The organism is Streptosporangium jomthongense, from assembly GCF_042650425.1.
GTDB lineage: Bacteria > Actinomycetota > Actinomycetes > Streptosporangiales > Streptosporangiaceae > Streptosporangium.
Window position 1 is genome coordinate 1 of sequence record NZ_JBHSBC010000035.1, and the last position, 57,671, is coordinate 57,671.

Consider the following 57,671-nt stretch of genomic DNA (forward strand, 5'->3'; position numbering starts at 1 on the left):
CGTCGGCGAACCACTTCGTCATGGCGACCTCGTGCACGATGCCTGACGACCGGACCCGCAGGTTCGAGCCGTCGGCGTAGGCGGCCCGCGCCGCTGCGGCGATCGTCGCCAGGGCGGCGTACAGGTCCGGTTCGTCACTCATCTACAGCCCCACCACCGGATTGTCGGTCCATTGATCGGCATCTTCCAGATACCCCAGCAGGGCGCGGGAGCATCCGCCCAGCCGTCGTGCCGGTCGATGCGCACCAGCAGCGGCCCCGTCGTGCGGCCGTGCTCGGCGAGCGCGGCCAGCAGGGTGCGGGTGGCTCACACCGGGCAGGTGGCCGGGTTGGACCCGTACGGCACGGCCGTCTCGGTGTACTTCTTGATCTTGCGCCGGTAGACGGTGACCACCAGCCCCTCGGCGGTCTCGGCGACGTCGCCGATGTTCAGCGCGGCCAGTTCCGAGGAGCGGGCGGCGGTGGCGTAGCCGAGCAGCACCAGGGCCGCGCCAACTGCCCGCCGAGGCGTCTGGCTTCTTCTTTGGCGGGCGCGGCGAGGGCTTCCTTCAGGGACTGGAAGGCGGCGCGGCTCGGTGACGATCGTGATGAGGTCGGCCAGGAGCGGGCGAACCGGTCGAGTGAGGGAACGACCAGGGTGTCGCCGGACCGCAGGGGGTCCAGGGCCTTGGTGAGCTCTTCGCGGTCGGTGTTCTTGCCGCTCAGCCTGTCGGTGAAGATGCGGATGCGGCCGGCGGCTTCGAGCGCGTGGGTCTGCCGGTCCAGCCGTTGAGCACAGGTAGAGACCCGGGCATAGCCGACAAGCGCTTTGGAGAGGACCGCGGTTTCGGAGCCAAGGAAGTCGGCGGCGGCTTGGCGGGCTGCGGCAGGAGCCGAGCCGGCGATCGCGGATGTATGGGCGTCATGTTGCCACGTCGCTTGACCCTGACGCAGGGTCAAGCTTTCAGCATGGTGGCATGACCACGGAAACCAAGGCGATCGAGGTCGCCGAGCTGTACGACGAGCACAACAATGATGGAGGGCGGGCGGAGAGAGGCGACAGGATGATCCGGCGCTTCACGATCCACCACGACGGCGTCACAATCCCGGTGTCTCGCGGCGGTCAGGGACGACCGCTGGTCCTGTGCCCTGGCCTAAGCTCGACCCAGGCCCACCTGCGCGAGCTGATCGAGCTGCTGAGACGCGATCACGACGTGGTGACCTTCGACCTGCGGGGGCATGGCCTCGCCTCGGCCGCCGACCGGTACTCCTTCGAGGACTTCCTCAATGATCTCGTCGCGGTGATGGCGGAGCTGGGAAACCTCGGCCTCCCAACAGCGCCCGTACTGGTGGGCTACTCGCTGGGCGCCGACCTGGCCGTGCACTACGCCTCCGAGCATCCTGACACCGTCGCCGAGCTTGTTCTCATCGACGGGGCGAATCCGGTGCCCGAACCGTTCATCACCGAGGCAGCCCTGCCGGCGTTCCGCGCCATGTGGGAGGACCTGGCGAATCAGCAGGAGGCCGAGCGGGGCACCGCGCGTCAGGTGCTGCTCAGCGCCCAGGAGATCCTCGACCTGAACCTCGAGATCGACGTGATCCGGTCCGAGATCCTCGACCGGTACAGGAACATCGACCGGCCCGTCAGTATGATCATGTCGACCTCGATGGCCGGCGACAGCGGCGAAGGGCCTGCGCCGCGGTTCAACCAGAACTGGCGTGCCGGCGTCGAGCGGCTTGTCCGCGAGTATCCGCACATTGCCACCAGCTGGCTCGACACCGATCACCAGCTGGTCTTCACCCGTGCCCCGCACATCGCGCAGATCATTCTTGATGCATCAGGCTCATCCGGTCGGGTGATCTCTTGAGCGGTTCCTGGAGACTGGTCTGATGGTGACCATCGGCGAGCTGGCGTCGTACGCGGGGGTGACGGTGCGTGCGGTGCGGCACTACCACGCCAAGGGGCTGCTGCCGGAGCCTGAACGGGATAACTCCGGTTACCGCAGATACGACGCCGGCGCCGTGATCGAACTGATCAAGATCCGGACCCTCGCCGAGGCCGGGGTTCCGCTGGCGCGGGTGCGGGAGCTGCTACGGGCCGGGCAGGAGGAGTTCGCCGCGGCGGTCGCGGACATCGACAGGCAACTGCAGGCGGAGATCCGGGAGAGGCAGCGGCACCGAGAGCGAATCGCCCGGCTCGCCTCCGGGGACAGCCTGGTCCTGCCCCCGGAAGTGGTCGAGTATCTCGACCGGATGCGGGCGCTCGGGGTCGACGAGCGGATCGTTCAGGCCGAGCGTGATGGCTGGATCCCGCTGGCCGCGCACTCACCCGAGCGAGTCCCGGAGTGGATGGCACGCAAGCGGAAGCAGCTCGACGATCCGCGGCTGGTCGACTTCTATCTCATCCTGGGCCAGGCCCTTGACCGGGCCGACGACGATCCGCGGCTGATCGAGCTGGCCGACAAGCTGGCCGCCTATCTCACGCGTATGGCCGACGAGCGGGGCGAGGACTATGTCGACGACATCGATATCGAGCTGCCGCTCGTCAAGCTGATGGACACGCTGGCGTTCGCCACTGTGCCGCCGGCGCGCCGGCTGATCGAACTGCTGAAGCAGCGAGGCTGGACGGGCTGGACCAAGCTCGAGCGCGTGACCTCCACACCGGGCGCGACTTCCTAGTAGCGCCAATACGCGCAGGAAGACGCCACAGCGCGGCGGTCCGAGAGCTATCGGTGATGGCGGGCGGGGTACTGCTGGGCGGCTTGGTCCAATCGCAACAGCAACCCAGCGACGGACCGCCCCTCCTCCGCTAATCTGACTTTAGGCCTAAACTTGAGGAGGATGGCATGACACGTGTGATCGTGGTCACCGGCGGGGGCACCGGCATCGGCAAGGCGATCGCGGCGCGCTTCGCGGCGGACGGAGACCAGGTGCTGATCATCGGCCGCCGCGCCGGCGTACTGGAGAAGACCGCGGAGGAGATCGGCGGCACAGCGCTGGCGGCCGACCTGAGCGATCCGGCCGAGGTCGCACGGGTGCGCGCCGCCCTGGCCGAGCGCTTCGGCATGATCGACGTGCTGGTCAACAACGCGGGCGGCAACATCGAACGGCACGGCGGGTCCGGCGGAGTCGCGGAACGGTGGACGAGCAACTTCCGGGCCAACGTGCTGACGGCGGTGCTGCCGACCGAGGCGTTCCGCGATCTGCTGAACCCGTCGGGCCGGATCGTGTTCATCACCTCGATCGCGGCCTTCCGAGGCTCGGGTGGCACCTCCTACGGCCCGATGAAGGCGGCCCTGCACCCGTATGTATTCGACCTCGCCGCCGCCCTGGGGCCGCGTGGCGTCACGGTGAACGCGGTCGCCCCGGGACTGGTCGAGGACACCGAGTTCTTCGGCGACACCCTGAGCGAGGAACGCCGCGCGGCGCTCGTCATGCAGACCCACACCGGCAGGGCCGGGACACCGGGGGACATCGCCGAGACCGTGCACTGGCTCGCCTCGCCCGGCAGCGGGCACGTCACCGCGCAGATCATCCAGGTGAACGGCGGCGCCGAGCGTGGCCGCTGAGCCGCCACGCGACGGCGCCGATGCCATCCAGGACGCCTGGCGGCGCGAACTGCCAGGTGTTCCGGTGGAGTCGATCGGGATCGTCACCCGCGTCTGGTGGGCCGCCAAGGTTTTCGGCGACCAGCGCCGCCGCACCCTCGCGGCGCTGGGGGTGGACGTCGCGACGCTGGACCTGCTGTCCACGTTGCGGCGCTCCGGCCCGCCGTACCGGATGAGCCCGGGGGAACTGGCCGGGGCGTGCATGGTGACGCGTGGCGCGATCACCCAGCGTGTGGAGCGGGCGGTCAGGGCCGGGCTGGTCGAACGGACCGCTGTGGGGTCGGGCTACCACGCGCGCGCGGTCACCCTCACCGAGGCGGGCGGCGCCCTGCTCGACCGCGTCGTCGCCGATCTGCTTCTCACAGAGGACCGTCTCGTCGGCCATCTCGCCCCCGAACGCCGTGAGCTCCTCGCCGACCTGCTGCGTGAGCTGCTCGCCGGACTCGACGGCCCGGATCCGACCGGACAGGTCGGAGACTGAACTCCAGACTTTTGGGCTGATGACACTTTCGTTGAGACCGTGCTGCCGCTGCCCTACGGCTCACACGGCTCAGGACTCCCGAAGCTGCGGTGAGCCGCAAAGTAGACGGGCTGATCCAGCTCAGCGCGGGTTTCCGTACCGCTCGTCAGAGCCGGACTTCGGCGACCCGTCCCGGGCCGGCGTCGAGGACCGGACCGGCGGAGCGACCGGAGTCAGAGCCGTGACCTGGGGCGATGCGGTTCCGCTGACCGACAGAGTCGTAGTCCTGTCCGGTCGGCCTCCTCCTTTGCCCCTGGCCCGTAGCTTCGGGAGTCCTGGGCCACGTCGGCGTCGTGTGCCTGGCGACGTGACCTCTGCGGCCGGGTCGCGGTCATGACGAGGCCGGTGCCGCCGGGCCGGACGTCAGAGCCGCCTGTACGATGCGGATCGCCTCGCCCGCGTCGAGGCCGACGCTGGCGATCACGGCCGCGTACTCGGCGGCGGCCCGGCGGGCCCGCTCCCGGCCCTCCTCACCGGCCGCCGACACGAACGAGCCCGCCCGCCCGCGCGTCTCGATCAGCCCCGCCTCCTCCAGCTCCCGGTAGGCCCGGCCGACCGTGTTGACGGCCAGGCCGAGATCGGCCGCCAGGTGGCGGATGGTCGGCAGCCGGGCGCCCACGGCCAGCGTGCGGTCCTGGATCTGCCGGGCGAGCTGGGCCCGCAGCTGCTCGAACGGCGGCACCGGCGAGGCCGCGTCGATGACGATCATCGGGTGCTCATGGCCCGCCGGGCCACCGTCGCGCTCGACGGCGTCCTGACGCGGAGGGCGATGCACGCGACCATGCCCAGGACCACGTTGGCGACCGCGGCGGCGCCCCACCAGCCGGGCGCGGTGCCGAACAGCAGCACCATGGGCAGCGACCACTGCACGCTCGGCGTGGTGAGCTCGCGGGCGTCTTCGACGCGCATGATGACGTCGGCGGTCAGCGACTCCTCATCCTGCGCCACGACCGGGTGCCTGAGCAGGTGGCGCAACTGCATGGCGGTGATGGCCGTCGCGCCGAGCAGGGCGATCAGCAGGACGACGGCCGGCTGCCGCAGGGTGGGGTCGGGAACGGCCAGGGCGCTTGCGGCCAGCGCCATCGTTCCGGCGAACGTGGCGGCCGCGAAGGCGGCGTACGGCCTGCCGAGCACGGCCCGCCAGCCGGGCTGGATCAGGTGGGTGGCCCTGCGGGACAGTGTCGCGCCCGCCCGCTGGTCGACGCGTCGCACCCACCGGTCGAGCAGTGATTGTGCCAGCAGCAGCCCGGCCACCAGCGCGGTCAGGGCCAGCAGAGGCAGTGGGCGATGCGGCGGGGAGCCGCCGAAGGCGGAAGCGGCGGCGAGCGCGCTCGCGATGATCAGCACGGCCGGGATGATCTGAGCGGCCAGGCGGGCGCGTCTGCGGACCGCGAGCCGGCTGGCCAGCAGTGGGGTCGGGCGGGTGCCGGCCAGGTCGTGCATGGCCAGCCACTCGCCTGCCAGTCGCAGATCGGTCGCACGCGTCTGCGGGCCGGCGTCCGGTAACGGTTCGGGGGTCACAGCGCCTCCTTTGTCGCAAGCTTTGTATCAAGATGATGCGTCATAACTTGCGACAAAGTCAACGCCCGACCATTGCGAGATCCCTGCCGGTCGGCGAGGGCGGGTCAGACGGCATGGCCCAGGACTCCCGAAGCTACGGCCAAGGGCAAAGCAGGAGGCCGACCGGACAGAACTACGACTCTGTGCCCGGTCACCGGAACCGCATTGTTCCAGGTCACGGCTCTGACTCCGATCGCCCCGCCAATCCGGTCCCCGATGCCGACCCGGGACGGGCCGCCGAGACTCGGCCCTGGCGAGCGGTACGGAAACCCGTGCTGAGCTGGACCGGCCCGCCTGCTTTGCAGTTCGTCGCAGCTTCGGGAGCCCGCTGACCTGTGGTTAGACCGCTACTTCGCCCCTGGGCGTGGCTTTAGGAGTCCTGGGCCGACTCCGTCGCCCACATCGCAGACCTACCTGACCAGCCTGAGCCGTCACGGGCCCAGCGACTGTGCATCCACCGACGCGCCGCCAGGCCAATTGGGGCTACGTCCGCACAGTCCTCGGCCGGCGCCGACGGGGCTCCGGCTTCTGGACCGGGTGCCGTGGCCCGATCCCGCCCTCGATGAGGTTTCCCACCTTCCGAGGCACGGCGCCCGACGCGGGGCCCTGCGCATCGGCGAGCGAAGTGCCCCTCATACCTTCGCGGCGGACTTGTGAATCGTGTGGGGAGCGGCCCAGGAGCACCTGCCCCATCCCGACGCCTGCGAGCCGGGCATGGATGCGGCAGGACCCGGTCTGCGCGGGATCGTCGTCACGGGAGGCGAATGAACCTCGTCGACATCACCACAACCGTAACGGGGATGATCAACAAGAAGAAGCTGGCAAGCGGGCATCGCGGCTATGCGTCGACGGCCTGGCAGACGGTGGTCCAGAAGTCATGGATGAGCCGCGCGGGAGCGGGCACGGACAGTCCGACCTGCGTCAGCAGGATGCCGGTGACCCCGTGGCGCGGGTCGGCGTAGACCGACGTCCCGGTGCCGCCATCCCACCCGAACTGCCCGATCGGCGAGTAATCGCCGCGGTGCGTCCTGACGGCCATGCCGAACCCCCAGCCACCGTGCTGCCCCTGCCCGTACGACAGGTGCACGTTGCTGACAGCCATCTGATGGCGCAGGGCCTGCACCTCGGCCCCCAGCCGGTTGGTGGTCATCAGCTCCACCGCGGGACGCGACAGGATCCGTCGGCCGTGATGGACTCCGCCGGCCAGCAGCATCCGGAAGTAGGTGTGGTAGTCGTCCACGGTGGACACCAGCCCTCCACCGCCACGATGGAACATCGGCGGCTTGCTGAAACTGCCGCCGGCGGCTTCGTCCCACACGTGGAACTCCCCGGTGCCCGGGTCGGGCATGTAGCAGGGCGGCAGCCGGTCGATCGCGGCTTCGCCGACCCAGAATCCGGTGTCGCGCATGCCCAGCGGCTCGAAGACCCGCTCGTCCAGGAAATCGCCCAGCGTCTGACCCGTCACCCGGGCGACGAGCATGCTCAGCACGTCGTGGCTGAGTTCGTACTGCCAGCGCTGTCCCGGCTGGTAGGACAGCGGAATCCCGCCGAGGAGCCGGAGCCATGCGTCGGGGTCGACCGCGGACCCGGCCGCCGGACTGTAGTAGGCGACCTCCATAATCTTCGCGCCGATCGGCGCGGCCATCAGCGGCAGGTCGATCCCGAGCCCGAAGGTCGAGCTCAGCACGTCCCGCACCGTGATCGGGCGATGGGCCGGGACGGTGTCGTCGAGGGGGCCGTCCGGGCGGACGAGCACCTGCCGATCGGCCAGTTCCGGCAGCCATTCCTGCACCGGATCGTCCAGCCGGATACGGCACTCGTCCAGCAGCACCATCGCCGCGGCCATCGTCACCGGCTTCGTGGTCGAGGCCATCCGGAAGATCGTGTCCCGGCGCATCGCCGGGCCGCCGTCGTGCCGCATCGTCCCGGCCGCCTCGACGTGGACCTCCTCACCCCGGCTCACCAAGGCCACCAAGCCGGGAATCTGCCCGGACTCGACATACCGGTTCAGCAGGCCGCGCAGTCTGGCCATCCCCGCTGTGGTGAATCCGTTACCGACGTCGCTCATCGTCACGCCTTTCCTCTCGCGCGCCTTCTTTTCGCGAGAGCCAGCATCATCGGCCCGCTCAGCAGCGGCAACGCTCAACTCGGCAACCGGCGTTAAGCGATGCTTACCGCCATCGGGGAAGATACGTCCGTGGAACTGCGCGACATCGAGATCTTCCTGACCCTCGCCGAAGAGCTGCATTTCGGTCGTACGGCCCAGCGGCTGCGGCTGACGCCGGCCCGGGTCAGCCAGTCGGTCAAGAAGCAGGAGCGGCAGATCGGGGCGCTGCTGTTCGACCGCTCATCGCACCACGTGGCGCTGACCGCGCTCGGCCGCCGCCTGCGCGACGACCTGCAGCCGGCCTACCAGGCTCTGCGCAAGGGCCTGGACAACGCCCGCCTTACGGCCAGCACCGGGACGGCGGCGGCCGACACCCCGCTCCGGCTCGGGATCGTCGGCGGAGGCCCGCTCGACGACCTGCGCCCGGTCTTCGACGAGTTCACCTCCCGCCACCCCGAGCATCCGATCCAGCTCCGCTCGATCCCGTTCGGCAGGCCGTTCGCCGGTCTGCGCCGTGGCGACCTCGACCTCGCGGTGCTGTGGCTGCCGGTCCGCGAACCCGACCTGGTCGTCGGCCCACTCATGTTCACCGAGCCGTTCGTGCTCGCCGTCGGGATCCGGCACCGGCTGGCGCAACGCGAGTCCGTCACGTACGAGGATCTGGCCGCCGAGACCACCCTGGCCGCCGACGTCCCCGACTACTGGCGCGCCGCGGTGGTCCCGTTCAGAACCCCGAGCGGGCATCCCATCCGCGTCGGACCGACGGTCGCCGACTGGATGGAGCTGGTCGCCATCGTCGCCAACGGCGAGATCGTCGCTCCGGTCCACGCGCACGCCGTGCGCTACCACACCCGCCCCGACATCGCCTACATCCCCATCACGGGCGTGCCCGACTCGCGCTGGGCACCGGTGTGGCGCGCCGACGCCGAATCCGACGTCATCCGCGCGTTCCTCGACGTCATCACCGACCTCGGCCCTCTCCACCTGTAACGGCCGAACGCGAACGCGGCGCCTACCACGCCGTCACCGGAACGATCCGGGTGGCTGGCCCGGCGTGCACGGTCGGTGTCAGCGGCTGGGGCCTGGGCGCCGCCCACCCAGACTGCGGGCCGGTCACCTGTCGCCGGTGCCTGAAACTCACCAGTGCCGAGCCGCTTGCCGAGCAGCTGACGCTGTTCGGCGCCGACGAGCAGGACACACCTGCAGACGGCGGGAACACCCCTGCCTGATCCACCAGCCGCAGTCAGGCGTTGCTCGATCGTGCCTTCTCCTCTGAGGCGTCGTCGACCGGTCCCGGCTCATCAGCCGCGCTGTCTTCGACCAGACGGCCCTCGCCGCCGGACCTCACCTCCAAACGCCATCCATCCGGCCACCTATGACCCTCTAGAGGAACAGCTGTCGCGCCGAACAATCGGGCACCGCCGGTGAAGGTCGCCTCGTCGAACCATGCGCTCCCGCTGAAGGACGCCCTAGAGAACCTGGCGCCCCCGGTGAAGGTCGCCCCGACAAAGATCGCCCCTGCGGAGTGGCAGCGGGTGAAGTTCAGGTTGGTGAGGATGGCGCCGGTCAGGTCGACGCACATGCCTTCCCAGAACCGGGGGCCGGCCGGTTCGGCGATGCGCTCACCCGGTGCGCGGTCATCGTGGAGGTGGTCTTCCAGGGTGCGCTGGGTAGTGAGGCGAACCTGAAGTTCCTCGTGCGGGTCGCGTCCGGTGGCGGGGGCGGAGGCTCCGGCGATGGCGGCGCGCGGGACGGCGGGCGCCAGGTCCTGCCGGACACCGCCGGGCGACGCCCACGGCATCCTCAGATACGCGCAGATGACGTTGACGATGGTCTGCCGGTGCCCGGGGTTGTCTTGGGCCAGGCGCTCCAGCGCGTACAGGCCGCCCAGCCGTACCGCGGCGGCCTCGTGACCGAGCTGCTCGACCGCCTTCGTGTACAGGTCGGTCACCCCGGCGCTCGGTCGCGTCGTGGGTGGTGTGCGCGGCGGTGACCTCCTGGGGTGCTGACGGCGGAAGGCCAGCATCAGCGTGACCGCCGCCCCGACCGCGGCCCCGGCGGCCAGCGCGGTGCGCAGCATCTCCCCCCGCACGCTTCCCACCCCGCCTCCGACGCCAGGGCTCGGGACGGGAACGGAGGCGGCCGGGTCGGCCAGAAGCCACCACAACGTGACGGCGACCACGACGGCCACCAGCACGGTCACGCAGACGATCCACCACAGAGCCGACCGGGGCGTATGCACCGGTGGAGGCGCCACCGTGACGGTTCGGCGAAGGGAAGGACGGAAGCGGCGACGTGGAAGTAACGGCATTGCTTTCATTCCAGCCGTCGCAGCCTGGCCCCGGCCTGATGCCGTCTGATCGTTACGGGAAGCACCTACGCCCGCAGCCTGCGGTTTCAGGAGAAATCGCCTGATCTCGGCGGCCGTGTCTGCCCTTGAGGGGTACGGGGTCTGACTACTGGCGGGCTCTCTCACTCAAGATTCGCGAATCCACCCAGCCTCCTCCACGGTCGCCCCTACAAGTCCTTCCGGCCCGAACATGGGGCACCGGACGTGCCCGTTCAGCAGACCGACCAGCACGTCGGTGAAGGTTCCGGGATAGTGCCACCACCGGTGAAGTGTCGTTATGACGACGGTCCACTTTCCCGGGTCCGGGTCGGTGAGCCAGCAGCAGTAGTCTCCGTTGGAGGTGTTACCCCAGGGAAACAGCCCCTGGGGGGCGGGGTAAACGGGGAACGGCGGCGCCGGACGGGGAACATCGCGGTCGTCGACCAGTTCGATCTGGTCGAAGCGTTCCCCCCACCGGCGCATGTTTTCCAGCACGTCCGCCCAGCTTTGAACATACTCCTGCGGGGTTTCGCTGGTTCCGGGATGGCCCACGAGGAGGAACTCGTCGAACTCCAGGGTGGAGTATCTCGAAGCCCAGTCCTTGTAGTCGTCCGGGAACACCAGGCCGGTGCCTTCTTCGATGAGGGTCCAGTTCACGGGTGGAGGCGGAACACGGGATGGCCCGATGATGGCTTCAAGATCGGTGATGCTGCGCATTCAACACATTCTTCTCCGAAGCTGTTGGCCAGGAAGTGATCTTCGCTCATGTGGTGACCCGCGCTTCGCTTCACTGATGCAGGCACCTGCCGGGCGGTTACCGTCACCTCATGGCGCCGCCCGTTCCGAAGGGCTACCTTCCCAGGGGCCGCAGAGGTGTCGGGCGTTCAGCAAGCTCCGCACGGGCGCCGACCCCACCCGATCCAGGCTCTGATCAGATGCTTCCCGGTCGAGGCCGGCCGCTTGCCGAGTGGCCTGGAGCTCGGCCAGTTCGGCGAGCGCGGCGACGAACGGGGTAGCGCGCGGTCGGCGGGCAGCGTGTCCAGCTCCTGCTGCGGGCGCTCGTAGGCGGCTGGGGACACGTCCGGTAGCGCAGCCCTCACCCAGTTCGGGTCACGGTTCCGTCGAGGGTGCGGACGAAGACCGAGCCGGTGGCTGGGCTGGACTGGTAGTGGTAGGTGGCGGTGGTGACCTTGGTGCTGCCGGCGGCGCACTGGGGGTTGAGCAGGCTGGCGGTGCCTCCCGGGCGGCGGGGATAGTCGCTGCGGGGGGTGATCGTCCAGGTGTAGCCGCGCCCGGCGACGGCGGCGGTGCCGTTGAATGCGTCCGGCTGCCCGGCGAAAACGTCCTGGATGCTGCCGCTGATGACCGCCAGGCCGCCGTTGGGCAGGCTCGGGATCACGCCGCCGGGCACCAGGGCGATCCGGCGCTGGCCATAAGGGCCGCTGCGGCCGTTCCAGAAGGTGGCCCGCACCGAGCCGGAGAAGCCCGCGGCAAGGGTGGCCGAGCGCCAGTCGGCCTGGTGGCCGCCGCAACCCGGGCCCTCGCCGACCGCCCGGGCCGCGGAGTCGGCAGCGGGTGCCGCCTTGGCGAAGGAGGAAACGGCCTGGGCAGGTGTCGGAAAGCCGGGCACGCCGGTCAGGGTGGCCAAGGCGGTGGCCAGGGCCAGGACGGGCAGGGGCCGCAAGCGGCGCATGGGGGCTCCTTTTCTGGGCGAAGGACGTTTCCGCAGCTGATGAGCGGGCGCTCTGCCCGGGGTGTCGTGGGGATCGACGGCAACCAGTCGCTACCTATCGTAGTTAATTGACTACGTTATGGAAATACTTGGGGCCGGCCATACCACCCAGGAGCCACCCCCCCCCCGCAGTTCTTCACCCCGGACATCTCTGACCGGCCGCCGGGGGATCGGTACAGATTTTGGCGGTAGAGCTGAGGGCGGAGACGTTTCTCCAGCTCACGGCCATCAGTTCTGAGCTGGCCACATCGGACAGAACCTGGATTCTGTCGGGGTTGCGTCCACGGAGGTGGTGTACGAGTTTGACCTGGCACAGGCATGGCGCCGGGAAATGGTGACGGCCATCGCGTGATCCTTCGAGTAGCGAAGATCAAGTTCGAAAACGTGCGCGTCCTGGTCGCCACGGCCGTGAACGCAGGCGGCAACCGGGAGATCCTCGGGCTGGAGGTCACCTCGGCCGAGAACGGCGCCGGCTGGCTGACGTTCCTGCGGGGCTTGGTGGCCCGCGGCCTGGGCGGGGTGCAACTGGTCGTCTCCGACGCCCGTCCTGGCCTGGTCGAGGCGATCGGCGCGACCTTGGCGGGCGCGTCCTGGCAGAGATGCCGCACCCACTACCTGCGCAGTCTGCTGCCACCGTCCCGAAGTCGGCGCAGCCGTGGGTGGCCACCCTGGTGCGCACCATCTTCGACCAGCCTGCCGCCGAGCAGGTACGCGCTCAGTACGCCTGGGTGATCGACGCGCTGGGGACCAGGTATCCGGCCGCGTGCGAGCACCTGGAAGCCGCCCGCGAAGACCTGCTGGCCTTCACCGCCTTCCCCGAAGGAGACCTGGCGGCAGGTCTGGTCGAACAATCCACAGGAGCGGTTGAACAAGGAGATCCGCCACCGCACCGACGTGGTCGGCATCTTCCCGGACCGGGCCGCGATCGTCCGGCTTGTCGGTGCGGTTTTGGCCGAGCAGACCGACGAGTGGACCGAGGCCCGCCGCTCCATGGGGCTCGACATCCTGGCCAAATGCCGGATGCGCATCCTTGCCGGCGACACACCGGCCCACAACCCACTACCGCAGACACTTACCGCTTAACCTGCAGAAACAGGATCACGCGAAGGTCAGCTCGTACACCACTTCACTGGACGTGACCCGGTCTGCTTCGCGACGTGGTCGACCACCTCGTCAGGAAACTCCGTCCGCCCGCGCGGGAAGCGCCCGTGCTGCGTGAGGTACTTCAGCTTCGGCATCACAGAAGGTCAGGCTAGGGATCTTCGAGGTTTGGCGGCCTATGACACGTTGGTCAACAGCACCCCAGGCCCGCACGGCCCGCGACCATCCATGGACGTTTTCGACGCCATGGCCGAGACCCGTATGGCCGCCCGACGGGTGCTGTCACTACCGCACAAGCAGCAGGTTCGTCTCGGCCGGCCTTCGCGGTTCGACGGCGGCGACGGTTTCTTCCGTGGTGACGACGTTTCGGGAGTCGTGTGCGGCCCTCGGCGAGGGTCGGTCAGCCGAACCGTAGGACGAACCGCCCGCGAACGCCACGCCGTTCGAGCGAGCGATGCGCGTCGCCGGCTCGGGAGGCCGGCAGTTCGCCGGCCACGCGGACGGTGAGCAGTCCCTCACCGGCGAGTTCGGCGAGCCGGTCGAGCTTGGCCGCGGCCTCGACGTAGTGGCGGACGAAGATCGGGACGACGCGGACCCGGCCGGTCCCGTCGCCCTGGTAACCGCGGAGGGTGGCGACGGTGCCGCCGTCCTTGACGGCAGGGAGTACGGCGGCCTCCAGCACGGCGGCGTCGACGAGCCCGTCGACGCCGCCCGGGTGGAGGTGGCGGACCATTGCGGCGAAGTCGTCCCCCCGCGGCACAGTCTCGTCGGCTCCGCACTCGCGGACGAAGGTCTCGTCCTGCCGGGCGGCGTCGGCGACGACGACCAGTCCGGCCTGCTTGGCGAGCTGGACGAAGTACCCGCCGACGGTACCGGCCGCACCGGTGACGGCGACCGTCGCGCCGGCCGGGAGCGCCAGCGTGTCAAGTGCGAGCCGGGCGGTGAGCCCGTTCATCGGGATGGTGGCGGCCTGAACGTCCGAGAGCCCGGCCGGGATCCTCGCGACCGAGCGTGCCGGCACGACGAGGTCTGCCCGGTAGCCGCCGTGCGCGCCTGAGGGCACCACGATGGCCATGACGGCGTCCCCGATCGCGAACGGACGGTCGACAGCGGGGCCGATCTCGGTGATCACGCCGGCGACCTCCATGCCCGGCACCCGCACCGCGTCCGCCTCATCCTGCCGCGGACGAGAACGGATCACCGTGTCGACCGGGTTCACCGTGGCGCTGCTCACCCGGATCCTGACCTGACCGGGACCGATCGGTTCGGCCACCAGGTCGAACTCGCCAAGAGCGTCGGGTCCGCCTGGCCGGGTCACTCCGATTGCTTGAACCATGGTCGTTCGTACTCCTTGTTCGTTGCCGCCGGGGTGGCGGTGGGCAGGGCCGACCATGCCGTTGACGAGTCGCGGCGGATGATCGACCCGGTTCGGCTACGGCGATGCGGGGGCGTGAAGACCCTCGAGCAGCAGGCTGCACACATCGTCGAGCTCGGCGCCGACGCCGGGGTTCTGCCATTCGGCCGCGTGGGCGAGATGGTGGAACTTGGCAGTGGCGTTGAAGACCACGCGGGCGGTGGCCGCCGCGTCGTCGGTGCGGAGGCTGCCGTCGGCGGCGCCGTCAGCGATGATGGCCGTCAGCTGGCCCAGGAGATCGGCGACGTGGTCGGTGGCGACGCTGCTGTGCGCGGCGGCGAGGATTCCATAGGCGGCGAACAGCTCCGGGTCCTGGCGAATCTTGGCCTGCTTCACGGCCAGGACGGCGTGCAGCCAGGTGCGCAGCCGCCGCGCCGGCGCAACCGCGCTGTCGGTGGCGATGACGGCGAGGGCGTCGCGGTTGCGGTCGAGCCAGCGCCGGGTCACGGCCTCGCGCAGCGCCTGCTTGGAGGGGAAGTGCTTGTAGACGGCGGCGTGGCTGACCCCGAGTGTCCGGGCGACGTCGACGACCGTTGCCTTGTCCGGTCCGTGGCGCCGCAGGATCTCCTCGGTGGCTGCCAGGATGGCGTTCGCGTCCAGCGGGATTCGGGCGGGCATCAGCGTCCGCCGCCCGTTCGCTCGCTGTCCAGTAGCGCGAGCAGGGCGGGGGCGTAGCGTTCTCCCGCGACCGCCCCTCGGGGGACGGCCTGCTCAATCGCGTCCAGGTCGTCCTCGGTCAACCGCAGACCGGTGGCGTCCACCGCCTCGGTGACGCTGTGCGGCCGGCTGGCCCCGACCAGCGCGACGATGTCCCGGTGCACGCGACCCTGTGCGAGCACCCACGCGATCGCGAGCTGCGCGACCGTGACACCGCGGGAGGTGGCGATCTCCCGCAGCCGTTCGACCAGCGCGAGGTTGGTCTCGATGTTTCCGGCGGCGAAGCGGGGCAGGTGCCCGCGATGCCGTGCGTCGCCGGCCGACGGCCGCCACGTCCCGGTCAGCATTCCTTGGGCGAGTACCCCGTAGGCGGTGACGCCGATGCCCAGTTCGCGGCAGGTGGGCAGGATCTCGTCTTCGGCACCGCGGCTGAACAGTGAGTACTCGATCTGGACGTCGGTGATCGGGTGCACGGCGTGGGCGCGGCGGATCGTCTCGGCGCCGACCTCGGACAGCCCGATGCCGCGCACGTAGCCCTTCTGCACCATCTCGGCGACGGCGCCGACGGTCTCCTCGATCGGGACAACGGGATCCAGCCTGGCCGGGCGATAGATGTCCACATAGTCGATGCCCAGCCGCTGCAGCGAGTAGCCCAGGAAGTTCGGGATCGCGTCCGGTCGGCCGTTGATGCCGCGCACGCTGCCGTCCACGCCGAACAGCGCGCCGAACTTCACGCTCACCACGGCGCGGTCGCGATCGGCGGATCGCAGCGCCTGCCCGATGAGCGTCTCGTTGTGCCCCATCCCGTAGTGGTCGGCCGTGTCGATGAAGGTGATCCCGGCGTCGAGCGCGTTGCGAAACGTCGCGATGCTCTGTTCGTCGGCGCTGTGCCCGTACGCGCCGGACATGCCTGCGCAACCGAGCCCGACCGCCCCCACATGGACGTCGGCGCCGAGTGTCCTCTGCTCCATGCGAGAAACACTAAGCAGGCTGGTAACAGATGTCAAAACTTGTAACCTGACACCTTGGTCGTTACGGGGCCAGAGCGTGGCGGTCTCTTCGAGGTTCAAGGCTTCGGACCTGTCCGGTTCGCGGCGCCGCTGGATGCCCCGGAACCGAACCCGGCCGAAGGAGTGCGGCCGGTTCTCAAACGGGGCCCGGCCAACCTCGCTCCCCATGACGCCGAGCGGCTCACCACACTGGTCAAGGCCAGGCTCGAACGGATGCGGTACCGTCCTGCGCTGCTCGACGGCTTCGTCGCCCGGGCTGGCCTGCCCCTCGAACCGCTGCGGCTTCAGCCTTTCAACCTCAGACGCTCTCCCGGCTGACGTTCGGTGACGTTTCCCGCGAGGGCCTGAGTTCGCTTTAGCCGGTGGTGGGGAAGCGGCGGAGTGCCGGGGTGAGCGTGGTCGCCAGCGCGATGACGCTGAGGGCGGCGGCACAGCTCAGTATGCCGCCGGGCCCCGCTCCACCGGCGGTCATGAGGGCGCCGCCGAGCAGCGGCCCGAGCGCCGCCGCGCCGCCGGAGCACAACCCGACGATGCCGGTCAGCCGGCCGCGCAGCCTGTCCGGAGTGACCGTGATCTGGTACGTCAGGATCGTCGTGTTCGCCAGCGGCGCGAAGAACGCGGTACAGCCCAGCAGCAGCCCCAGCGGCAGGCCGCCGGGCACGAGCGCCATCAGCCCGGTCAGCAGGGCCGTCATCCACGAGAAGCCGATGATGACGACCGGAGCGGGCAGCAGGGCGTGCAGCCGGTCGGCCAGCGCCGCGCCGAGCAGCCCGCCCGCGCCCATGCAGGCCATGGTCAGGCCGATCACGCCCGCGCCCACCTTGTCCTCGTGCGACATCGCCAGCACGATGATCATCAGTGCGGTGAACACGAGGTTGGACACCGCCATCCACACCAGCGTCGTCCTGATCAACCGCTGCCCCAGCACCCACCGGAGCCCGGCCACGAGATCCCCTCCCGCACCCCGGGCGGGCTCCGCGGGCGCGGGGCGCGCGGGCAGCCGGAGGAACATCAGCGCCGCGAACGAGAGCGCCAGCATCAGGCCGTCCAGCGCGAACGGCATCGCCTGCTCAACCGCGAACAGGAACCCGGCGAGCGCCGGGCCCAGCAGCGTCGCGATGAACGGTCTCGCCGTGTTGGCCGCGACCGCCCGCGACAACTGGGACTCCGGTACGACCTGCGGAAGCGCGGCCTGCTCCGCAGGTTCGAAAGCCGCCCCGAGCAGCCCGTCGATCAGCGCCACGAGCAGGACGTGCGGGAACGAGAACGCGTCCAGCCAGACGGCGACCGCCACCGACGCCACGGCCAGCGCCCGGCCGCCCTGGCACAGCAGCAGCGTCCTGCGCCTGTCCCACCGGTCGGCGATCACACCGGCGGGCAGGTTGGCCAGCATGTGACCGGCCGCGACCAGCGACGAGGCCAGCCCGGCCTGCAACGCGGAGCCCGACATGGCCAGGATCAGCAGCGGGAACGCGACGAAGTTGATCTCGTTGCCGAACTCCGACAGGAACTGTCCGCTCCACAGGATCACGTAACGCCTGTTACGCGCGAGCGGGGGAGCGACGGTCTCCACGGCGGCTTCCTTCATGCTCCGGGGCTCCCCGCCCGGCGGGCCAAACGGCCTGACACCTGAATCAGGTCGATGTCGCCGCCCAGGGTGATGAACCGCCCCGCGTGGCCCTCACCGATCTCGAACACCCCGCCCCGGTAGCAGGTGATCGGCCCTGCCGACCGCAGACACAGCCCGCCGCCGCCGCTGGTGACCTCGAAGGCCGATCCGCCGTTCACGTATGTGCCCGTGCACCCGGGCGGCGGCGCCACGGGTGGTCCCGAGCCCGCGAGCGGGCGGTGGTCGCCGGGGGCGATCCCGTGGAGGGCCAGCCGTTCGGTGAGGTCGCGCCACAGGGCGAGCCCGGTGTCCGCGTTCGTGGTGAGCGCGACGACGGTTCGTTGCGAGGGCTCGAACCTCAGATGGCAGGAGGTGCCCTCGCCGGTGCCGTCGTGGCCGTACCAGTCGAGGCCGTCGCGGTGGTGCGCCGACCAGCCGAGGCACCAGCCGTCCGCCAGCCCGTACGGCCCGATCTCGATCCCGGCCAGCTGGTCCTCGCGCAGCTCGTGAAGGGTACGCCGGTCGAGCAGGACGGGCAGGTCAGGGTCGGCCAGGTGGAGCCGAGCCAGGGTGACGAGGTCGGTCGCGCTCAGCGCGAGCGCGCCGGAAGGGGCCTGACCGGGGGTCTCCTGCTCCTGCGCCACCGGCACGACGCGACCTGTCGCCGGATGCACGCTGTGGCCGGTCGCGGTACGGCGACCGGTACGCCGTCCCGTCGCGTACGACGCTTCGATGCCCAGCGGGGTCAGCAGTAGTTCCTCGACCGCCTCCCACCAGGTCATCCCGGTGACCTGGCCGACCAGGCGGCCCACCAGCTCGTAGCCGAGGTTGGAGTAGGAGAACGCCCGGCCCACCCGCAGAACGGCGGGGTGCCGTACGTCGCCGTCGGCGGCCAGGCCCGAGGTATGACTGAGCAGGCCACGCAGAGTCACCCCTTCGACCCCGCCGGGCAGCGGGCCGTCGAAGGTCAGGTCACCGTCGTCGGCCAGCATGGCGGCCAGCGTGGCCGTGAACGGCTTGGTCAGCGAGCCCAGCGGGAACGCCGTCGCCTCCGTCACGGCCGCCTCGCCGCCGTGGGTCTCGACGCCGTACCCGGCGCTCACCGTACGGCCGCCGTGGCGGACGGCGAGCTGCGCGCCCGGGACGTGGTGCTCGCGCGCCAGTTCGGCCAGCAGGCCGGCCAGCGCGGTGGCGGGGAGGGCGAGAACGTCCATGTCAGACCTCCTCGCGGGGCGCCGAACGCCGCTCGGCGTGGCGGGCCAGGGAACGCAGCGCGCCGGCGAAGTCCTCCGCGAGCTTCGACACCGTGGACGGGTCGTACAGGTTCTGCGAGTAGTACCAGTCGAAGGTCAGGTGGCGGTCGCGGATCGCGCCGACGATCTCCAACGGGTGACCGACGTGTTCCAGCGGGCTCTGCTCCTGCCCGATCGGGTCGTGGAAGGCGTGGTAGAGGCCTTCTCCCGGCGCGGTGCCGGACTGGCCGTGGTAGTTGAAGGCGACCTGCGGGCGCGGCCGGCCGGCGAGTGCGGTGCCGGGGGAGCCGGGCGGGCTGAGGTGGCGCAGCAGGCCGTACCCGAGGCCGTTGCCGGGGATCGCGCGAAGCTGCGCACGCACGGTCCTGACCAGCGCCGCCCAGTCGTTGCCGCCGGGCACGGTCAGGGCGGCCGGGTATTCGCTGGTGAACCAGCCGACGGTCCTGGTCAGGTCGAGGTCGTCGAAGACGTCCTCACGGCCGTGTCCCTCCAGGCCGATCACGACCTGCTCCTGGCCCGTCCACCGGCACAGCGTCCAGGCCAGCGCGCCGATCAGCACCTCGCTCAGCCGGGCACGGAACACGGCAGGCGCGCCGCGCACGAGCGCCCAGGTCTCGTGCTCGGACAACGAGCACGGCGCGGTCGAGACCGAGCCGACGAGGCTCTCGCCGTCGTGGTCCGTGGGCAGCGGCGCGGGATCGGGCAGGCCGGTCCAGTACGCCGCCTCACCGTCGAGCCCGCCCCCCACCGTGTGCTCGGCCAGCCGGGCCGCCCACTGGCGGAACGGCGAGGTCGCGGGCCCGAGATCGACGGGTGCGCCGCCGGCCGCCTGCCGGTAGGCGGTCTCCAGATCCTCGGTCAGGATTCGCCAGGACACGGCGTCCACGATGAGGTGGTGCGCGGTCAGGTACAGCCAGGGCCGCCGTTCCGCGCCGAGGTCGAGGAGCAGGGCGGACCACAGGGGGCCATGTTCCAGGTCGAACCCCAGATCAGCGTCGGTGGCCAGTTCGTTCGCCGCGGCTCGCAGCTCGGCCTCGCCCGTCAGATGGGACAGGTCGTGGCAGGTCAGCGGGACGGCCGGCGCGGGCACGGCGAGCTGCGACCAGTCCCCGGTGCGGGGCCGGGAGCGGTCACGTTCGAAGCGGAGCCTGAGGGCGTCGTGCCGTTCGGCCAGGGCGGCGAGCGCGGCCCGCAGCGCGGGCTCGCCGACCGGGCCGGACAGCTCCACCAGCATCGACTGGTTGTAGTGGTGCGGCGCGACCCGCCGCGGCAGCAGGAACTCGCGCTGCACGGGCGTCAGCGGCACCGGCCCGTCCACGACCGCACCGGAGGAGGCGGTCTCGGCGACCGGCTGGGCGACGGGCGCCAGTTCGGCGATCGTCTGGTGCAGGAAAAGGTCCTTGGACGTGATCCACACCCCCGCCTGCCTGGCCCTGGCCACCATCTGCATGCTGAGGATGGAGTCGCCGCCGAGGTCGAAGAAGTTGTCCTCGACCCCGAACGAGTCCGCGTCCACGCCGAGCACTTCGGCCCACGCCTCGGCCAGAGCCCGTTCGACGTCGTCGCGCGGGGGGAGCCGGTCCGTGCCCGCCGCCGCCGTCGCGCCGGGAGCGGGCAGGGCGCGGCGGTCGACCTTCCCGCTGGTGTTCAGCGGCAGATCCGCCAGCGTCACGAAGAGGTGCGGCACCATGTACCCGGGCAGTGAGCGTTTGGCGAAGTCGCGCAGCGCGCCGGGCTCGGGCGCGGCGCCGGGAACGGGGACCACGTACGCGGCGATGCGCGGCGACCCCGGGTCGTCGAACACGGCCGCGGCGGCCTGCGCCACGTCCGGGTGCTCGCAGAGCACGGCCTCGATCTCGCCCGGCTCGATACGGAAGCCGCGCACCTTGACCTGGTCGTCGGTGCGGCCCAAGTACTCGATCAGCCCGTCGGGCCGCCACCTGGCCAGGTCGCCCGTCCGGTACATGCGGCCGCCCGGCTCCTCGAAAGGCCCGGCCACGAACCGTTCCGCGGTCAGGCCCGGCCGGTTGAGGTAGCCGCGCGCGAGCTGGTCACCGGCCAGGTACAGCTCTCCCGCGACCCCGACGGGCACCGGGCGGAGCCGGTCGTCCAGCACGTACGCCCTGGTGTTCCAGGTGGGCCTGCCCACGACGGGCCGCTCGCTGTCCGACAGTCTGCAGTACAGGGTGTCGACCGTGCACTCGGTCGGCCCGTAGTAGTTGTAGCCGGTGGTGCCGGGCGCGTCGCGCAGCTCGCGCCAGAGCTGCTCGCCGACCGCCTCACCGCCCAGCATGAGTACGGCGGGCCGGTGACGGGCGGAGGTGAGCAGGCCGCGTGCGGTGAGCTGTTCGGCGTAGGAGGGCGTGAGGTCCAGCAGGTCGATCCGGTGCCGGGCGACGTAGTCGATCAGCGCTTCCGGGTCGCGTCTGGTGAGGTCGTCGATCACGTGCAGCTCGTGGCCGTCGGTCATCCACAGCACGCCCTCCAAAGAGGTGTCGAACGTGAACGCCGCGGTCACCCCCGCCTTGATCGGCTGGGTGGTCTCGGCGCGCATGAGGTCGGCCCGGTGGTCGAGGAACAGGTTGGCGAGTCCCCGGTGCTCGACGACCACGCCCTTTGGCCGTCCCGTCGAGCCCGACGTGTAGATCACGTATGCCGGGTGCGCCGGATGCGGCCGCACACCGGGCCGCGTGTCAGGCAGGCCGTCCAGCAGCGCTGGATCGTCCAGCAGGACGACGTCCACAGGCTCGGGCGGTTCGAACGCGGAGTCGCGGTCGGTGAGGACGATCAGCGGCCGGGCGTCGTCCAGCATGTACGCCATCCGCTCCCGAGGCAGTCCGGGATCCAGCGGCAGGTAGGCGGCCCCGGCCTTGAGTACGGCCAGCAGCGCGACCACGGTCCGTTCGCTGCGCGAGCCCGCGAGCCCCACCAGCGTCTCGGGCCCCGCCCCCCGGGCGCGCAGCAGGTGCGCCAGGCGGTTGGCGCGGGCGTCGAGCTCGGCGAAGGTGAGCGCGCGGTCACCGAAGACGAGCGCGATACGGTCGGCGTTCGCCGCCGCGCACTCCTCGAACAGTTCGGCGAACAGGGCGGGCGGGGTGTCCCGGCGGGTGTCCTGCCAGCCGGTCACGGCCTGCTTGAGCTCCGTGTCCGTCATGATCGGCAGCTCCGCCACGGAACCCTGATGACCTGCGGCGATGGCGTTGAGCAGGGTCGTCAGGTGCCCGGCCAGACGGTCGGCGGTCGAGTGGTCGAACAGCGCGGTGCCGTAGCCGACGGCGGCGGTCAGCCGGCCGCCGTGCTCCAGGAAGTCCACGGTCAGGTCGTGGCTGACCTGGTCGGAGACCGCGGGCAGCGGCGCGGTGCGCAGCCCCGGCAGATCGGGGTCGGCCGAGGGCGTGTTGTCCAGGACGACCATGACGTCGACGAGCGGGTTCCTGCTCGGGTCCCGTTCGGGCCGCAACACCTCGACGAGTTGCTCGAACGGTACGTCGTCGTGTTCGAACGCCTCCAGCACCGTATCCCTGACCTGCGCCAGGAACGCCGCGAACGACGACGACTCGGTCACCGTGGACCGCAGCACGACCGTGTTGACGAAGAACCCGACCAGCCCTTCCAGCTCGGCGCGCCCGCGTCCCGAGGCGGCGGTGCCGACGGCGACGTCCCGTTGGCCGCAGATCCTGGACAGCAGGATCGTGGTGGCCGCGACCAGCACCATGAACAGGGTCGCGTCATGCTGTCTGGCCACCGCCTTCAGCCCGTCCAGCGTGTGCGCCGGGAGGTCGAGCAGGCGGATCGCGCCGTCGGCCCGCCGTACCGGGGGGCGTGGGTGGTCGGTGGGCAGGGCCAGGGGGGTGAGCCCGGCCAGCCGCTCCCGCCAGTAGGACGGGTCGGACGGGTGACGGCGCTGCCAGGCCGCGTAGTCGGCGTACCTGATCGGCAGCGGCGCCAGCTCGGGGGCGTCGCCGCGCAGCGCGGCCGCGTAACAGGCGCCGAGCTCGGCGGCGAGCACGCCCATCGACCAGCCGTCGGTCACGATGTGGTGCATGACCAGCGCGAACGCGTGCTCGTCCGGTCCCATCCTGATCAGGGTGGCCCGCAGCAGCGGGCCGCGGCGCAGGTCGAAGGGCAGGGACGCCTCCCGCCCGAGAAGGTCGTGCGTCGCGGACTCGGGGTCGTCGTGGCCGGACACGTCGATCACGCGCAGCGGCAACGGTCCGGGCTGCAGGATGGACTGCACGCCGCGGCCTTCGACGTCGCCGAAGACCGTACGCAGCGACTCGTGTCTGGTCACCAGCCGGTCGAGTGCGGTACGCAGCGCGGCCACGTCCACCTCACCGGACAGACGCAGGCCGAACACGGTGTTGTACTCGGAGCTGTCCGGCTCGAACTCGCTCAGGAACCACAGCCGCTGCTGCGCGAACGACAGCGGCAGGCCGTCGTCGCCGTCCGCCCGCCCGATGGCCTCCTGCGGCGCGGCGGCCCCGAGCGTCCTGGCGAAGGAGGCGATGGTGGGCGTGTCGAAGAGCTGGCGGGGCGAGGGCGCGGCGCCGAGCGCCGCACGTACCCGCGAGATCACCTGGATGCTGAGGATCGAGTCGCCACCCAGGTCGAAGAAGTCGTCCTCGACGCCGATCCCCGCCGGATCGCGGCGCAGCACCTCGGCCCAGATCCCGGCGAGCAGCCTCTCCGTGGTGTCGCGCGGCGGGACATGGGGCACGGCGGCGTCGAGCAGGCCGGCGGGGGCGGGCAGGGCGCGCCGGTTCAGCGTGCCGCTCGGGGTCATCGGCAGCGCGTCGATCCTGACGTACGCCGACGGCACCGCCTGAGCCGACACCCGCCCGGCCAGGAACGCCCGCAGTAGGGCCGGGTCGGGTGCCTGCTCGCCGGTGGGAACGACGTACGCGACGAGCCGCATCCGCCCCGCCTCGTCCTGCCGTCCGACCACCGCCGCGGCGGCGACCTGGGGATGCGCGACCAGCGCCGATTCGACCTCGCCTGGCTCGACACGGAACCCGCGTACCTTGACCTGGTCGTCGACCCGTCCGACGATCTCCAGTACGCCGTCGGCCCTGCGGCGGCCGAGATCGCCGGTCCGGTACATGCGTCCCGGGGTGAACGGGTCGGGTGAGAAGCGTTCCTCGGTCAGGTCGGGCCGGTTCCAGTAGCCGCGCGCCACCCCGTCACCGGCGATGTGGATCTCGCCGACCACGCCGATGGGCACCGGCCGTCGTTCGGCGTCCAGCACGTACACGCGGGTGTTGGCGAAGGGCCGCCCGATCGGCACGTACGTCCTGTGCCCCATCGGGTCGGCGCCGAGCTGGAACACGGTCGAGTCAACGGTCGTCTCGGTGGCGCCGTAGGCGTTCACGATGACGGTGCCGGAGCCGAGCCGGTCGAGTATGCGCCGGGCCTCGCCGACCGGCCAGCCCTCGGAGCCGACCATCAGCACCCGCAGCGAGCCGGGACCGTCCAGCTCCTCGGCGATGGCGCGGGCCAGCGCGGGCACGGTCACCAGGAGTTCCGCGCGCGTGTTCTCGATCAGGCGGGCGATGGCGAGCGGGTCGCCGAGCCGTCCGCTCGGACAGATGATCATCTCGCCGCCGAGCACCGCCGACAGCAGGAAGTCGCCGAAGAACAGGTCCACCGACTGGCTGGAGACCGACAGGCATCGGGGCGAGGTCCCCGCCAGGCCGTAACGGGCGTCCCAGGCACGCAGCATGTGGCAGACGTGGCGATGCTCGACCATCACGCCCTTCGGTCTCCCGGTCGAGCCCGACGTGTAGATCACGTACGCCAGGTCGCCGGGGGTCACGTCCGTGTGGGGCGCGGTGGCGGGGTGCCCGGCCAGGTCGGCGTCGTCGAGGCAGACGAACGCCGCCCGGCCGCGTTCCAGCCGGTCGAGCAGCCTCGTCTGGGTGACCACGATCGGGGCGGCGGCGTCCTCCAGCATGGATTCGAGGACCCGAGGCGGATGGTCGGGGTCGAGTGGCACGAACGCCGCGCCCGACTTGAGCACGCCGAGCAGCGCGACGACGGCGTCCAAGCCGCGTTCGACGCACACGCCGACCAGCGTGCCGGGCCGCGCGCCCAGCCCGATCAGGTGGTGAGCCAGCCGGTTGGCCCGCTCGTCCAGGGCGGCGAAGCTCAGCGCGGTTTCGCCGCAGCTCACGGCGGTGGCGTCGGGGGTGCGGGCGGTCTGCTCCGAGAACAGCTCGTGCACGGGACCGGCGGCGGGGAAGGGGACGACGGTGTCGTTCCACTCCACGAGCAGCCGATGCCGCTCGGACTCCGGCATGACAGGCAGCTCCGACACCCGGCAGGTCTCGTCGCCGGCGAACGCGCCGAGCATCGTCTCCAGGTGGCCGAGCAGCCGCTCCGCGGTACCCGCGTCGAACAGGCCCGGGTCGTAGTCGAGCGCCAGGGTCAGCTCGCCCGCCGCGTACGCGGTGATCATGAGCGGGTAGTTGCCGTGCTCGTCACCGGTGTGCTCCAGCACGCGGACGCCATGGTCACCGGCGGCCTCCGGGTAGTTCTCGAACACCATGACGCTGTCGAAAAGCGGCACACCGCCCGCCAGGCCGGCACATCTCTGCACGTCCGCGGGGGACAGGTAGTCGTACTGGCGGCCTTCGACCTGAGACTCCTGCAGCCCGCGCAGCCAGCCGACCAGGTCGGCGTCGCCGTCCACGTCCACGCGCACGGGCAGCATGTTGATGAACAGGCCGACGATCGACTCCGACCCCGGCAGTCCGGAGGGGCGGCCGGAGACCGTGGCGCCGAAGCACACGTCGCGCTCGCCCGAATACCGTGAGAGCAGGATCGCCCAGGCGCCCTGGAGCAGCGTGTTCACCGTCAGCCGGGCGCGGCGGGCCCGCTCGTACAACGCGTGCGAACGTTCGGGCGACAGGCTCAGCCGTACGGCGGCGGCCGAGCGCGACCCGTGCGCCCTGACCGGCGGCCGGTCGAACGGGAGCGGCGTCGCCGCGGTGAACCCGTCCAGCTCCCGCCGCCAGTGCGCCTCCGCCGCCGCCCGATCCTGCCGCCCCAGCCACTCCACATAGTCCCGGTACGGCCTGCGCGCCGGATGCGTGCGACCCGCGTACCGCTCGAACACCTGGGTCAGCACCTGTGCCGCGCTCCAGCCGTCGAGCAGCAGGTGATGCGCCGTCCAGAACACCCGCACCCGCGTGTCGGACAGCCGCGCCACGGCCAGCCGCATCAGTGGCGCCCGGCCCAGGTCGAGCCGCCACCGGGCACGGCCCTCCCACATGCGCGCGGCCTCGGCGCTCCTGGCCTCCTCGGTCAGCGCGCGCCAGTCGTGACGCTCGACGGGGATCGTGGCGTCGCGCCGCACGACCTGCAGCGGCTCGGGCACCCCCTCCCACACGACCGCGGTACGCAGCGCCGGGATGTCCGCGGCCACCTCCTGCCAGGCGCGCACCAGCCGCTCCGGATCGTCCACGCCGTCGAGCAGCAGGTTGAAGTGCGAGGCGTAGGTGTCGCCCGCGGGGTCGGACAGCGAGTGGAACAGCAGGCCGCTCTGCACGGGCGTGAGCGGGTAGACGTCCTCGACGGCCCGGCCGTCGCCCGCGATCCCGTCCAGCGCCGCCTGGTCCAGCCGCGCCAGCGGGAAGTCGGACGGCGTGCACCCGCCCGCCCCGGGACGCGCGCAGTGCTCGGCGATCTCCCCGAGCGCCGCCACGAGCTGCCCGGCCAGCCGGTTCACGGTCTCCTCGCGGTGCAGCCGGGCCGAGTACGACCAGCCGATCTCCAGCCGGTCGTCGCGTACGACGGCGTTGACCTCCAGCAGGTGAGCCCGAACCTGCCCCGGGACGCGCTCGGTGCCCTCGGGGACGGGCAGCAAGCGCGGGAACGGGCCGCCGGGCGAGCCGTGGGCGTCCATGCGCCCCAGATAGTTGAAGGCGACCTGCGGCCTCGGGTCGTCACGCAGCTCCTCCCCTGAAGGGGACAGGTAACGCAGCGCGCCGTACCCGAGACCGCGCGATGGAACGGCTCTGACCTGCTCCTTCACGGACTTGAGCAGGTCACCCCAGTCACCGCCCGGCATGTGCAGCACCAGGGGCGAGACCGTGGTGAACCACCCGACCGTCCTCGACAGGTCCACCTCCGGGAACAGCTCCTCGCGGCCGTGGCCCTCCACCTCGACCAGCACCCGGTCACCGCCCGCCCACCCGGTCAGCACCCGGCCGAGCGCGCCGAGCAGCACGTCGTCCATCCGCGCCCGGTACGCCTCCGGCACCTCGCGCATCAGCCGCCGGGTGACCTCGGGGCCGACAGTGCTGGTCACCGTACGCAGGTCACCGGCGAGGTTCTCGCCGCCGCCGTCCAGTGGCAGCACCGCCGCACTCCTCGCCAGCTCACGGGTGCGTCGCCAATGGTCCAGCTCGTCGTCGAAACCGCCCGAGAGAGCATGCTCGCGCAACCGCAGCGACCAGGAGCGGAACGAGGTGGTACGCGGCCCGAGCCTGATCGGCTCACCCGCCGCGGCCTGCCGCAGGGCGGTCTCCAGGTCGGGCAGCAGGATCCGCCACGAAACGCCGTCCACGGCCAGGTGATGGACGGCCAGGTACAGCCGCCTGGACTCGCCGGACGTGACCAGCAGGGCCTTGACCAGCGGCCCGCTGTCCGGCGCGAACGTGATCTCGGCTTCCTCGCCGGGCCGTTCCGCCCTGCGCAGGATCGTGCCGTGCTCGGTCCCGGCGTTGTGCTGGCGCCACCCACCGTCGCCGTCCCGCTCCAGCCGCAGGCGCAACGCGTCGTGCCACTCGACCAGGGCGCGCAGGGCGGCTTCGAGCGCGTCCTCGTCCACGTCGGGGGCCAGCTCAAGGCAGACCGCCTGGTTGAAGCGGGACAGGCTGTCGGCCATGTTCTCCAGGAACCAGTGCTGGATCGGCGTCAGCGGCACGTCGCCGCTCACCCGCTCGTCCCCGCCCGCGTGGTCCTCATGCCCCGCGGGGACGAGGGCCGCCGTCACGGCCAGGTCGGCGACGTTCTGGCGCAGGAACATCTGCCGCGGCGCGACCTCCAGTCCCTGCGCCCTGGCCCCGGCCACGACCTGGAGCGCGAGGATGGAGTCGCCGCCCAGGTCGAAGAAGTTGTCCCGGACGCCGACCCGGTCCACGCCGAGCACCCGCGACCACACCCCCGCCAGGACACGTTCGGTGGGGGTGCGCGGCTCGACGTACTCCTCGCCGCTGTCGCGCTCGCCGGGTGGCGGCGGCAGCGTACGGCGGTCGACCTTTCCGCTGCGGGTCAGCGGCAGCTCGGGCAACGGTACGAACGCCGCGGGCACCATGTGCTCGGGCAGCCGCCGGCGCAGGAAGTCGCGCAGCTCGCCCGGCGTGACCCCGCCGTCGGCCGGCACCGGGTAGGCCACCAGCCGTTTTGCCCCGCCCGCGTCCTCCTTGACCGCCACCGCGGCGGTGACCACGGCGGGATGCGCGGCCAGCGCCGCCTCGACCTCGCCCAGCTCGATACGGAACCCACGCAGCTTGACCTGGTCGTCGGCGCGGCCCGCGTGCTCCAGCCTGCCGTCGGCCAGCCAGCGTGCCCTGTCGCCCGTCCGGTACATGCGCGTGCCCGGCGGCCCGTACGGGTCGGCCACGAACCGCTCGGCGGTCAGCCCGGGCCGGTTCGAATACCCCCTCGCCAGCCTCGTACCACCGAGATACAGCTCGCCCGGCACGCCGATCGGCGCCGGCCGCAGCCGCGCGTCCAGCACGTACGCCCTGATGCTCGGGAAGGGCCGTCCGATCGGCACCGGTCCGGGATCGGCGTCGGCCGCCGTCAGCGGCCCGCCCAAAGTCGCGCCCACCATGGTCTCGGTTGGCCCGTACCCGTTGAACAGGCGCCGGCCCCGCGACCACGTCCGCACGAGTTCCGGCGGGCAGGTCTCGCCCGCCACGATCAGCACCGCGCCGTACGGCACTCCGCCGAGCGGCAGCGTCGAAACCGCGGTGGGCGGCAGCACGGCGTGGGTGACGCGCTCGCGTGCCATCAGCCCGGCCAACGGCGCGCCGGGCGGACGCTCCTCGTCGGTGGCGATCACCAGTGTGCCGCCCGACAGCAGCGCCCACACCAGCTCCCAGAACGCGCCGTCGAAGCTCAGCGACGCGAACTGCAACACCCGCGCGTCCGGCCCGGCGTCCAGGCGTTCCCGCTGGATGAGCACCATGTCGTGCACACCCGCGTGCGTCACCACGACGGCCTTGGGCCGTCCCGTGGAACCCGAGGTGTAGATCACGTAGGCGGGGTGATCGGGGTTGACGGAGGGGAGCGGGGTGGGGTGCGGGCCGGTCAGGGCGTTCTCGACGGCCGGGTCGTCCAGCGCCACGGCGGGCACACCCGGGGGCAGCCTGTCCACGCCCTCGCGGGTGGTGAGCGTGAGCACCGGCGCGGTGTCGTCGATCATGGTACGGATCCGGTCGGCCGGATAGTCCAGGTCGATCGGCAGGTAGGCAGCGCCGGAGCGGAGCACGCCCAGCACGGCCGCGACCATGTCGATCGAGCGCGGCAGGGCCACCGCAACATACCGCTCGGGCCCCGCGCCCTCGGCGGCCAGCAGCCCGGCGATGCGCTCGGCCCGCTCGGCCAGCTCCCCGTAACGTACCGAGCGCGGGCCGCACACCACCGCCTCGGCGTCCGGCCGGGCCTCGGCCTGCTCGGCGAACAGCTCGCTCACCGTGCGCGCGGGCGGCCCGGTCCCGTCGCCGCACCACAGCGACGTCAGCAGCGTCCGCTCGGCCTGGCCGAGCGGCGAGATCTCGGCCAGCGGCCGGTCGGGGCCGTCCGCGACCTCCTTGAGCAGGCACGTCAGATGCGCCGCGATTCGCTCGGCCGTCCCCGCGTCGAACAGCGTCGCGTTGTAGGCCACGCTCCCCGCCAGCGCCCCGTCGCGCTCGGCGAAGTCGAACGACAGGTCCATGCTCGCCGCCAGCACGGGCGGCTCCAACTCCTCGGCCAGCAGGCCGGCGAACGCCGCCGACGCCGCCGACAGGTTACGCAGATTGACCGCGACCTCGGTGAGCGGCGGCCTGCTCGGGTCACGTTCCGGCCGCAGCGCCTCCACCAGCCGCTGGAACGGCACCCCGTCGTGGGCGAACGCGTCCAGCACACCCGCCCGCGTACGCCGCAGCAACTCGTCGAACGACACGCCCTCGTCCACGTCACCACGCAGGACCAGCGTGTTGACGAAGAACCCGACCAGGTTCTCCAGCTCCACCCGGTCCCTGCCCGACACGACGGTCGCGACCGCGACGTCAGGCCGTCCCGTGTACCGGGCCAGCAGCAGGTGCACGGCCGCGACCAGCGTCATGAACAACGTCGCCCGGTTGCGCTCGCCGGCCTCGCGCAGCCGCCCCACCACCTCGGCCGGGATCTCGAACGTGTGCCGCGCCCCGGCCGAGCTCCTGACCGGCGGGCGGGGACGGTCCGTCGGCAGGTCCATCGGCGTGAACCCGTCCAGCCGGTCGCGCCAGTACACGAGCTGCTTCCCGGCCTGCGGCCCCGCCGTCAGATTCCGTTGCCAGGCGGCGTAGTCCGCGTAACGCAGGGGCAGCGGCGCCAGGCCCGCCGGTTCGCCGCCGAGCGTGGCGGAGTACAGGGCGGCCAGGTCGTCCAGGACCAGCCGCGAGGACCAGCCGTCGGTGACGATGTGGTGCGCGTAGGCCGTCAGCACGTGCTCACGCTCGCCCAGCCTGATCAGCCGGGCCCGGAACACCGGACCTTCCCGCAGGTCGAAGGGCTGCCGCGCCTCCTGTTCGAGTACGCGGTCCAGCTCGCCCGGCCGTCCCGTCAGGTCGGTGACCTGTAACGGGACCTCCATGTGCGGCGCGACCTCGCGCACGCCACGGCCGTCACGCGACCCGAACGTCGACCGCAGCGTCTCATGCCGTTCCACCAGCGCGTTCAGCGCGGCACGCAGCGCGGGCACGTCCAGCGGCCCGGTGAGCCGCACGATCAGCGGCACGAGATAGTCGAGGGCTTCCGGATCCAGCTCGTACATGAACCAGAGGCGTTCCTGCGCGGGCGAGAGCGGCAGCGGTCCTGAGCCGTCGATCGCGGGTATCGGCTCCTCGGCGGGCGACGACTGCCCTGACAGGCGCCGCAGAAGCTGCTCGCGCAGGTGCTCGGGCAACGCCTGGATGCGCTCGTCGCGCGGGGAAGAGATATGCACGGGGAGTTTCTCCAATGTCCTGCGGTGTTCGCCGCGCCTGGATAACCCGTCTGATCACTCATCGCCGAAACAGCGGTGAGCAGGCTGTGAACCCCTGGAGGCGGACTTCCGGTACAACCGATCTTTTCAACGCCGGCCCGGCGGTTCCAGGGCCTTGAATCGACGGCTAAAGAGCCAGCTCAACGGCCACCTCCGACGAAAAGCAGGAAAACGCGCCATCGCCGGGCGCAAAAAAGCGGTTGCTCCGCCAGCGAAATGAGCGCCCTGTGCAGGGCTGTCGTAAAGCGCGGCAACGGGGGCGGTTTTCCGAAGACCGCTGGGAAAGGCATGACCTCCCCGGCGAAGACGGTCGAATTCCTGAGGCGGCGATGTGAGGACATCGTCGGGTGATCGGAGCCGCCGCGCCCCTACGACGCCAAGAGGCGCCGCGGGAACGTCCACAGGCAGGTGCGGCGGCGCGGGGGTGAGTCGTTCACGACTCGCGCGCCGCCGCTTCGAGCTGGTCCAGGATCCTGTCCTGGACCAGCTCGGACAGCTCGGCCACGGTCGGCGCCACGAACACGTCGGCCGGGGACAAACTCACCCCGAAGGCCGGGCGCATCCGCGACGTCACCCGCAGACTTGAGATGGAGTCACCGCCGAGCATGAAGAAGTCGTCGTGCGCGCCGATCTCGTCCAGGCCGAGCACCTGCTCCCAGATACGGCACAGCGCCTCCTCCGTGGGGTTGCGCGGCGCGACGTGCTCGCCCGCGCGCTCGGGCTCGCGCGGCGACTCGGGCAGCGCGCCGCGGTCGACCTTGCCGTTGCGGTTGAGCGGCAGCCGCTCCAGGAACACGAACGCCGACGGCACCATGTACGCAGGCAGCCGCGCACCCAGTTCCTTCGCCAGTACCTCACCCCGCGGCTTCTGCCCGGCCGCGGGCACCACGTACGCGACCAGCGTCTTGCGTCCGCCCGAGCCCTCCCTGGCCACGACCACGGCCTCGGCCACACCAGGACGGTCGAGCAGCGCGGACTCGATCTCGCCCGGCTCGATGCGGAACCCCCGGATCTTCACCTGGTCGTCCACCCGGCCGAGGAAGTGCAGGTCGCCGTCCGCCGTCCACCTGACCCGGTCGCCCGTGCGGTACATGCGCTCACCGGGCGGCCCGTACGGGTCGGCCACGAAGCGCTCGGCCGTCAGCCCGGCCCTGCCGAAGTACCCTCTGGCCAGGCCGCTGCCCGCGAGGTAGAGCTCGCCCGGCGCGCCGACGGGCACGGGCGACAGGTTGTGGTCGAGCACGTAGGCACGGGTGTTGTCCACCGGCCGTCCGACGGGAGCCAGCCCCGCCCGCGCCAGCTCGGGCGTCAGCTCTCCGGTGAGGGCGAACGTCGTCGTCTCCGTCGGCCCGTACCCGTTGTGCACCCGCGTGCCCGGGCAGTGGGCCGTGACCCGCGACACCGCCGAGGGCGCGACCGCGTCGCCGCCCGCCAGCACCTCACGCATCCCGGCGAAGCACTCCGGCGACTCCTCGGCGAACAGCTTGAACAGCGCGGCCGTGACGAACGTCGCCGTCACGCCGTGCTCGGCCACCAGCGACCGCAGCCCTTGCGCGTCCAGCTCGCCCGTGGCCACCACGACCTGGCCGCCGGTCAGCAGCGGCGCCCACATCTCGTACGTGGCCGCGTCGAAGGCGTGCGGAGAATGGAACAGCACACGCTCGTGCCCGGACCGCCACCGACTGTCCCAGGCCAGGCTGACGACGCCCCTGTGGGTGATCGCGACGCCCTTGGGCTCGCCGGTCGAGCCTGAGGTGTACATCACGTACGCGAGCTGGTCGGGCGGCGTGCTCGCCGGGATCGGGCCGTCGGCGGCGGGCTCGTCGCCGATCCGGACGACGGGCACGCCGAGCTCGCCCGCCCTGTCCGCCATCGCGGAATCGGTGAGCACGGCCGCCGAGCGGGTGTCGTTCAGGATCCAGCGCAGGCGGTCCGGTGGGAAGCCGGGGTGCAGCGGCACGTACGCGGCGCCCGCCTTGAGCACCGCCAGCGTCGAGACGATCGCGTCAGCCGTACGCGCCTGCAGTATCGCCACCCGCGACCCCGGCCGCACCCCCACCCCGGACAGGACACGGGCCAGCTCGTCCGATCGGCGGTCGAGCCCGGCGTAGGTGATGGGGTCGCCGTCCCCCCGCAGCGCCACCGCGTCCGGCATGGCACGCGCCCGCTCGGAGAACAGCTCGTGCACCGCGCGCTCGGGGTAGTCGCGGGCCGTGTCGTTCCACTCGGCCAGCGTCCGCCGTCGTTCGCCGGGATCGAGCGCGGTCAGCGTCCCCACATGAGCCCCCACCTGAGCCCCCACCTGAGCCCCCGCCTGGGCCGCCATCTGGGTCAGCAGGGCCTTCAGACCTTCGCCCAGCCGCCGCACGGTCGCCTCGTCGAACAGCGCCTGGTCGTAGAGCAGCACGAACTCCAGTTCGTCGCCCGGGTAGACGACGAGGCTGAGCGGGTAGCCGTTCGCCTCGGCGGCGTCCACGCCGCTCAGCCGTGCCTCCCGCGCCTCGATCGGGTAGTTCTCGAACACGATCGTGCTGTCGAACAGCGAGGTGCCCGGCGGCAGCCCGGTCCACGACCTGATCCGCGCCGGCGAGACCGCCTCGTGCCCGCGCGCCCGCGCCTGAGCCTGCTGCAACTCGCTCAGCCAGGACAGCAACGGCCGAGCACCGTCCACGAGCACGCGCACCGGCAGGGTCTGGATGAAGATGCCGATCATGGACTCGGCTCCGGCCAGCTCTTCCGGCCGGCCCGACGTCGTGGCGCCGAAGCACACCTCCCGCTCGCCGCCGTGCTGCGACAGCAGGATGGACCACGCGCCCTGCACGAGCGTGTTGAGCGTCAGCCCGCCCTCACCCGCAAACGCGGCCAGCCGCCGGGTGACCTCGGACGGCAGGCCGGTACGCAGGCGCTCGGCCGCCTTCGGCCGATACCGCGGCGCGGGGACCCTGTCGTAGGGGAGCGGCGTCGGCGCGGTGAACCCGGCCAGGGCCGCGCGCCAATGCTCCTCGTCCGCCGCCGGATCCCTGGACAGCAGCCACTCGACGTAGTCGCCGAACGGGCGTCGCGGCTCGGGCCGCCAGGTGACGCCTTCGCGCAGCGCGGTATGGGCCGACAGCACGTCGGGCAGCAGCCGGTGCACGCTCCAGCCGTCCAGCAGCACGTGGTGCAGGGTCCACACGACGTGGACGCGGGTGTCCGACACGCGGATGAGCGCCAGCCTGCACAGCGGCGGCTCGGCGAAGTCGAGCGGCTCGGCCCTGTCGGCGGCCAGCAGCGCGGCCAGCCGGGCCCGCCGCTCCTCCGCAGGCAGAGCCCGCCAGTCATGGTGCGTGACCGGCAGCCCGGCCTGGTGGCGCACGATCTGTACAGGAGTGTCGAGACCTTCCCACGCCAGGCCCGTGCGCAGGATCGGCGTGTGGTCCACCACCGCCTGCCAGGCCATGGCCAGTGCCTCGGGGTCGTCCACGTCGTCGACGTCCATCTCGAACTGCGCCAGGTAGAGGTCGTCGCCGGAGGCCAGGCAGTCGTACAGCATGCCGTTCTGGGTGGGCGTGAGCGGGTAGACGGCGGCGATGGCGCGGCCCGTACCCGCCAGCCGGTCGACGGCCGCCTGGTCCAGGCGCGCCAGCGGGTAGTCCGACGGGGTACGGCCGCCCGCGTCGGGTTCGGCGCAGTGGCGTACGAGGCGGGTGACGTTCGCGGCGAAATCGGCCGCCAGTCGCTCGACGGTGGCATCGTCGTGCAGGTTTGACGAGTACTCCCACGTCAGTTCGAGCCGTCCGTCGCGGATCGCGCCGATCACGTCGATCGCGTGTGGCCGGCTGTCGCCCGGGTCCTGGAACAGGCCGATCGGCTCGACCTCACGGTAGAGCCCGCCGCCCGTCGGCGGGTCGAAGCGGCCCAGGTAGTTGAAGCAGATCCCGGGACGGCAGTCCGGCACGGTGCCGCGCAGGTAACGCAGCACGCCGTAGCCGAGCCCGCGCTTCGGCACGGCCCGTACCTGCTCCTTCACGGACTTGATCAGCTCACTCCAGCCGGCGTCCCGGATCGTCAGCGCCAGCGGGAAGTACGTGGTGAACCAGCCGGTCGTACGCGAAAGGTCGACGTCGGGGATGATCTCCTCCCGGCCGTGGCCCTCCATGCCGAGCACGAGATCCCCGTGTCCTGTCCAGTCGGTGACCGTGCGGGCCAGCGCGGCGAGCAGCACCTCGATGATCTCCGTGTGATAGACGTCGGGGACGTCGCGCAGCAGCGCCCGGGTGACGTCCTCGTCGAGCGCGGCCGTCACCTGCCGTCCCGAGGCCACGGTGTCGGCGCCCGCACGGTCCAGGGGGATCGCCGTCGTGCGCGCGGCGACGTCCGCCCAGTGGGGCCTCTCGTCGTCGAACGCGCCGGTCTCCGCGTGGGCGGCCAGCGCCCTGCTCCACCGCGCGAACGACGTGCCGCGCGGGCCGAGATCGATCGGCTCGCCCCGGACGGCCTGGCCGTAGGCGGTGTTCAGGTCATCGAGCAGCACGCGCCAGGACACGCCGTCCACGACGAGGTGGTGCGCGCTCAACAGCAACCGGGGCCGCCCGGCCCCGGTGAACAGCACGGCCACCATCGCGGGGCCGTTCTCGACGTCGACGCTCCGGTGCGCGGCCTCGATCTCGCAGGCGAGGGCGTCGCCGCCGACCGTTACCCGCCGAAGGCGTCCGGTGTCCTCCACGGTCCGCTGCGTTCCTGCCCGAAGCCTGGTACGCAGTGCCGCGTGGTGCTCGACCAGGGCGCGCACCGCGGATTCGAGCGCGTCGGCGTCCACGTTCTCGTCCAGTTCGGCGGTCACGTACTGCTGGAACACGCCGGGCACGGTGAACCGGTCGTACAGGAAGTGCTGGATCGGGGTGAGCGGCGCGGTCACGTCGCCCGGCTCCTCCTCCACACGCTCGGCGGCCCGCTGTACGTGTGGGGCGAGCGCCTCGACCGTCTGCCACCGGAACAGGTCACGCGAGGTGAACCGCAGTCCGGCGGCGCGTGCCTTCGACACCGTCTGGATGGCGAGGATGGAGTCGCCGCCCAGCGCGAAGAACGAGTCCCGCGCGCCCACTCGCTCGACGCCCAGCACCTCGCGCCAGATCCTGGCCAGTTCCCGTTGCGCCGGGCCCTCCGGCGGCACGTACGTGCCTGCCCGCTCCGGCGCGCCGGGGTCGGGCAACGCGGCCCGGTCCACCTTGCCGCGCACGGTCAGCGGGAACGCGGGCAACACCATGATCGTGGCGGGCACCATGCTGCCGGGCAGGAGAGTGGCGGCGAAGCGCCGCAGCCCTTCCGGGTCGGGCTCGCCCCGGCCCGACGGGATGACGTAGGCCGTCAGCCGGTCGCGCCCGCGGTTCGGCAGCACGACCGCGCCGCCCACCGACGGGGACCGTTGCAGCACGGCCTCGATCTCGCCCGGCTCCATGCGGATGCCACGGATCTTCACCTGGTCGTCGGTGCGGCCCAGGTATTCGAGCTCGCCACCGGGCAGCCGCCGGACCAGGTCGCCGGTACGGTACATGCGCCCGCCCTCGGGCCCGAACGGGTCGGCCACGAACCGTTCCGCGGTCAGGTCGGCCCGGTTCAGGTACCCCCTGGCCAGGCCGGGACCGGCCACGTACAGCTCGCCCGGCACGCCTACGGGCACGGGGTTGGCGTAGGCGTCGAGCACGTACCCGGCGCTGCCCGTCACCGGCACGCCGATCGGGGGGAGCCCGTCGCCATCGGGGCCGACCTCGCCTGCCGTGGCCACCACCGTCGTCTCCGTCGGGCCGTAGTTGTTGACCAGGCGGAACGGCAGGCCGGGCCGTGGGCGGCGGCGCAGAACGTCCCCGCCGGTCAGCACCGTACGCAGGCTCGTACGCTCGATCCGCGGCACGTCGATCACCGTCTCCAGCCGAGGCGTCGGCAGGAAGCAGATCGTCGTGCCCGCGGCGGCGAACCACTCCACCAGTGCGTCGGGATCGTCGAGCGTGTCCCGGTCCGGGAAGGCCACCCGCGCGCCCGCGCACAGGTACGGCCAGACCTCCCACACCGCCGCGTCGAACCCCGGCGAGGCCACCTGTGAGGCCCGGTCCTGCGGCTCCACCCCGAAGGCCGCCACATGCCACGTGCACAGGTCCGACAGCCCTCGATGATCGATCATGACCCCCTTGGGACGTCCCGACGAGCCGGACGTGTAGATCACGTACGCCAGGTCGTCAGGTGTCACGCTCGGGATGACGCCGCCGGTGGACTCCCCGCCGTCGCCGGGGTGGACCACCCGGACGCCCGCACGGGCCACGTCGGACAGCACGAACGGCGCCCTCGTGTCGGTCATCACGTAGGCCAGCCGGTCGCGTGGCGTGCCAGGGTCGAGCGGTACGTACGCCGCTCCCGCCTTGAGCACGGCCAGCGCCGACGTCACCATCGCCGCGCCCGGTTCCATGCACACCACCACGGGCACGCCGCGTGTGACGCCCAGCGAGCCCAGGTGGCCCGCGAGCCTGCCGGCGCGCTCGTTCAGCTCGGCGTAGGTGAGCCTGCCGCCCCGCCACTCCACCGCCACCGCGTCCGGCGTGCGCCGTGCCCACTCCTCGAACCGAACGTGCACGGGACGCCGGTCGCCCGGCGCACCGGTCACCGGCCCGCCGGTCGCGCCACCGCTCAGCGGCAGACGGGTCATCGGCAGCCCGGGAGCGTCCGTCACGGACTCCAGCAGCGAGACCAGGTGCCGGGCCAGGCGCTCGGCCGTCGCGGGCTCGAACAGGTCCGTGCTGTACTCGATCATCGCGTCCAGCCCGCCGTCGCCCTCGCCCTCCCGCTCGGCGAACTCCAGCGTGAGATCGAAGATCGACGATACGTGCGGCAGCTCGTGCCGTTCGGTACGCACGCCGCCGAAGTTCGGCACCTTGGGCGGGGCGTTCTGCAGCGCCACCATCGCCTGGACCAGCGGCGTCCTGCTCGGGTCCCGGTCCTCGCCCAACTCGCTCACCAGCCGCTCGAACGGCACGTCCCGGTTGTCGAACGCGTTCAGCACGTTCTCGCGTACCTCGCCGAGCAGCGCGGCGAACGTGGCGTGCTCGTCCACGGTCGAGCGCAGCACCAGCGTGTTGATGAAGCAACCGATCAGCGGATCGAACTCGGGCAGGTCGCGGCCCGACACCGGGGTGCCGACCGCCACGTCCTTCTGCCCCGCGTAGCGGGAGAGCAGGAGCTGACAGGCCGCCACCAGCGCCATGAACAACGTCGCGTCGTTGCGTGCCGCCACCCGTTCCAGCGCGGCCACCAGCTCGGCGGGCACGGTGAAGCGGTACGCCGACCCCGCCCACGAGCGGACGGCCGGTCTGGGGCGGTCCGCCGGCAGGTCGAGCGGGGTGATCCCGTCGAGCCGTTCGCGCCAGTAGGCGAGCCGGCTCTCCAACCGCTCGTCGGTCCAGCGGTCGCGCTGCCAGGCGGCGTAGTCCGCGTACCGGATCGGCAACGGCGGCAGCTCGGCGCGCCGTCCGTGCCTGGCGGCGTCGTACAGCAGGCCGAGTTCGTCGGCCAGAATCCGCATCGACAGGGCGTCGATCACGCTGTGGTGCAGGCTCAGCATCAGCAGGTGGTCGTCGGCCGCCCTGCGCAGCAGCGTCATGCGCAGCACCGGCCCGGCGGCCAGGTCGAACGGCCGGGTCGTCTCCCGCAGGAGCAGCCGCTTGAGTTCTTCCTCCCCGAGCCCGGACACGTCGGTGACCGAGAGCGGCACCTCGACGTCGTCCGCGGGCCGTACGACCTGGGCCGGTTCGCCCCGCACGGACCGGATGACCGTGCGCAGGGGCTCGTGCCTGGCGATGAGCTCGCCCAGCGCCGTACGCAGCGCCTCGACGTCGAACGGGCCGCGCAGCCGGTAACCGAACCGGACGTTGTACTCGACGCTCTCGGGATCGTGCTCGTGGAAGAACCAGAACCGCCGCTGCGCGAAGGAGAGCGGCGCCGGGTCTCCGGACGGAAGCGGCACGATGACGTCGGACCCGCCAGGGGAGGGCCGGTTCGGGGAGGGCGCTTCGTCCGGCTTGGCCTCGTCAGGTCGCGCCGTGGGACGCTCCGTGTCCAGAGGTCCGTCTGAGCGGGACGGTTCGGTGGCGCTCGTGGAGAGGGAGGCGGCCAGGGCCTCGACGGTTCGTTTGCGGAAGACGGAGAGGGCGGGCTGGTCCGTGCCCAGCGCCTCGCGGATACGCCGGACGAGGCGGAAGGCCAGCAGCGAGTTGCCGCCGAGCGTGAAGAAGTCGTCGTTCACGCCCACCCGGTCCAGCCCCAGCATCTCGGCCCACAGCTCGGCGATCACCCGCTCCTCGTGGGTGCGCGGCGCCGTGTAGCCGGTGTCCGCGCCGTCCTCCCGGCTGGGCGCGGGCAGCGCGGCCCGGTCCACCTTGCCGCTGGCGGCCAGCGGGAGCCGCTCCAGGGAGACGAACACGGAAGGGATCATGTACTCGGGAAGCGTGCGCGCGAGGAACCCGCGCAGGTGCTCGGGCGACGGGCCCGGCTCGTGGACCGGGACCACGTACGCCAGCAGGCGCTCGTCCGCCGCCGTCACCGCGGCGGCGGCCACTCCCGGATGGCCGCACAGCGCGGCCTCGACCTCGCCCGGCTCGATCCGATGCCCGCGGATCTTGATCTGGTCGTCGGCACGGCCGAGGTATTCGAGGTCGCCGGTCGGCAGGAGGCGGGCCAGGTCGCCGGTACGGTACATGCGCTCGCCCGGCGGCCCGTAGGGGTCGGCGACGAAGCGCTCGGCCGTGGCGTCGGGGCGGCCGTGGTAGCCGCGGGCCACGCCGGAGCCGGCGACGTACAGCTCGCCCTGTTCGCCCTCGCCCACGGGGCTCAGGTCGGGGCCGAGGAGGTGGACGCGAACGCCGCGCATCGGGCGGCCGATCGGCACCGGGCCGCCGGGGGAGCGGTCGCCGGGGGCGAGGCGGAAGGCCACGCAGCCGACCGTGGTCTCCGTGGGGCCGTACTCGTTGATCACCGCTGTTGCGGGACGCGCGGCCCGCAGGCGTTCGAGTGCCTCGCCGTACAGGGCTTCACCGCCGATCACCAGGTCTTCCGTGGGCGACCGGTCGGCGGGCATCTCGTCGAGCAGGGGCAGATGGCTTGGCGTGATCTTCAGGAACGTCGGCCGGGCCGACGCGGTGTCGAGCGGGGCGACATGGACGCGTCCGCCCGCCGCGAGCGGCCCCCACAGCGTCGTCACCGACAGGTCGAACGACACCGACGAGTGCAGCGTGGCGGTTCCCGCCAGGCTCGGGTAGTCGCGCAGGCAGCAGGCCAGGTACGCCGCGAGCTGCCGCCGCTCGACCAGCACGCCCTTCGGCCGGCCGGTGGACCCGGAGGTGTAGATCGCGTACGCCAGGTTCTCCCGCCGGGCGGGCCGTACGAGCGCGCGGTGTTCGTCCGGCTCCCGCCCCGGGGCGTCGTCGGCGCACAACACCTGGGCGGCGGTGACGGGCAGCCGTTCACGCAGGTGGCGCTGGGTGACGATGACGGGGGCACCGGAGTCGCCGACGACGAGGGAGAGACGGCCTGCCGGGAGGTCAGGGTCGAGCGGCAGGTACGCGGCCCCCGCCTTCAACACCCCGAGCAGGGAGACGACGAGGTCGGGGCCGCGTTCCGCGTACACGGCGACCAGCGTGTCGGCGCCCGCGCCGAGCGCGCGCAGGCGGCGGGCGAGTCGATCGGCCAGCGCGTCGAGCTCACCGTAACTGAGTGATCCGTGGCCGGGCGGCCCGTCGCCGTCCGGTCCGCTACCGGGGGGCGGCGCGACGGATACGGCCGTCCGCCCGGGGTCGCGCCGCACCCATCCGGCGAACAGATCGAGCAGGTCGGCCGGGTTCGCCGGGTCGGGGCGGACGGCGGGGGAGTTCTCGCGGGCGGGCGCCGTCGGGTTGTCCATGTCCGGGACTCCTAGCTCGATCCGGGTGGTCAGTAGATGACGCGGGAACGCGCGTCCAGCCGGAACTCACGAGACTTACGCAGGTCCCTGGCGACGTTCAGGCGGCGCAGCCATCGGTCGGTTCCGTCGAACCTGGCGCGGAACGGCTTGCGCCCGTGCACGGCCTTGAAATTGTCGATGATGCAGATGTCGCCAGGCTGGAGAACGACTCCTGTCATGGCTGCCTCGACGGCGGAGACGAGCGCGGCGAGTGCTTTCTCATCAGCCTCGTCCTGTGTTCCTGCCATATACGAGGGATCGGCGCGAAGATAGGGGTCGTCGGGCGCGCCGAAAAGCACGGGGCCGGGCTCGGGATCGTTCAGCGCGCTCTCGACGCGTCGGTAACCGCGTTCCCGCAGGGCAGCGGTCCTGGGGTCGTCGTCGTGTGCTGTGACGCGATTGGCCGGGCGGTGCGAATCGTCGGGAAGAATGCGAAACCGAGGCTCACGGAGCAAGGTTTCCGTGGCTTCGTCGAAGCGCAGGTCACCGACGTCGGCATATGTCGTTTCCACACGATCGTGATTGCGCAGGCACATGAGCCCGAGATAGTCGGTGCGAAGTGGATGGAAAGCGTCCTCGGTGTGCCAGACGAGCGTTTCCTCGCTGCTCCACCCGATCTGCTCGTACTCGAATCCCTTGATCGGAAAAACGTCGTGCATAATGCGCCCGCCCTGTTGCGTGGCCCACGCGATCGGATCCCCGAGCAGGCTCGCCACCAGGAAGAACGCTATGTCCAGTACCAGCGTGGATGACGGTTCCGGCTGGTTGCGCCAGTCGGGTGGGGTCGGGCCGATTGCGTCGTCGTCAATGGGGAGACCGGACAGCACGAGGATTCCCGAAGGTTCGGAGAGCCGGAAATCGTACAGTGCCGCCCGCAGCCGGCGCGGTAACTCATCGACATGGGTACGGCTCACGTCCTGGAATTCCGCTGATTCCACGCTCGGGTGCCGCAGGGCCAGTTCGCTCGCCAGATCGAGGATCGCAGCCGCCTCGTCCGGGCGTAGCTCGAATGTTGACACAAGTCACTCCCTTCGCTGACAACGGTCGTGGTTGCTCAGCACATCTCGTGGTCAAGAATCAAGGATGTGGTCGCGCTGTTCAATGTGTTTGAGCCAGGGGTGAAACAGCGCAGTCACCGTGACGTGTGATAGCGTGACTCAAAGGAATTGCATGCGCGAGCTCATTGCACGAGCGCGTGCCGGTCGGCTGCGGGACCTTTGCGCGATACGGCTGATTTCCGGTCCGGCGGCTCAGGTGAAAAATTCGTCGTCGGCGCCGCCCGCGGCGTCCGCGTCATGGAAAAGGCCCAGGAAAAGGTACTGATGATCTCACCGCCATGAAGGAGGTCCATCGGTGCGCCGATCAGGATTGGCCCGTGTCACCAGTGCGGCGACCCATCTTCAGGTCTTCGCCATCGCGGGCATCAGCGCGGTGCTGCTCATCCGCACCTATCTGGCGAGCACCGGCTACCCGCGGCTCGGCGGCGGCGACCTGCACGTCGCGCACGTGCTGTGGGGCGGCCTGCTGATGGCGACCGGGCTGGTCGTCACCCTCACCTTCCTCGGCCAGGGGGCGCGCATGGGGGCGGCGCTGCTCGGCGGGGCGGGGTTCGGCACGTTCGCCGATGAGGTAGGCAAGTTCGTGACCACGAGCAACGACTACTTCTACCGGCCCGCCGCGGGGATCATCTATGTGACGTTCGCGGCGCTGGTGATGCTGGCCCAGTGGCTCAAGGCCCGCACCGCCTACACCGGCACCGAGCGCACGGCGAACGCCATGAACACCGCCCTCGCCGGCACGATCTCCGGGCTGACGGCGGAGCAGCGGCGCAACGCGATCCGCCTGGTGCAGGACTCCGGCGATCCGCTGGACGCCGCCACCGTCCGCCTGCTCGGCATGGTGCCGCCCAAGGAGGCGGTGGGCCGCGTGCGGTTGTGGGTGAGCGGCGCGGTGGCCTGGTTGGAACGGCTGATCCGCCACCCCGCGATGGTCGTGGTCGCGGTGGCCTACCTCGTCGTACGCGCACCGCTCCCACTCGTGGGCCTGGTACTGGAGAACTCCTACGACCGCCCCACCCTCATGGGCGAGCCCGAGCGGGGAGCGGTGATCGGGCTGGCCACCTCCGCCGCGGTCACAGTGGTGCTGTGCCTGGTCGGGGCCGCCATGCTGGGATTCTCGCGGCACGACCGCCTGACCGCCTTCCAGATCCTCAACCTGGCGATCCTGGCCGACATCCTGTTCGGCCAGGTGTTCGCATTCATCGTGAACCAGTTCTCCGCGGTGCCGGGCCTGCTCGCCGACCTGCTGGTCCTGCTGGTGATCTCCGCCAGGATCAGGCAGCTCAGGTACCAGGAGCCGGAGAACCGGCCAGGCTAGACGATGGCTCGGCCATGGCCACCGCGATCCTCCGCCTCCCCGCGTAGGGCTCGCGCCCGTGCGAGGTCAGCATGTTGTCGATGACCAGCAGGTCGTCCGGTTCGTAGTCGAAACGGCGGGACGCGGCCCGGTAGCACTTGCGCAGATGATCCATGATCTCGTCGGGGATGGGGCCGCCGTCACCGTAGTAGGTGTTGCTCGGCAACCTCTCCTCGCCGCACACCTCAAGCAGCCCCTCGCGTACGCTCTCCGGCAACGTCGTGACGTGGAAGAACGTCGCGTGGTTGAACCAGACGGGCTCGCCCGTCACCGGATGCCGGTGCACGGCGTCGCGTACGGCGCTGGTGCGCAACGCGCCGCCGTCGAGCCACTCCGCCCGCACACCGTTACGCCTGCAGTACGCGGTCACCTCGTCGCGGTCGCAGGTGTTGAACGCCTCCCGCCACGGCATTCCGAAGTCGTCGTCATAGTTGCGCACCACCATCCAGCCACGCCGCTCGAACTCCTCGCGCACCGAGGGGTCGAGCGATGCGTACACCTCACGGGTGGAGGCCAGCGGTGTCGCGCCCAGCGAGGCGGGTGGCTGGAGGCAGTGGAAGAACAACACCATGGGCCACACGGCCTGGTAGGAGTTCTCGTTGTGGAGGAAGATCTCCTCGTCGGGCGGATAGTCGGTCGAGGTGTAGACGTTGCCCTTGATCACGCTGCGGGGTGACGATCTCTCCGTGTAGGCCAGAGGCGTGCCCGACATCGCGCGTACGGCCTCGTCGAAGCCCTCGACGCCACCGACGTCGAACCCGCGGAACAGCAGCGCTCCGTTCACCAGCAGGTTGTCGCGGATCTCCCGCACGTTCCGCGTGATCCACGCGGAGACCGGCTCGCCCGCGCCCTGGACGATCAGCGGTAGCATGATCTATTTCTGCGCCGGGTCGTTCATCGCGGCGACGAGGCTGTTCGGCCGCATGTCGATCCAGTTGGAATTGACGTAGTCGAGCGCGCTTTGCCGGTCGGTGTCGCTCAGCACGACGTTCCAGCCGCTGGGCACGTCGGCGAAGGACGGCCAGAGCGAGTGCTGGCCCTCGTCGTTGACGAGCACGTGGTAGGTGCCGTCCGGGTTCTCGAAGGGATTGTTGCTCACTGTTCCTCCTCGCGGGGGGGTTTCAGCTGCGTTGGAAGCTCGCGGGGTTTTGCAGTTGCGCCGGGAGGCGAGGCCAGTCGCCGCGCAGTAGTGCCACACCCAGGGACGTGAGGGTGTGCAGGGCCGTGTTGCGGTTGCGCGCGGTGGTGATGAGTCCCGCCTTGCGCAGCACCGCGGCGTGTTTGCTCGCGCCGGCCAGCGAGATGCCGAGCCGTTCGGAGAGCACGCCGGTGGTGCAACTGTTGGTGAGTGCCTGCATGGCCGCCGCCCTGGTGTGCCCGACCAGCGCGCCGAGCGCTTCGTCGGCGGTCATGGGCTCGGCGACGAGTTCGGTCAGCACACCGGGAGTCCACGGGACCGACACGACCAGGGCCGGCAGGCCGGTCTCCTGTTCCCTGTCCAGGAACAGGCAGTGCTTGACCTGAAGGAAGAACGACGGGCTCAGCAGCAGGCCACGCCCGTCGAGATGCACGTCCCTGTCGGTGTCGTGCGGCACCTCCAGCACCGGGGGGTTCCACATGAGCTTGGGGTGCAGGGTGTCGAGCAGGCACTCCACACCGTTGGTGATGGTGATGCGCCCGAACGTCTCGCGTTCCAGTTCCAGGTAACCGCGTACCCGGCCCCAGTAGGGCAGGACCGCGGCCTGGCAGAACGCGAGCACCGCCGAGATCGCCTGGCTGTCGGACCGGGTGTGTGTCACCACGTCGAGTAGTTCCTCGACCGGGCGGCGTTCTCTGGCCAGCCGTTCCACGTGAGCGGCCTCGCCGTTCATGCGTTCGCGCACTCCCTTGCGCCATTCGCCGGGCACGGCACCGCCGCGCCCGAACAGGTCGAGAGCGAAGACGCTCTCGGTCACCGGGCCGAGCGTCGCCGCCATGCGCAGCCGCGCCAAGTCCTCGACCGTGAAATGAATCCGCAGCACGGCGGCTCCCATTTCTCAGCAGATTTTGGCCATGATGGTGGGGCGCTGCCGTACGCGATGCTGCAGGACGCGCGCGAGCTGCGGAAATAGCACGCACAACGACCGCGGGACGCGCGTTTGTTTGGACAGCTCCCGGCCGTTGCCGAGGTCGCCGGGTAGCGAAGCCCCCTGTCATGCCCAAGCTAACTCAGCGTCCGTTGAAGAGTCAATTGCGGTTGGGTTCAGAATCGAATCACCATCCAACTGAGCCGATACAGCCGCCATGAGCCGCGCGACATGGCCGGCGTACGGCAGCTCACCGTCCGCGCCGCAGGCGTGAAGACCCGTCTGACCGCCCTATTTAGCTACCGCGTCAATGAGCTGGAATCCCCGCGGCGCATCATGCACCCTTGAAAAGGGCGCCTCGCCAATCGCTGTTTCCTGTTTTCTCGGCGCTCACTTATCTTACGCACGGACAAGGGCAGCAGAATGGTCAGAAAAGTCGTCATCGCCGGGGGCGGCACGTCGGGCCGGATGACCGCGTCATATCTCGCGGTGGCCTCCGGCGACCGCGACGGCGTCACCCTCGTCGAAACGAGGCATGTCCCGGCCGTCGGCCACGTCGTCCACCCGCCGTCGAGTCCTTCTTGATGATCACGGCCCTGACCGGCCCGTCCTGCGCGCTCGGCCGGCGGTCCGCCGGGATATCCCGTACGAACCCGGAGCTCGTCCCGCATGACGGAGGCCCGCGATGACCGATCTCCCCTTGGCGCAAGCGTTCTCGACGGCGCCGCTCGCGGCCGGCACCCACCGGTCCCGCGCGCTGATGCCCGGCTTCCCCGGTGGCGCGGCCATCCTCGCGGCGCCGCACGGCCCGCGCGCCTGCTCGTCCCGCTCGTCCTGTTCGTCCCGGCGAAGGGCCGAGCCGTCATGACCCGGTCAGAACGTCCCCGTCCACCGCAGCCCGTCCCACATCGAGGACCACGGCCTGCGGGGCCCGACGCACACCAGCAGTTCCCTGCCCTCCTCGAAGTGCGGGACGTCGAACGTCAGCCGCCCGCGCGCCTCGCACCGCTCGAACAGCGCCGAGAACGCCGCCCGGTCCACGCCCACCGCGATGACGACGTCCTTGGCGTCCGCCGGACGGCCGAAGCCGGCGTAGGCGTTGTGGCCGCTGTAGACCGGCGGCAGCCCGTACGCCGGACCGTACCGGTCGAGCGCCCCGGCCTCGCCGTAGTTCTGCGCGTACACGACGGCACGCCGCCGCTCGGATTCGGGCAGCGCCCGGTGGACGGCGGCGACCTGCGCGGCCAGGCTCGGCCAGCCGGTCTGGCCGAACTGCTCCTCACCGAGCGCGGCGAGCACGGGGTTGGCCGCGTACGTGGAGACGGGAAGGACCGGCAGCACCATCAGCGCGGCGAGCACCCCGTTGACCACCGCGGCGACGCCCAGCCACAGGCGGCGGGCGGGCGTCGCCGCGCGCACGCACCCGGCGGTCAGCAGCACCGACAGCAGGCCCTCGGTGTAGCGGGGTTCGGCCCCGAGCAGCATCAGCACCGGCACCATGACCAGGTAGGCCACCGCGACCAGCCGGTACGACCGCCACTCCGCCCGCCGCAGCAGCGCCACCAGCCCGGCGACCCAGACCGGCGCCAGGAACGGCCCGATCATCAGCACCTGCCCCACCAGGAAGTCGACCACGCCGCTGTCGCCGGAGGTGAGCACGCCGGCCATGGTGAGCTGCGGCCAGCCGTTCACCGCCTGCCACACCAGCCCTGGAGCCCCGATGAGCAGCGCGAGCGCGGCACCGCCCGCCGCCCAGCGGCTCAGCAGGATCCGCCTCGGCCCGGCGATCAGCAGCCCGGCCGCCAGCCCGACGGCGAGCAGTACCACCAGGTACTTGGCCAGCAGCCCGACCCCGGCCACGGCACCCGCCGCGAGCCAGAGCCGCTGGTCGCCGGTACGGATGATCCTGATCACCAGCCAGCAGGCCGTGACCCACACCAGGTGGTCGACGGCGGTGGGATGCAGGACGTGCCCGGCCGCGAGTGTGGCCAGCGACGCGGCCGCCGCGCAGGCGGCCAGCACCTGTCTCCGGCGTCCCGCCCCGAGTTCCCCGGCGGTCAGCCCCGCGACGAACACCGCCACACCGCCCAGTACGGCGGGCACGACGCGGATCGCGGTCAGCGAGTCACCGAACAGCGCGATCTGCGCCCAGGAGAGCAGCGGGACGAGCAGCGGCTGGTCGGCGTAACCCCAGGCGAGATGCTCTCCCGCCACCCGGAAATAGAGTTCGTCGACGTAATAGCCGGGCCCTCCGGCGTACGCCAGCAAAAGCACGGCGACGGCGCCGGAAACGATCCCGGTCCAGACCTTCGCCGATCTCGTCGAAGCGGCCTCTTTTTTCGCCGCCACAGCGGCTGTCGCGGTGTCCATCGCCATCGTCCTTCCGTGCCGTCCGAAGGAGTATCCGCTGGCGGCAGACTCTCACCGCCCAAGAGAAACGGCAACGTAATTGACTCCTGAACGAAAAACGCAGACCGTCGGGCGCGGTATCGGAGCAAACAAAGTCGTCCGCATATTCCGCGTCTCGTGAAAGTTGTCGGCACACCCACTGTGAGGTGAAAGTCATGCAGGAAATCCAGGCGACGGCGTCCCTCCCCGACACCGCCACCAGAAATCTCACCGAATTCGAATTCATGGCGTTGAACAGTCGGCTGAACATGGCCGACGGCCATGCGAGGCAGGCGCTCACCCCCGGCCAGGCCCGTATCATCGACGACCTGCCGAACCTCTTCGCCAAGACCGCGGCCAGTCCTCCGGAGGAGGTGGAGCTGGACGCCTGCCGCGCATACCTGGACCTGCTCGGCCAGCACAGCCACCCGGGCGGCGACGGCCGCGTGCTGGCCTGTTATTCCTCCTCCGTGGCCATGGAGATCTTCGCCAGGGCAATGGTCAGGGAGGGCGGCCCCGTCGCGCTGATCCACCCGACCTTCGACAACATCCCCGACATCCTTCGCGGCGTGGGACTGCGGCTCGTCCCGCTGGAGGAGGACCGCCTGCACGAGGGCGACCTGGATCCCGACCTGCTGAACTCCGTACGTTGCGTCTTCGTCACCACCCCCAACAACCCGACAGGACGCGTGCTGACAGAGGAACGGCTACGCGCGCTCGCCGCGCAGTGTGCCCGGCATAACGTGGTGCTGGCGCTCGACACGTCCTTCCGCGGCTTCGACCCGCGCGGCCACTACGACCACTACCGGGTGCTGGAGGACAGCGGGTGCCGCTGGGTCGTCATCGAGGACACCGGCAAACTGTGGCCCACGCTCGAACTGAAGATCGGCTGGCTGGTGTTCTCCGCCGAGCTGGGCCTGCCCATCCCGAAGATCTACTCCGACATCCTGCTCGGCGCGTCGCCGCTGGTCCTGGCCCTGGTGCAGCGCTTCGCCGAGGACGCCGCCGACGGCGGCCTCGCCGACCTGCACCGCTTCATCGCGGGCAACCGTGCCCACGTACGGCAGGAGCTCTCCCACCTGCCCGGCGTCGGCTTCCCCGACCTCGACAGCCGGGCCAGCGTCGAACGCGTGCACGTCGGCGACCGCTCCGCTCTGGACGTGTGGTCCGCGCTGAGCGACCAGAACGTGTACGTCCTGCCCTGCCAGAAGTTCCACTGGGCCAACCCCGCCGAGGGCGACAGCATGCTGAGGATCGCCCTCGCCCGCTCCGCAGGCCCGCTCAGCGAGGCCACACGCGCGCTGCGCCACGTACTCGCCGCCACATGACGCCGTACGTACAGGTCGCCGGCCCGCTCTCCCACACACGGCAGTGGTGGGAAGGGGTCGTCCAGTCGGTCGCCCCGCCCCATGTGATCGACCTCGGCCCCGGTTATCTCGACCCCGGCCTGCTTCCGGCCGACCTGCTCGCCGCGTCGTACGCCGGCTCCCTGGCGGCCTACGGCTCCGCGGCGCTGGCCTACGGCGACGACCGCGGAGCTCTCCCGCTGCGCACCCGGCTCGCCGCCCGCGTACGTGAGCGGGACGGCGTGCCGTGCGATCCCGCGAACGTCCTGGTCACGGCCGGAACCTCGCACGCGCTCCACTTGATCGCCACCACCCTGGCCGCCCCCGGCGACGTCGTCCTGGTGGACGAGTCCTGCTACGACCTGGGGCGGCTCATCCTCGCCGACTGCGGGCTGCGCGCATACGAGGTCGCCGGGGACGAGTACGGGATGAGCCCGTACGCCCTGGCCGCCGCCCTCGCGGAGACCCGCGGGCGCGTCGCCTTCGTCTACCTCAACCCCACCTTCCACAACCCGACCGGCCTGGTCGTCCCCCTGGAACGCCGCCACGCGCTCCTGGATGTGGCCCGGAACCACCAAACCCTGATCGTCGAGGACGACGCCTACGCCGACCTCCTCCTGAACCAGGCCCTGGACATGGAGCCGGGGCCCCATTCCGATGTCCAGGACACGCCGCCCCCGATGGCGAGCCTCGCCCGGCACCGGGGGGTGATCCGGCTGCTCACTTTCTCCAAGAGCCTCGCCCCCGGCCTCCGCCTCGGCTGGCTGGTCGCCGCTCCCGAGCTCGTGGACCGGCTCGCCGGGCACGGCGTGTTCAGGAGCGGCGGCTGCCCGAACCACACCGCCTCGCTCGCCGTCGCGACCCTCATGGAAGAAGGGCACTACGACCGCCATCTCACCTGGCTGCGTGACCGGCTCCGCGAGCGCCGCGACACCCTGGTGGACGCGCTCACCGCCCATCTGAACGACGCCTTCCTGCTGGACCGCCCGGCAGGAGGCTTCTTCGTGTGGCTGCGCTCGCACCACCCCGAACACGCCTTGATGACCGCCGCGGAACAGGCGGACGTGTACGTGGCCGCAGGCTCCCGCTTCGGCCCCGGGCGACGCCCAGCACGGCGCCCGGACGGCCACAACGGCGACCGGAGCCCCGGCGATCTCGGCCACGGCGGCGGCAACCCCGTGTCCGCCGTACGACTCGCCTACAGCTTCAACGACCCCGGTCGGCTGGCCCGCGCCGTCGAGCGCCTGGCCGGTGTCTGGAACGTCATCCCCGGCAAGAGAGGACCAGGACGATGACCACCTCACCCCCCGCCCCGCCCGCCCTGCGGACAGGAGAGCCGCACGGATACACGCTCCCGCTGTCGCCCTCCGGCCGTTCCTCCATGATCACAAAGCCCCCATGGCACTTCTCCGGAGACGTGATCATGGTCGACTACCGTGTGGACCCGGACGCGGCGGCGGGCTTCCTCCCGCCGGAATTGACGCTGGGCCCGGATCCAGGCGCGGCGGCCGCGGTGTTCGCCGAGTGGCAGTGGTGCTCGGACGACGGCGCGGAACTGGCCGACCCTGGCCGATGCGGCTTCACCGAGTTCCTGATCCTCATAGCCTGCGCCTACCGGGGCCGCAGGCTGGCACGCTGCCCGTACGCGTGGGTCGACAAGGCGGTGCCGCTCGTACGCGGGTGGATCCAGGGCATGCCGAAGCAGTTCGGCGAGGTCCACCAGATCCGGCCGGTACGAGTGGGGCGCGCAGGACCAAGGCTCGCGCCCGGCGGGCGGTTCGACGCCACGCTGTCCTCCGGCGGCAGGCGGGTCGCCGAGGCGAGCGTGACGGTGGAGTCGACGGCCGCGGAGCCGCCGCTCCTGCACACCGTCCCACTGGTGCACACCAGGTTCTTCCCCGCGTGGCTCCCGTCGGAGGAGCCGCTGTCACAGCTCGTCGTGTCGGAGGTGAGCGGTGTGGAGTTCTCCGAGCTGTGGACGGGCCGGGCCACACTGAGCTTCCCCGACGTCGCCTCCTCCGACCTCGCCGCCCTGGCGCCGGTCGAGGTGGGCAACGGCTACGTGTTCTCGTACGCCGAGACGCTTCACCATGGCAAGCCATTGGAAACCGCGTAGACCGCGACGCACGAAAGGCAGGACGCCCATCGACTGCAGATAATCAACCCGCTGAGTTGATCTCTTGTGGGAAGGCACCGCCGCTGAGGGCGTAAGCGGTGAGGCCTGACGCCGAGTAGGGGCGTTTCCGAGTGGGTGTGATGGTGTGCCGCGACCATTCAGCGGCGTCCGTTGCGCCGTCTACAGGGCATCGGTCCGGGCCTTGTCGCGCGCGTAGACAACCGCGGTCTTTCCACCGCCGGGCATGCGACGCTCCACCTGGAACGCGTCCGTGGCGGCGAACAGGTCGCTGAACTTGGGATAGCCGTAGTTGCGGGGGTCGAAGTCAGGGCGTTGCTTGGTGACGATGTGGCCGACGCTCGCAAGGTTCGCCCAGCCCTCGTCGTCGGAGGCGGCCTCCACGGCACGGCGCAGCAGGTTGATCAGGTCGGCGTCGTCGGACAGGCCCCTCGGCGGGGCCGACGAGACGGGCCTGGCCCGGGCACCGGAGCGCAGGTTCTCGATGTAGATGAACTTGTCGCAGGCCGCGACGAACGGCTTGGACGTCTTGCGTTCCCCGAACCCGTACACGGTCAGCCCGGACTCGCGGATACGGGCGGCCAGACGGGTGAAGTCACTGTCGGAGGAAACGATGCAGAACCCGTCGAAGCGGCCCGTGTACAGCAGGTCCATCGCATCGATGACCATCGCGGCGTCGGTGGCGTTCTTGCCGGTGGTGTAGGCGAACTGCTGCATGGGCTGAATCGACTGGGCGAGCAGCCGATCCTTCCAGCCCTTGAGACGCGGATCCGTCCAATCGCCGTAGGCACGCTTGACGTGGGCGGTCCCATACCTGGCGACCTCAGCCAGCAGTTCCTCGATCACCGTGGGCGTGGCGTTGTCCGCATCGATCAGGACCGCCAGCTTCGCGGTGACCCCTCCGGGGTTTTCCATGGTCACAAGTACTTCTCCAGATCAGCGAACAGAGGACGGAAACAAAGCGACGCAGCGTCCTGGGCAGGCAACGCGCCTGCTTCCCCGCTCAGGCGCAGCGCGAACAATGCGATGGAGCGTCGAGCGGCTCACCGGTACTCCTTGGCGAGCTCTGCCTCGGACACCTCACCGTCAATGGAGCGATGGCGGGCGGAGCACCGCGCCGACAACGGGAGTTTAGGCTGCTTGCCCCGCCCTCGGCCACGCCTCGACTGGCCGGAGCTTGACCGCCCAGGTGACAGGTATGCCAGGTAGAGCGGGTCGATTCCGCCTGGCCGGCCAACCGCTCACGGGTCAGGCCCAGGTCCTCACGCCTTCTGCTCATCCGGCGACCCAGGTCGCCCGGGGTCGTCACGTGTTCGACCATCGAGATCCTCCCGGTGAGAGGGGAGTGGTTTCCGCTCCTGCGGTCCGCTTGCCGTCTCCTCTATCCCACCAGCGGAAGGGGGAACGGCGGGAGCCGGAAGTCCCAGACGGTCAGGCCCTTCGGCCGCTGCGCGAAACGCCACCGCACGATCAGATGGAAGCGAGAACCAAGGAGGAGGACATGCCAGCACATTTAGTGGCAGGTGCGGACGACTCATCTCCTCGCGGGCCGCGGTCGCGTGGGCTGCCGACGACGCGGCGCGGCGTGCGCACGTGGCTGCGTATCGGAGGAGGAGCCGTCCTGTTCGTCCACGGTGTCATCCACATCGCCGGGTTCCTGCTGCTGTGGAGGATCACCGAGGTGGGCGAGCTTACCTACGGGCGGATGGTGCCGGATCCCGGAACGGCCGGAGGCCGGCTGGTGGGGGTGGTGTGGCTCGGCGCGGCCGCGCTGTTCTGCTGCGCCGCCGTACTGCTGGCGGTGGGGCGTCCTGCCTGGGCGCCTACCGTGCTCGCGGCCACGGCCCTGTCGCTGCCGATCCTGCTGGCCGATCTCTCCCAGACCGGTGCGGGCGTCGTCGTGGACGTGGTCGTCCTTACGGGAACACTGTTGGCCTTCCTGCTTGTGAGGCGTGACGGGGAGACGGCATGAACAGAACGCAGCGGTCACACCTCGAAGCGGCACTCCTGACACGGCTGCCCGCCCCTGCGGCTTTCACCGCGGCCGAGGTCGCGGAACTACCCGCGCCGGTACGCAGGCACCTCGTGGGTGCCATCGCGCCGGGCACGCCTCTGGCGATGGCCGTCCGCCTGCGCATGCGGGGCAGCATCAAGATCAGAAGGTGGCTGCCGTTCCGGGCCCGTCAGATACTCGCCCCGCACCGGGGTTTCGTGTGGACGGCACGCGTCGCCGCCCTCATCACCGGCTCGGACCACTACGCCGCAGGACACGGCGGCATGGACTGGAAGGTGGCCGGTCTGGTTCCCCTGGTCCACGCCGAGGAAGGCGATGTGTCCCGTTCGGCCGCGCAGCGGGCGGGGGCGGAGGCGTGCTGGGCGCCGACGGCGCTGCTGCCCCGTTTCGGGGCGACGTGGTGGGCCGACGACGACACGCACATCGGCGTCAGCCACTCCGTCGACGGTGAGACGGTCCGGACCTGCTACGAACTCACCGCCGACGGCCGGATCCGGTCGTTCGTCTTCGACCGGTGGGGAGACCCGGACAACACCGGATCCTGGGGATGGCACCCCTTCGGAGGCGAGATCACGGCCTGGGCCACCTTCGGCGGTGTCACCGTCCCCAGCGCGGGAAGAGTGGGGTGGTTCTTCGGCACCGGCCGCTGGGCCGAAGGGGAGTTCTTCCGGTACCGGATCACCGATCTCGCTCCGATCACGCCGGAGCGTCGTGGAACAAGCGACCGGGTTGACGGGCCGCCCGAGCGGGCCGAGAAGGACCGGTCCTGAACCGGGAGCATGGACCGCGCTCGTGGGGCGGTCCGCACAGGGTTCCGGCGACGCCTGGGAGAGCACCAGCAGGGAAACCGGGCCCGTCCGGCAACGCACGGTGCTCAGGGGCCGAAGGTCCCGATCGTCGGTGTCCTTCGCCTCACGCTCCGGACGAAGCCATGATGATCTGCTGGACGCATGCACACCGACGCAGGCGTCACGCCTGGACTCGACGAGGCCGAGGTCGCCCAGTCGCTGAACAAGCACGGACCCAACGAACTGCCCCAACCCGATCCCCCCACGCTCCTCGCCCGCGCGGGACGACAGCTGGCCGACCCGCCGTCGATCCTGCTGCTGATCGCCGGGTTGGTGACGCTGCTCGTCCTGGCCGAGATCCCCGAAGGGGTGGCGATCCTGGCGATCCTGCTGGTCAACGTGGTCATCGGGGTCAGCCAGGAGACCAAGGCCGACCGGGCGGTCCGCGCCCTGCGCTCGCTTACCACGCCGCTGGCCAAGGTACGGCGCGGCGGCGTCACCCGGCGCGTCCCCGCCACCGAGATCGTGCCCGGCGATGTGATCGAGGTCGCGGCCGGTGACCGGGTGGCCGCCGACGCCTGCCTGATCGAGGCCACCTCCCTGGCCGTCGACGAGGCCGTACTGACGGGGGAGTCGCAGTCGGCGGCCAAACGGGCCGGCGGCGCGACCGGTTCCGGTGTCCCGCTCGGTGACCGCGACGGTGAGTTGTTCTCCGGCACCCTCGTCGTACGCGGTTCGGGGACGGCGGTGGTGGAACGGACCGGCGCCGCGACCGAGACCGGCCGCATCGCCGGCGCGTTGCGGGGACGGAGCCCCAAGGGGCCGCTGGAGATCGATCTGGCGCAGGCCTCCCGGAGGATGGGCCTGCTGGCCCTGGCCGCGGGCGCGGCCATGGTGGTGATGGGCCTGACCAGGGTCGGCAGGGGAGAGGCGGCGCTGCCGGACATCGTGCTGGCCGGGGTCGCGCTGGCCATCGCCGCGGTTCCCGAGAGCCTGGCCGCCGCGGTCACCACCGCCCTGGCCCTCGGCTCCCAGCGGATGGCGAAACGGGGGGTGATCGTCCGCAGGCTCTCGGCGATCGAAGCCCTGGGAGCCACCACCGTCATCGCCTCCGACAAGACCGGAACGCTCACCACGGGCAGGCTCGCGGTCGTCGACCAGGTGACGGTCCCCGGCGCGGACCTGTGGCGGGCCGCGTTGCGTTGCAACGACGCCCGCGACGGGCTCGGCGACGCCGTCGACATCGCGCTTCAGGCGGCCGCCAGGGAAAACGGGGCACGGCTCGCCAACGGGGACGTCCGTCTGGCCACCCGGCCGTTCGACGCGGATACCCGGTCCATGGCCGTGGTGACCACCGGCCCGTTGCTGACCGTGAAGGGCGCACCGGAGGTCGTGCTGGCTCGCTGCACCGACGATGAACGGGTCAGACACCTGGCCGGTGAGGTGGAGACCCTCGCCCGCCGGGGACTGCGTGTGCTGGCCTTCGCCGAGGCGGACACCACGGACCTTGACGTGGATGGGTTACGTCCGCTGGGCCTGGTGGGGCTGCGTGATGAGGTCAGGCCCTCGGCCCGTCAGGCGGTGGCCGACTGCCGGGCGGCCGGAATCCGGGTGGTGATGGTGACCGGAGACCACGGCGACACCGCCCGCGCCGTGGCCGAGGAGGTCGGCATCGTCCCCGATCCTGTGGTCACCGGCGCCTGCCTCGACGGCGACGGCACCGGCAGGGCCGCACGGCTGCGCCGGGCGGGCGTGCTGGCCCGGGTGGATCCGGCCACCAAGCTGGAACTGGTCCGTGTGCTGCGTGAGGGCGGTGAGGTCGTCACCATGACGGGTGACGGAGTCAACGACGCCCCCGCCCTGCGCCACGCGGACGTGGGGGTGGCGATGGCCGGCGACGAGGGCACCGACGTCGCCCGGGAGGCCGCCGCCGTGGTCGTCACCAACGGTGAACTCGGCACCGTCGTCACCGGGGTGCGCGAGGGACGGCGTCTGCGCCACAACGTCTCCTCCATGATCGGCTACCTGCTGACCGGTAACCTGGCCGAGATCCTCTTGGTCCTCACCGGTCTGGTTCTCTGGCCGGATCTGATCATCCCGCTGCTTCCCGTGCACCTGCTCTGGATCAACCTGGTGCTCGACGGCATCCCCGCCATCGCTCTCGGCGTCGACAAGCCGTCGGGCGATCCACTGGCCTTGCGGCCTCCTCGTGGTGGTCTGCTGTCGAGGGCCGTGCTCGGCCGCGTCGCGGTGCGATCGCTGATCGTGGGCCTGCTCGTGATCGCCGCGGTCGAGGCCGCGCGCCGGATGGGCTGGAGCGACGAACAGGTCCGCACCCAGGCGGTCCTGACCCTGGTCTTCGCCCGGCTCACCCTCGCCTACGTCGTACGGGCCCACCGGTGGACCTTCGAACGCGGCTGGTGGCACGGGCGCGCGCTGCTGATCGCGGTCGTCTCCACCGGCCTGCTCCAGACGCTGGTCACCCTCGTCCCGCCGCTCGGTGCGGCACTGGCGCTGGTGCCGCCGCCCTCCGCCGGATGGGCGATGGCCCTGACGGCGGCGCTGCTCACCCCGCTGCTCTGTGATCTCGCCCGGACGCTCGACGGGAAGAGACGCGGCGACCTTTGACGGGTGAATCCGGCACCACGTCCCTCACCGAAAGGCGCTCGACGTTGCCCAGCTTGGCGACGAAGCGCACCGGTTCCTCGACGGCGGCCGGATCCTCGGTGAGGCCGGGTACGAGGACGAAGCGCACCCGGTGGGGCGACCGAGCTCGGCCAGACGGCGGGCAATCGCAGGGCAGGCTCCAGCATCTGGTGAAGGTCTTCCGTACGCGTGGGTCCAGTGTGTGACCGTAGGCGGCAAGGCCGACCTCGACCAGCGTCCTTGCCGCCACGGGAGGTGGGGTCATCGATCCTGCGGAGCCGGGGCGTCGTCCTCGTCCCACTTCAGCTCGTCGATCACGTCGAGTACACCGTTCGTCATGGTCGCCATGTGTGCCGTGATCCGCGCGTCGCTGCGTCGTTTCACCCGTCCGGTCAGCCTCACGATCCCTCGATCCACCGACAGCGAGATCGTGGAGGCGTCCTGGCGTGGGTAGCGGCCCAGGACGTCTTCCTGGATCTCCCGGGTGATGTCGGCGTCCGGCCGGATGAGGATCTTTAGCAGGTCACGACGGCTGACGATGCCGACGAGCCTGCCCCGCCGATCGACGACCGGCAGACGTTTGATCCCGTTGGCGTCCATCAGCCTCGTGGCGTAGGCGGTGGCCTGCTGTGGTTCGACCGTGACGGCGGGAGAGGTCATCACATCGGCGGCGGTGTTCTCGTGTGTCCTTTCACCGTTCTCCCCGAGGCCGACCGGATGAGATGGCCGGGTTCGCGACGCCGGCCTGCGTTCCTCGTGGTGGTAGCGGTCCTTGAGCTCCTGCTTCAGCAGCAGGTCGG

36 protein-coding genes and 1 pseudogene (1 of these 37 running past the window's edge) are annotated in these 57,671 nt (G+C 71.0%); 15 read left to right on the top strand and 22 right to left on the bottom strand.

Annotated elements, in window-relative coordinates:
- Positions 1-306: 306 nt before the first annotated feature.
- Both ACFOYY_RS30415 and ACFOYY_RS30420 read right to left on the bottom strand, forming a co-directional pair.
- Positions 307-480, bottom strand: a complete 174-nt coding sequence (locus tag ACFOYY_RS30415) for a hypothetical protein (RefSeq protein WP_386194340.1) — start codon at positions 478-480, stop codon at positions 307-309.
- Complete coding sequence (locus tag ACFOYY_RS30420; RefSeq protein ID WP_386194342.1) at positions 429-938, bottom strand: recombinase family protein; 510 nt, start codon at positions 936-938, stop codon at positions 429-431. The genes ACFOYY_RS30415 and ACFOYY_RS30420 overlap by 52 nt, the downstream gene beginning before the upstream one ends.
- Before the next feature lie 17 nt (positions 939-955).
- On the opposite strand from ACFOYY_RS30420, the gene ACFOYY_RS30425 reads away from it, so the two are divergent.
- The 4 genes from ACFOYY_RS30425 (at position 956) to ACFOYY_RS30440 (ending at position 4,067) form a co-directional block, all read left to right on the top strand.
- Positions 956-1,846 (top strand): alpha/beta fold hydrolase, encoded by an 891-nt coding sequence (locus ACFOYY_RS30425; RefSeq protein WP_386194345.1) that lies wholly within the window; start codon positions 956-958, stop codon positions 1,844-1,846.
- A 22-nt stretch (positions 1,847-1,868) separates the two neighbouring features.
- Positions 1,869-2,657 (top strand): MerR family transcriptional regulator, encoded by a 789-nt coding sequence (locus tag ACFOYY_RS30430; RefSeq protein WP_352013483.1) that lies wholly within the window; start codon positions 1,869-1,871, stop codon positions 2,655-2,657.
- Between the two features lie 167 nt (positions 2,658-2,824).
- Positions 2,825-3,547 carry an SDR family NAD(P)-dependent oxidoreductase gene (locus ACFOYY_RS30435; protein WP_386194349.1) on the top strand — a complete coding sequence of 241 codons (723 nt, stop codon included), beginning with the start codon at positions 2,825-2,827 and terminating at the stop codon, positions 3,545-3,547.
- Positions 3,537-4,067 (top strand): MarR family winged helix-turn-helix transcriptional regulator, encoded by a 531-nt coding sequence (locus ACFOYY_RS30440; RefSeq protein WP_352013485.1) that lies wholly within the window; start codon positions 3,537-3,539, stop codon positions 4,065-4,067. Before ACFOYY_RS30435 ends, ACFOYY_RS30440 begins: the two co-directional genes overlap by 11 nt.
- Positions 4,068-4,437: 370 nt before the next feature.
- Here the strand turns inward: ACFOYY_RS30440 and ACFOYY_RS30445 are convergent, their stop codons facing one another.
- The 3 genes from ACFOYY_RS30445 to ACFOYY_RS30455 form a co-directional block, all read right to left on the bottom strand.
- Positions 4,438-4,815, bottom strand: coding sequence for a GntR family transcriptional regulator (locus ACFOYY_RS30445; protein ID WP_386194353.1), 378 nt, complete (start codon positions 4,813-4,815; stop codon positions 4,438-4,440).
- Positions 4,812-5,627, bottom strand: a complete 816-nt coding sequence (locus ACFOYY_RS30450) for a hypothetical protein (RefSeq protein WP_352013487.1) — start codon at positions 5,625-5,627, stop codon at positions 4,812-4,814. Before ACFOYY_RS30450 ends, ACFOYY_RS30445 begins: the two co-directional genes overlap by 4 nt.
- A gap of 877 nt (positions 5,628-6,504) precedes the next feature.
- Positions 6,505-7,734: a serine hydrolase domain-containing protein gene (locus ACFOYY_RS30455; RefSeq protein WP_386194356.1), complete on the bottom strand. Its 1,230-nt coding sequence runs from the start codon at positions 7,732-7,734 to the stop codon at positions 6,505-6,507.
- A 129-nt stretch (positions 7,735-7,863) separates the two neighbouring features.
- On the opposite strand from ACFOYY_RS30455, the gene ACFOYY_RS30460 reads away from it, so the two are divergent.
- Complete coding sequence (locus ACFOYY_RS30460; protein WP_386194359.1) at positions 7,864-8,763, top strand: LysR family transcriptional regulator; 900 nt, start codon at positions 7,864-7,866, stop codon at positions 8,761-8,763.
- A 253-nt stretch (positions 8,764-9,016) separates the two neighbouring features.
- Here the strand turns inward: ACFOYY_RS30460 and ACFOYY_RS30465 are convergent, their stop codons facing one another.
- From ACFOYY_RS30465 to ACFOYY_RS30475, 3 genes are all read right to left on the bottom strand, one after another.
- The gene (locus ACFOYY_RS30465) at positions 9,017-9,976 is read right to left on the bottom strand and encodes a pentapeptide repeat-containing protein (protein ID WP_386194362.1); all 960 of its coding nucleotides are present in this window, start codon (positions 9,974-9,976) and stop codon (positions 9,017-9,019) included.
- 273 nt (positions 9,977-10,249) lie between these two features.
- Complete coding sequence (locus tag ACFOYY_RS30470) at positions 10,250-10,819, bottom strand: SMI1/KNR4 family protein (RefSeq protein WP_352013492.1); 570 nt, start codon at positions 10,817-10,819, stop codon at positions 10,250-10,252.
- 379 nt (positions 10,820-11,198) lie between these two features.
- Positions 11,199-11,795, bottom strand: a complete 597-nt coding sequence (locus ACFOYY_RS30475; RefSeq protein WP_386194365.1) for a hypothetical protein — start codon at positions 11,793-11,795, stop codon at positions 11,199-11,201.
- A gap of 420 nt (positions 11,796-12,215) precedes the next feature.
- Here ACFOYY_RS30475 and ACFOYY_RS30480 point away from each other — a divergent pair.
- Positions 12,216-12,917, top strand: a pseudogene (locus ACFOYY_RS30480) (IS256 family transposase); the annotation flags it as partial.
- A gap of 418 nt (positions 12,918-13,335) precedes the next feature.
- Here ACFOYY_RS30480 and ACFOYY_RS30485 read toward each other — a convergent pair.
- The 3 genes from ACFOYY_RS30485 to ACFOYY_RS30495 all read right to left on the bottom strand — a co-directional run bounded on the left by ACFOYY_RS30485 (position 13,336) and on the right by ACFOYY_RS30495 (position 15,977).
- Positions 13,336-14,271, bottom strand: a complete 936-nt coding sequence (locus tag ACFOYY_RS30485; protein WP_386194368.1) for an NADP-dependent oxidoreductase — start codon at positions 14,269-14,271, stop codon at positions 13,336-13,338.
- A gap of 96 nt (positions 14,272-14,367) precedes the next feature.
- Positions 14,368-14,967 carry a TetR family transcriptional regulator gene (locus ACFOYY_RS30490; RefSeq protein WP_386194371.1) on the bottom strand — a complete coding sequence of 200 codons (600 nt, stop codon included), beginning with the start codon at positions 14,965-14,967 and terminating at the stop codon, positions 14,368-14,370.
- Positions 14,967-15,977, bottom strand: a complete 1,011-nt coding sequence (locus ACFOYY_RS30495; protein ID WP_362783468.1) for an aldo/keto reductase — start codon at positions 15,975-15,977, stop codon at positions 14,967-14,969. The genes ACFOYY_RS30490 and ACFOYY_RS30495 overlap by 1 nt, the downstream gene beginning before the upstream one ends.
- Positions 15,978-16,139: 162 nt before the next feature.
- Between ACFOYY_RS30495 and ACFOYY_RS30500 the strand changes: the two genes are divergently transcribed.
- Positions 16,140-16,334, top strand: coding sequence for a hypothetical protein (locus ACFOYY_RS30500; RefSeq protein WP_386194374.1), 195 nt, complete (start codon positions 16,140-16,142; stop codon positions 16,332-16,334).
- A 37-nt stretch (positions 16,335-16,371) separates the two neighbouring features.
- On the opposite strand, the gene ACFOYY_RS30505 is transcribed toward ACFOYY_RS30500, so the two are convergent.
- From ACFOYY_RS30505 to gntD, 5 genes are all read right to left on the bottom strand, one after another.
- A complete protein-coding gene (locus ACFOYY_RS30505) occupies positions 16,372-17,604 on the bottom strand; it encodes an MFS transporter (protein WP_386194377.1) in 1,233 nt (410 codons plus the stop codon).
- Positions 17,601-18,839 carry a serine hydrolase domain-containing protein gene (locus tag ACFOYY_RS30510; protein ID WP_386194380.1) on the bottom strand — a complete coding sequence of 413 codons (1,239 nt, stop codon included), beginning with the start codon at positions 18,837-18,839 and terminating at the stop codon, positions 17,601-17,603. The genes ACFOYY_RS30505 and ACFOYY_RS30510 overlap by 4 nt, the downstream gene beginning before the upstream one ends.
- A 1-nt stretch (position 18,840) precedes the next feature.
- On the bottom strand, positions 18,841-31,074 hold the full coding sequence (locus ACFOYY_RS30515; protein ID WP_386194383.1) for an amino acid adenylation domain-containing protein: 12,234 nt from the start codon (positions 31,072-31,074) through the stop codon (positions 18,841-18,843).
- Positions 31,075-31,546: 472 nt separating this feature from the next.
- The gene (locus tag ACFOYY_RS30520; RefSeq protein ID WP_386194386.1) at positions 31,547-41,035 is read right to left on the bottom strand and encodes an amino acid adenylation domain-containing protein; all 9,489 of its coding nucleotides are present in this window, start codon (positions 41,033-41,035) and stop codon (positions 31,547-31,549) included.
- A gap of 29 nt (positions 41,036-41,064) precedes the next feature.
- Positions 41,065-42,093: a guanitoxin biosynthesis L-enduracididine beta-hydroxylase GntD gene (gene gntD, locus ACFOYY_RS30525; protein WP_362783484.1), complete on the bottom strand. Its 1,029-nt coding sequence runs from the start codon at positions 42,091-42,093 to the stop codon at positions 41,065-41,067.
- Between the two features lie 334 nt (positions 42,094-42,427).
- On the opposite strand from gntD, the gene ACFOYY_RS30530 reads away from it, so the two are divergent.
- A complete protein-coding gene (locus ACFOYY_RS30530) occupies positions 42,428-43,450 on the top strand; it encodes a hypothetical protein (protein ID WP_362783486.1) in 1,023 nt (340 codons plus the stop codon).
- Here ACFOYY_RS30530 and ACFOYY_RS30535 read toward each other — a convergent pair.
- The 3 genes from ACFOYY_RS30535 to ACFOYY_RS30545 are packed head-to-tail and all read right to left on the bottom strand — an operon-like array spanning position 43,416 to position 45,510.
- On the bottom strand, positions 43,416-44,360 hold the full coding sequence (locus ACFOYY_RS30535) for a TauD/TfdA family dioxygenase (RefSeq protein WP_362912097.1): 945 nt from the start codon (positions 44,358-44,360) through the stop codon (positions 43,416-43,418). The genes ACFOYY_RS30530 and ACFOYY_RS30535 overlap by 35 nt on opposite strands.
- A 3-nt stretch (positions 44,361-44,363) precedes the next feature.
- Positions 44,364-44,588 carry an MbtH family protein gene (locus tag ACFOYY_RS30540; RefSeq protein ID WP_352016300.1) on the bottom strand — a complete coding sequence of 75 codons (225 nt, stop codon included), beginning with the start codon at positions 44,586-44,588 and terminating at the stop codon, positions 44,364-44,366.
- Between the two features lie 22 nt (positions 44,589-44,610).
- On the bottom strand, positions 44,611-45,510 hold the full coding sequence (locus ACFOYY_RS30545) for an ArsR/SmtB family transcription factor (protein ID WP_352016299.1): 900 nt from the start codon (positions 45,508-45,510) through the stop codon (positions 44,611-44,613).
- Positions 45,511-45,978: 468 nt separating this feature from the next.
- Between ACFOYY_RS30545 and ACFOYY_RS30550 the strand changes: the two genes are divergently transcribed.
- Positions 45,979-46,140, top strand: coding sequence for a tryptophan 7-halogenase (locus tag ACFOYY_RS30550; RefSeq protein WP_362783492.1), 162 nt, complete (start codon positions 45,979-45,981; stop codon positions 46,138-46,140).
- 288 nt (positions 46,141-46,428) lie between these two features.
- Here the strand turns inward: ACFOYY_RS30550 and ACFOYY_RS30555 are convergent, their stop codons facing one another.
- Complete coding sequence (locus tag ACFOYY_RS30555) at positions 46,429-47,925, bottom strand: glycosyltransferase family 39 protein (protein WP_386194391.1); 1,497 nt, start codon at positions 47,923-47,925, stop codon at positions 46,429-46,431.
- Positions 47,926-48,188: 263 nt separating this feature from the next.
- On the opposite strand from ACFOYY_RS30555, the gene mppP reads away from it, so the two are divergent.
- From mppP to mppR, 3 genes are read left to right on the top strand one after another with little or no spacing between them, the layout of a single operon-like run.
- On the top strand, positions 48,189-49,271 hold the full coding sequence (mppP, locus tag ACFOYY_RS30560; RefSeq protein WP_386194394.1) for an enduracididine biosynthesis enzyme MppP: 1,083 nt from the start codon (positions 48,189-48,191) through the stop codon (positions 49,269-49,271).
- The gene (locus ACFOYY_RS30565; RefSeq protein ID WP_386194397.1) at positions 49,268-50,584 is read left to right on the top strand and encodes an aminotransferase class I/II-fold pyridoxal phosphate-dependent enzyme; all 1,317 of its coding nucleotides are present in this window, start codon (positions 49,268-49,270) and stop codon (positions 50,582-50,584) included. The genes mppP and ACFOYY_RS30565 overlap by 4 nt, the downstream gene beginning before the upstream one ends.
- The gene (gene mppR, locus ACFOYY_RS30570; protein ID WP_352016294.1) at positions 50,581-51,405 is read left to right on the top strand and encodes an enduracididine biosynthesis enzyme MppR; all 825 of its coding nucleotides are present in this window, start codon (positions 50,581-50,583) and stop codon (positions 51,403-51,405) included. The genes ACFOYY_RS30565 and mppR overlap by 4 nt, the downstream gene beginning before the upstream one ends.
- Positions 51,406-51,585: 180 nt before the next feature.
- On the opposite strand, the gene ACFOYY_RS30575 is transcribed toward mppR, so the two are convergent.
- On the bottom strand, positions 51,586-52,338 hold the full coding sequence (locus tag ACFOYY_RS30575; protein ID WP_386194400.1) for an NYN domain-containing protein: 753 nt from the start codon (positions 52,336-52,338) through the stop codon (positions 51,586-51,588).
- Positions 52,339-53,008: 670 nt separating this feature from the next.
- Between ACFOYY_RS30575 and ACFOYY_RS30580 the strand changes: the two genes are divergently transcribed.
- The 3 genes from ACFOYY_RS30580 to ACFOYY_RS30590 all read left to right on the top strand — a co-directional run bounded on the left by ACFOYY_RS30580 (position 53,009) and on the right by ACFOYY_RS30590 (position 56,853).
- Positions 53,009-53,395 carry a hypothetical protein gene (locus ACFOYY_RS30580; protein ID WP_386194403.1) on the top strand — a complete coding sequence of 129 codons (387 nt, stop codon included), beginning with the start codon at positions 53,009-53,011 and terminating at the stop codon, positions 53,393-53,395.
- Positions 53,392-54,207, top strand: a complete 816-nt coding sequence (locus ACFOYY_RS30585; protein WP_386194406.1) for a DUF6544 family protein — start codon at positions 53,392-53,394, stop codon at positions 54,205-54,207. Before ACFOYY_RS30580 ends, ACFOYY_RS30585 begins: the two co-directional genes overlap by 4 nt.
- Before the next feature lie 180 nt (positions 54,208-54,387).
- Positions 54,388-56,853 (top strand): cation-translocating P-type ATPase, encoded by a 2,466-nt coding sequence (locus tag ACFOYY_RS30590; protein WP_386194408.1) that lies wholly within the window; start codon positions 54,388-54,390, stop codon positions 56,851-56,853.
- A 279-nt stretch (positions 56,854-57,132) separates the two neighbouring features.
- On the opposite strand, the gene ACFOYY_RS30595 is transcribed toward ACFOYY_RS30590, so the two are convergent.
- Positions 57,133-57,671, bottom strand: partial view of a CBS domain-containing protein gene (locus tag ACFOYY_RS30595; RefSeq protein WP_386194411.1) — the 3' portion only. The gene runs 157 nt beyond the window's last position; only the last 539 of its 696 coding nucleotides appear in the window; its start codon lies beyond the right edge, outside the window; the stop codon is at positions 57,133-57,135.

Bases quoted from the DNA above. Each gene is read 5' to 3' on its own strand.
- ACFOYY_RS30575 (WP_386194400.1), bottom strand. From the start codon at position 52,338: ATGGAAAACCCCGGAGGGGTCACCGCGAAGCTGGCGGTCCTGATCGAT.
- ACFOYY_RS30585 (WP_386194406.1), top strand. From the start codon at position 53,392: ATGAACAGAACGCAGCGGTCACACCTCGAAGCGGCACTCCTGACACGG.
- ACFOYY_RS30485 (WP_386194368.1), bottom strand. From the start codon at position 14,271: ATGGTTCAAGCAATCGGAGTGACCCGGCCAGGCGGACCCGACGCTCTT.
- mppR (WP_352016294.1), top strand. From the start codon at position 50,581: ATGACCACCTCACCCCCCGCCCCGCCCGCCCTGCGGACAGGAGAGCCG.
- ACFOYY_RS30555 (WP_386194391.1), bottom strand. From the start codon at position 47,925: ATGGACACCGCGACAGCCGCTGTGGCGGCGAAAAAAGAGGCCGCTTCG.
- mppP (WP_386194394.1), top strand. From the start codon at position 48,189: ATGGCGTTGAACAGTCGGCTGAACATGGCCGACGGCCATGCGAGGCAG.
- ACFOYY_RS30435 (WP_386194349.1), top strand. From the start codon at position 2,825: ATGACACGTGTGATCGTGGTCACCGGCGGGGGCACCGGCATCGGCAAG.
- ACFOYY_RS30425 (WP_386194345.1), top strand. From the start codon at position 956: ATGACCACGGAAACCAAGGCGATCGAGGTCGCCGAGCTGTACGACGAG.
- ACFOYY_RS30535 (WP_362912097.1), bottom strand. From the start codon at position 44,360: ATGCTACCGCTGATCGTCCAGGGCGCGGGCGAGCCGGTCTCCGCGTGG.
- ACFOYY_RS30470 (WP_352013492.1), bottom strand. From the start codon at position 10,819: ATGCGCAGCATCACCGATCTTGAAGCCATCATCGGGCCATCCCGTGTT.
- ACFOYY_RS30445 (WP_386194353.1), bottom strand. From the start codon at position 4,815: ATGATCGTCATCGACGCGGCCTCGCCGGTGCCGCCGTTCGAGCAGCTG.
- ACFOYY_RS30520 (WP_386194386.1), bottom strand. From the start codon at position 41,035: ATGGACAACCCGACGGCGCCCGCCCGCGAGAACTCCCCCGCCGTCCGC.
- ACFOYY_RS30475 (WP_386194365.1), bottom strand. From the start codon at position 11,795: ATGCGCCGCTTGCGGCCCCTGCCCGTCCTGGCCCTGGCCACCGCCTTG.
- ACFOYY_RS30430 (WP_352013483.1), top strand. From the start codon at position 1,869: ATGGTGACCATCGGCGAGCTGGCGTCGTACGCGGGGGTGACGGTGCGT.
- ACFOYY_RS30590 (WP_386194408.1), top strand. From the start codon at position 54,388: ATGCACACCGACGCAGGCGTCACGCCTGGACTCGACGAGGCCGAGGTC.
- ACFOYY_RS30490 (WP_386194371.1), bottom strand. From the start codon at position 14,967: ATGCCCGCCCGAATCCCGCTGGACGCGAACGCCATCCTGGCAGCCACC.
- ACFOYY_RS30565 (WP_386194397.1), top strand. From the start codon at position 49,268: ATGACGCCGTACGTACAGGTCGCCGGCCCGCTCTCCCACACACGGCAG.
- ACFOYY_RS30505 (WP_386194377.1), bottom strand. From the start codon at position 17,604: ATGAAGGAAGCCGCCGTGGAGACCGTCGCTCCCCCGCTCGCGCGTAAC.
- ACFOYY_RS30550 (WP_362783492.1), top strand. From the start codon at position 45,979: ATGGTCAGAAAAGTCGTCATCGCCGGGGGCGGCACGTCGGGCCGGATG.
- ACFOYY_RS30510 (WP_386194380.1), bottom strand. From the start codon at position 18,839: ATGGACGTTCTCGCCCTCCCCGCCACCGCGCTGGCCGGCCTGCTGGCC.
- ACFOYY_RS30455 (WP_386194356.1), bottom strand. From the start codon at position 7,734: ATGAGCGACGTCGGTAACGGATTCACCACAGCGGGGATGGCCAGACTG.
- ACFOYY_RS30495 (WP_362783468.1), bottom strand. From the start codon at position 15,977: ATGGAGCAGAGGACACTCGGCGCCGACGTCCATGTGGGGGCGGTCGGG.